Below are 53,849 nucleotides of genomic sequence, written 5' to 3' on the forward strand. Positions count from 1 at the left end.
GGACACGAGGTCTCCTTCAGCAGTGTTCAGCGGGTGATCGCAGCATCGCAGGAAACCCCCCTGTACGGAGGTACGCACCTTTTCGTAAGCTACTTACATGGATGTCGGAATCGTGGAACCGCCCGCACCGCCCGCGCAGGATCCAGCCGCGTTCGCTCGCTTCCCCTCGGCGTGTCCTACGCGAGTCGTTCTCACACACGTCACGAGCCGGTGGGGTGTCCTCGTGCTCCTCGCGCTCGAGCCGGGCGGCATGCGTTGGGGGGAACTTCGACGCACCATCGAGGGGATCAGCGAGAAGATGCTCGCCTCCACCCTGCGGACACTGGAACACGACGGGATCGTGAACCGGGTCGCGCAGCCCACGATCCCGCCCCGGGTCGACTACTCACTCACCGACAGCGGCGCCGAACTGGCCGCACGACTCGTCCCCCTCATGGACTGGATCGTCGAGCACGCCGACACCATCGTGGGTCGTGCCGCTGATGACGACGGACATCCATCGGCCTGACTTCGCGTCTCGGGCCCGCGGACGCGGACTGCTGGGTCCCAGCGGCAACGCAACGGCTCCGCGCTGAGTGCCGGGGCGAGGGGGCGGGACAACGGTCGATGCGTGCTCCTCGTTGTCGAACCGGCGGGACACGACCGCTCCCGACCCGTAGGCTCGCAGTCGGACCCACCGGTGCACGGGGCGCACGGTGGGATCCGAGGGGGAACCACATGTCCATCACATCCAGGATCACCACCGCGGGGACGGCGACCGCGATCGTCGTGCTCGCGATCTCCGGCTGCGCCGGGACCGGCACCACGGCACCGGGGACGGAGCGGGCCGCACCGCGGTCGGCGGCGCCGACACCGACACCGACGGAGGCGCGGACCTCGCCAACCACCGCCGACGCTGCGACGAAGGACCTCACGTTCGAGGACGGCGACGCGCTCTCGGCGAGCACGCTGCCCGCGTTCGGGCTCGAGGTCTCGGCGCTCGACGGCTGGGAGCAGACCGGCGAGGACCCGACCACCGGGTCGCGGGAGTACACGAACGCCGACGGTTCCGTGGCGACGATCACGCAGCAGCGGCTCACCGACCTCGACCCGACGATCGGGGACCGTGCCGCCACCGAGCAGCTGTTCACGGCCGCGGGGCTGCCGGCCGACCGACTCGAGGAGCAGCTGCTGCCGACGATCACCGGCGGCACCGCGCAGTTCCTGTCGATCGCGGGCCACAACACGGACGGGTCGTGGTCGGCGACCGTGGCGCGGGCGTTCGCGAAGCCCGGCGCAGCGCTCATCGTGAAGGTGCGGACGACCTCGCAGGAAGCGCTCCGACCAGACCTGCACGACATCCTCGTCAACGCGCAGGTGGTCGTCGCCTGACGACCCAGGCGACGGAACGGGAGACGGACGGGAGGCCCGGTGCCAGCTGGCACCGGGCCTCCCGTCCGTCTCGTGGGGACCCTGGGACGTTCGCCGCCGCCTCCGCGCCGACCGCCCGTTCCAGCCGCGCGGGGAGGGCAGAGCTGGGAACAGACTCGCAACGTCGTCGAAACACGCGCGCGGTGGGGTGGATGCATGGACGTCACCACCACGGATCGTGCTCCCGCTCGCTGGTACCAGTCGCTGTTCGTGCAGATCGCTATCTGCGTGGCCCTCGGCATCGCCGTCGGGGTCTGCTTCCCCGCGGCCGCGCCGGTGCTGAACGTGGTCGGGCAGGGGTTCATCCGGCTGATCGAGATGGTGATCGCGCCGCTCGTGTTCATCGTCGTGGTGACGGGCATCGTGCACGTCGGCGACCTGCGGTCCGTGGGCCGGATCGCCGGCAAGGCGATGGTCTACTTCCTGCTCGCCTCGTCGTGCGCACTCGTGTTCGGGTTGCTGGTCGGCAACCTCGTGCGCCCCGGGGCCGGTCTGCGGGTCGACCCGTCGTCCCTCGACGCCTCCGCCGTGGCGGCGAAGACCGCGGGCGGCGCGGCTCCGGACGCCGGCACCTTCATCCTCGACCTCATCCCGTCGAGCGTCGTCAACGCATTCGCGACGAACGACATCCTGCAGGTGCTCGTCTTCGCGGTGTTCGTCGGCGCGGCGATCGCCGCGATCGGGAGCGACCGTGCGCGACCGCTCGTGCGGGGCCTCGACCTGTGCCTCGAGGTCGTCTACCGGATCCTCGGGTGGGTCATGCGCCTGTCGCCGCTCGGTGCGTTCGGCGCGATGGCGTACGTGGTCGGCCAGTACGGCATCGACACCCTGGGGTCGTACGGACTCCTCATCGCCGCCTGCTACGGCGCGGCGGCGGTGTTCATCGTGGCGCTGCTCGTCGGCGGGCGGCTGCTGTCCGGGGTGCCGATCTGGCGGTTCGTCTGGCACACCCGGGCCGAGTTCGGGCTGGCCCTGGGCACGGCGTCGACCGAGGCCGGGCTGCCGCGGATGATCACCCGGCTCACCGAGGTCGGCGTCTCCCGCAGCGTCGCCGGGCTCGTCGTGCCGACGGGGTACTCGTTCAACCTCGACGGGGCGGCGATCTACCTGTCGATCTCGCTGCTGTTCCTGACCCAGGCATTCGGGGTGCCGTTGACCCTCGAGCAGCAGGTCGCCGCGCTCGGGGTGCTCCTGCTGACGTCGAAGGGCATGGCCGGGGTGCCGGGCTCGTCGTTCCTGGCGCTGTCCGCCACGGCGACGAGTCTCGGGCTGTTCCCGGTGGCGGGTGTCGCGCTGCTGCTCGGAGCCGACCGGATCATGGACGCGATGCGGGTGAGCGTCAACCTGCTCGGCAACTGCGTCGCGACACTCGTGGTGGCGCGGTGGCAGGGCGAGCTCGACCGTGAGCGGGTGGACGCGGTGCTCCGGCCCGGGCGTGGGGTGCGGCCGTCGTCGGAGCCGGAACCTGCTGCGGGTGCTGCGGGTGCCGCGGGTGCAGCCGCGGTGTCGGCGCCGGTTCGGTGAGGGCCCTCGGCGCGGTCAGCGTTCGAGGACGGCGCGCTGCTGGTCGTACTGCTGGCGGGTCCGGCGGCCGCCCATCTTGCGGACGACTGCGCCGGAGGGGTCACGCGTGATCCGCCACCAGATCGCGGTGCAGAGCGCGTCGACCGGCAGGATCGCTCCGAGTCCGATCAGGAGCTGCCGACCGAGGTCGGTGCGCCAGGGCAGCCCAGACAGCTCGAGCGCGGTGATCACGAGCAGACACACCAGGATGGTGATCGGGCCGAGCCAGAGCTTCCGCACGGTGCGCTGACGCGCCGCGTCGAGTTCCGGCAGCTGCGCCAGCGGCAGCGTCGAACCGACGTGCTCACGCGGTTCGCCGCCGACGATGTCGGCGGACGGCCCCGGGACTGCAGCAGCGGCGTCGCTGTCCGCGGCGGGACGCCACACCACGTCGTCCAGATGCTCCACGTCGTCGTCGATGCGGAACCATCCGCCTTCGAAGGCGTCGGCAGCGGCGTCGGGATCGGCGCGAGGCGTCGTCGTGGTCACGTCGGTCATCTTGGCAGCAACCATGGCTGCTGCGGCACCACCGCTTCGGGGGTGGAACGGAGGCGCGGGACGCCGGACCGGGGTGCGTTCTGCTGGCAGGATGGACGCGACACCACGGGGGCGGGGGCCGACATGGGCACGGAACAGCAGGACTGGCGAGACCAGGGGGCGGGCCCGACGACGGGGCGGGGCAACGCGATCGCCATCGCGCTCGTGCTGCCGGTGCTGCTCGTCGTGAGCTGGGCGGTGCAGATCGGGGCGTACCTGGCGCGCGACTTCGGGTCGATCGACGACCGGCTCGGCGCCGGGGGCGTGTTGGCACGGCTGGTGATCGGCGCCGTGCTCGCCGTGGGGATCCCCGTGGTCGTGCTCGTCGTGCAGGTCCGGGCTCGTCGACGCGAACCGCGGCACTCGCTGGCCGCCGTGGTCGCGGCGATCGTCGTGCTGGTCATCGCCGTACCGTGGAACGGCCTGGTCCTGACGTCGCAGGTGCGGAGCATGGCCGCCGACGCCCGGCAGTGGGCGCAGCCGGCGACCGTCGCCGAGCGGCACTTCGCCGACGGCGACGCCCGGGCCACACTCGAGCGGATCGGGGACCGCACCGTGCGGATCCTCGGCGGCGACCGGAAGGCCGCGTACCGCGATGGTGAGCGAGCCGGTGGTGCGTACAGCGAGGAGTGCCAGCTGTCGAACGCGCACCAGGGAGTCCGGTGGCGGTACTGGTACCACCCGGACAACTACACCGACGAACACGGCAAGGAACTCCTGCCCGAGGACCACACGATGATCGAGGGCGCGAACCGTGACGTGGCCGGCGTCCGCACGTACTGGGCCTCCGAGGGGATCGGTGCCCGCTCCGAAGCGGACCTGGTCCCCAGCCAGATCGCACCCACAGCGGACTGGCTCGAGAGTGGTTCGTCGTACACGCGGCCCGGTCCGGACGTCGACTTCCGCACGATCTGCCTGGTGCGCTGACCTCACTCACGGGCGGCCTCGTTGTAGGACTCGATCTGCTTGCCGGCCTGCTGCTCCGCGTCCTGCATCGTCGACTCGACGTCGGCGCCCTCGACGATCCGGTTGAAGGCTCCGATGACGGTGGCGCGCACCGTCGGGAACGCGCCGGTGATGCAGCCGGCCGCGGCGACGCTCGTGGGGTCGTCGGCCAGCTGCTTGTACATCGTGGCGATGTTCGGGTCGGACAGGGAGCGCTTGCCCACCGTGGTGTCCTGGGCGTCGGTGTCCATCGCGACGTAGCCGGTCGCCTTCGCCCACTCGGCCTGCACGTCCGGCGTCTGGAGCCACTCGGCGAACGTGTACGACGCCTGCTGTTCGGCGGACGAGTGGCCCTTGCCGGAGATCCACAGCGCGTTGCCGCCGATGACCTGCCCGGCGTCGTCGGAGTCCGACGTGGTGGGGAACCGGGCGACGACGGACTTCGAGCCGTCCGGGTCGACCGTCGTGTAGGCGCCGGACGAGGTCAGCAGCATCCCGACTTGTTGCTCGAGAACGCTGAGTTCTGCACGGTCGAGTCGGTGCCGGGGTTCAGGGCGGCGCCGTCCTGGTAGAGCTTCTGCAGCGTGGTCATGAACTGCACCTGGGTGTCCGAGGTGAGCGAGACACCGGTGACCGGCTTGCCCTTCCGCCCGTTGTCCGGCGTGCAGAAGGGTTGGCCGCCCGAGGCGCTGAGCTCCTCGAGCATCCACGAGTCGCCCATGTTCATGCTCATGCCGTAGCCACCAGTCTCGGCGTGGATCTTCTCGGCCCAGGTCGCGACCTGCGCCAGCGTCTTCGGCGGCTCGGCGGCGTCGAGGCCGGCCTTCGCGACGAGTGCCTTGTTCAGGTAGAGCACGGGCATCGAGACCGAGAACGGCATCGCTGCCAGCGACTTGCCGTCGCTGTAGTAGGTGGCCGCGGCCGGGGCGATCGTGTCGGTGCCCGATGTCGAGCCGCTGATCTCCGCGGGGGACACCGTCTGGCCGGAGTCGATCATGAGTCCGAGCGGTCGGCGTGGCTGTCGGGCTAGCGCTTCGTCGCCGGGCGACGGACCGTCAGGCGGTATCCCTTGGTCGTCGTGCCGTCCTGGGCCGTCACGGTGATGCGTGCTGTCCGGCCGGAGACGTGCACGGTGGCCACCGCGTTCGGGTTCGTCGTGTGCACGTGGACGTCGGCGGCCCGGAGCGTCCGGACCGGCGCCGCCACCGTCGCACCCTGCGACGAAGCGGCGGCGGGCAGGTGGACGCGCACGCCCGCGACCGCGATCGAGGAGACGGTGGCGTCGTCCGACACGAGGAAGCGCTCGCGCAGGGCGGCGGCCTCGTGCCTGGTCACGCCGATCGTGTCGGTCAGGTACGAGCCCATGCCGCCGTACTCGGTGGCGATGTCCTGCTCGAAGGTGCCCTGCAGCAGCTGCGGGGTGGCCCAGGTCACCCCGAGCTGCGTGTTCGAGAGCAGGTAGTCGTGCAGGATGTCGGCGCTGTCGACGCCGAGGACCCGGTCGAGCAGGTCCACCACGGTGCCGGTGCGGTCCATGCCGTGGGAGCAGTGGATCAGGACCGTGCCGCTGGTGTGCGTGGCGAGGATCCGGAGCACGCGGCGGTAGGCGGTGATCATCGACCCAGGGGTCGCCGGGTCGACGTGGCCCTTGTCGACCAGGTCGTGGTACATCGCCGTGTCGTCGCTGTAGTCGCCGTCCGCACCGAACATCGAGATGTCGACGTGCCGCGCGCCGGGGATCGCGACGTCGGGCTTCGCGGCGATCTGGGACGGTGTCCGCAGGTCGACGACGAGGTCGACGTGGTACTCGTCGGCCAGGGTCGTGGCCCCGGCCGCGGTGATCTTGTCGAGTGACTCGGAGCGGATCAGCCGCGGGGCGTTCACGGTCTGACCGGACCGGCCGTGCACCGCGGCGAGCTCGCGACCGTTGACCAGTCCGGGGACGTCGGTGATCGGGTGGTCCGTGGCGGTGAACGCGGGCTGGAGCGAGGTGTCGGCGTGGGCGGCCGTGACGGAGAACGCGGCGGAGGCGACGACGGCAAGGCCGGCGAGTGCGGTCGCGGTGACGCGGGCGGTGCGTGGGGAGTGGGTGAGGGTGGAACGGGTGAGGGGGGAGCGGCGGAGCGGGGGCACGGGGCATCCTCGATCTGATCAGGACCCGGGGGTCGCGGGGATCCGGACGCGGTGACGTCCGGATCTCCGCAGGATCGCGAGGTGGGTGGTCGGCCGAGTGGCTGCGAGGTGGCCGGGGCGTGTCCGAGTCATGAGGCAGCGCTCAGTCGTCCGCCCGACAGCCGCGCCTCAGGACGCCGGGGCCAGCCGGTACCGGAACAGCTCGGTGCGGACCTGCCGGGCGGGCGTGTAGAGCAGCACCGTCGAGCCAGTGCTGCCCGTCGCGCCCGCAGCCCCCGTCGTGCTCCCCGAGATGATCCCCAACAGCCGGTTCGTGGTGCTGATCACCGGTCCGCCCGCGTCGCCCGGCTCGATGCCGGCGCCGGCATCGGCGCGCGCGGCGGCGAGGTGCTGCGCGCCGGGACGGCTTGCTGCCGGCACACGTGTGGAGGTCCAGGAACACAGCAGCCCGCTCGACGCCCCGCTGGTGCAGAAGGGATCGGCATCCGGTTGGCCGATGCCGGTCAGGGCGGGACGTGCCAGGATCCCGTCCACCCGGGTGAACACGCGACCCGATGCCCGGGGCGTCCAGGTCGCGACGGACGGGTCGCACGACCCGGTCGCCGCCCGTGTCCGGGTGCACGCCAGGGGCGGGACGACGGCGAGTTCGAGGTCCGACTCAGCGGACTGCCAGACCACGCTGCCGACGGTCGCGCCGTCGAGCTGCACGGGTGCCTGCATCGGCGCGCAGTGCTTCGCGAGCACGACCCACCGTGTCGCCCGCTGGTACCGGGCGACCTGGCTCCGGAACCCCTTGGCGGCCAGCACGGCACCGACCGTGCAGGTGCCGCCGGGGACCCCGACCTCGGTGCCGGCGATGATCGGCGCTGCGACGCGGTCGGGGTCGCTCGTGGTGGCCGAGGCAGACGGAGCCCAGGTGAGGGTGGCCCCGACGACGGCCGCCAGGGACACGGCGACGGCCAGGGCGCGGACGAGCGCCGGGTGCGCGTGGCTGGTCACGGGTCAGCCGAGCGTGCGGGTGCCGTTGACGCGTCCGATCACCGACAGGGTGTCCGGGTCGGCGAGCCGGGCGTGCCAGTGCAGCGACGTCGTCCCGCGCGGCAGGTCCGGGAACGCCGCGGTGAAGCGGTAGTGGCCGCTGGCGCTGACGAAGGCGTCCCCCGACGTGACCTCCGCGATGTGCTTGTCGAACAGGCCGCGGGGCTTGCCCGGAGCGTCGTAGTAGACGATGACCAGGGTGTCGGGCTTGCCGGTCCCGGCGAAGGTGATGCCGGTGAAGCTCTTCCGGTCGGGGCCGCCGTAGGTCTTCGCGGTGAACGCCACGGCCGCGGGCTGGGCCGAGGTGTGCGTGGTGTGCGTCGTGTGGGAGGTCGTGGCGGCTCCGGCCTGCGCGGGGACCAGGACGCCTGCGGCGAGCGCACCGCCGAGGGTGACGCAGGTCGCGAGCACGGTCAGTCGGCGGACCGACGGAGTGCGGTGGGTGGACGGGGTGGAACGCATGGGACTCCTCGGTTCATGGCTGTGCGGGCCGGGGCGGCTCGGTGTGCCCGAACGCTAACAATGCGTCAGACGATCGTCTAGCGAATTCCCGAACCTGAGGAGATCAGAGGCATCGCCCCCGGTGTGACCGCTGCCGATGCCTGGTCAGACGTTCGTATGATGAACCGGGACCCGACCGAGGAGTGCGATGAACCAGCGGCAGCAGGCGAAGACCCGGACCCGCGAGCAGATCATCGAGGCCGCGGCGTCCGAGTTCGCGAGCCACGGCTACGCGGGGACCTCGTTCGCACGGGTGGCCGCCGCGATGGATCGCCCGAAGTCGGCGATCGGATACCACGTGTTCTCGTCCAAGCATGAACTCGCCTTCGCGGTCATCGAGCGGCAGCAGGCTCGCTGGGCGGCGATCGACTTGCGGATCGATCAGCCCGAGGGTCTCGAGCACCTGCTCGTCATGCTCACGTCCGCCTGTTCGGATGCGATGCGATGCTCGGTGGCTGCCGGCGCCATCCGACTGAGTCACGAGCTCCGCGGTGCGGGGGAGGCGCTCCCGCGCACCTTCGTCTGGGACGACTACGTCCGTCGGCACCTCGCGGCCTCGAGCGGCGGCACCGGACCGGCCGCCGACCCCGAGTGGGCACGTGCGGCGGACCTGGTGCTGACGTCCACCTTCGGGGTGATGTGGGCCCGGACGAGCGTGCGGCTGACGCGGGACACCGAGGGGCAGCTCCGTGACCTGTGGGCGGCGCTGTTCACCGGGCTCGGGCTGCCCGGCGTGCATGCGCTCCTCGAGCAGGTGGAGCCCGTGCGCGTGGGTGGTCACCCGGTCGAGGCCGAGGGCTGACCCGGCGGGCGTGGCATCCCTGTCGTCCCGCCGGGGCGCCTGCCCTACTTCTTCTGCTCGGTGCCGTCCGGGTTCACGACGTACCAGACGCCCTTGTCGCCCTGACCCGTCACGTCGCCGGCCTTCTTGTCCCCGATGAAGGTGTAGATCGGCCGACCGTCGATCGTGATCTGCCGTCCACCGTCGACGCCCGTGATGGTGCCGACCTTGCCGGTGATGCCGGTGACCTTCGGTGTCGCCGTCGTCGCCTCGATCGCCGGCCAGGCGGTCGCGCACGCGCCGGTACAGGTGCTCTTGCCGGAGTCCTTGACGTCGGCGTCGAAGTAGTAGGCGGTCATGCCCTTGCCGTCGACGACGACCTTGCCGAGCGACGTCCCTGCGACGGTCACGTCGACCGAGGGTGACGAGTCGGTCGTCGTGGGTGAGTCGCCCTGCGCGGCGGGGGACGGTGAGGGTGAGGGTGCTGCGGACCCGGCCGTGGAGCAGCCGGCGAGGCCGAGGGCCAGGAGCAGTGCAGCCCCGAGTGCGATGGACGCGGGTCGGGATGACGGGGTGCGGTGGGGTGTCGACACGGGTGCTCCTCGAGGTCAGGTCTCGCCGCTGACTACTGGCCAGACGTTCGTCTAGCGAACGTAACCGCAGGAGGCGACGGAGGCCAGCACCCTGCGCGGCCTCTCATCCCGCGGGGCCACGCAGCTGGTGTCAGGGGGCCGTCTGCTCGACGAGGTGGACGCCGTCGACGCGGCCGATGACGTCGAGTGACTCCGGGTCGATCAGACGGGCGCTCCAGGACGCCCGTTCGGCGTCGCGGGGCAGTTCTGGCAGCGTGGCGGTGAAGGCGAACCGACCGGTCGAACCGACGGTGCTGCTGCCCGGCTCAACCTCGGCGACGCGCTCGCTCCCGGAGTCGTCCCCGGGGCTGCCGTAGTGGACGACCACGACGGCACCGGGTGTGCCCATCCCGGCGAACCGCACCCTGACGACTCCGCTGGTGCCGACCGTCCGTGGTGGTCGGATCGCGAACCGGTGCGCACCACTCGTCACGGGAGGTGCCCCGAGTGCGGCGCCGAGTGCGCCGGATGCACCGAGGCCGACCGTCTCGGGACCCGGCGTGGTCGGTGACGGCGCGGGGAGGGCGAAGGCGACGGCGAGCGCCGCGATGCCGACGGCGAGGACGATCGGCGCCGTCCGGACCCGATCGGTGCTCGTCGGCATGGTCGACCCTTCGTGGACGGTGTGCGGCGGGCGCCGCCACCGCCCACGCTACCGGCTCGCCAGACGATCGTCTGCTCAGACCGACGGTGCCGACGCGGACACCCGTTCCCAGGAGCGGTACTGTTCCCCTTCGTGAGTGTTCGTCGCCGTGCTTCCCGTGTCGTCTCGATCGGGGTGGTGGCAGCCCTGGCAGCGTCGTTGACCGGGTGCGGCGAGGGCGCCGGCGTCGACAGCGACTACGCGAAGATCTGCCGCGACAACGCGACCGAGAAGCGGTTGCCGGACGACGACTGCAACAACCACGGCGGACACGCCGGCTGGTACTTCCTGCCGCTCTTCGCCAACCGTGCCACGAGGGTCCCCGGCGTGGGGGACGCGGTCTCCGGTGGTACGAGCGCCCTGCCTGCCGGGAAGACCGCGAAGGCAGGCGTCCCGTCCCGTGGGAGCTCCGTCACCAAGGGCGGCTTCGGCGGAGCCGGCGGACACGGTGGGTTCGGCGGCTGATGGAGCGCATCGAGTTCCCAGAGCGTCCGGACTGGCGGCGCCGGATCCAGCAGACGGGGCTGATCTACTCCCGGTCGGTCCGTGACGACGGCACGCCCGTCGAGTACTGGAACGACACCGCCGCGTACGTCTTCACGCTGCCGGAGGTCGAGGCGCTCGAGCGGCAGACCGAGGAACTGCACCGGATGTGCCTCGAAGCCGCCCGGTACCTCGCCACCGGCGCCCTCGGCACGCTGGGCCTGACGCGAGCCGGGTTCGACCTCGCCGCCTGGTCGCTCGAGCAGGATGAGCCCGACCTGTACGCGCGGTTCGACCTGGCCTACGCCGGAGACGGTTCACCCGCCAAGGTGCTCGAGTACAACGGGGACACCCCGACCGGGTTGATCGAAGCCTCGGTCACGCAGTGGCACTGGATGCAGGACCGGCTCGCCACGGGCGAGCTGTCCGCCGAGACCGACCAGTGGAACGGCATCCACGAGGCGATGGTGGCGCGCTGGCGCACACTGCTGCACGAGTCCCTGCGCGCCGAGGACGGTGGCCGACTGTTCGTGGCGCACTCCGACCTCGACACGGCGGGCGAGGACTGGGACACGGTCGCCTACATGCGCGACCTGGCAGGGGAGGCCGGGTGGGAGCACACCGGCATCGAGATGAAGGACATCGGCTGGCACGCAGCGGCCCGTCAGTTCGTCGGTGTCCAGGAGCCGGTGGGCTCGTCGCGGAGCGTGTTCGCGCTGCCCGGGGACGAGTCGGGGGCCCAGTACCCGGTGATCCGCAACCTCTTCAAGCTGTACCCGTGGGAGGACCTCGTCTCCGGTGACGACCGGGCGCAGGGTGACGAGGAGTTCGGCGCCTTCCTGGTCAGCGACCGCGGTCGGCTCGGTCGCTGGTACGAGCCGGCGTGGAAGATGTTCCTGTCGAACAAGCTGCTGCTCGTCGCGCTCTGGCGCTTGTTCCCCGGCCACCCGAACCTGCTGCCGGCCTTCGCAGATGGTCCGAACGGCATGCGCGACTTCGTCGTGAAGCCCGTGTTCGGGCGTGAGGGCGACGGCATCGCGGTCCACCGGTCCGACGGTTCGGTCACGACGAACGGTCGCGAGTACCGGCGGGCCGGTACCGGAGCCGAACGGGTGTGGCAGCAGTACCACGAACTCCCGGACTTCCCTGGGTCGAACGGGCACAACCACCCGGTGCTCGGATCGTGGGTCGTCGGCGGCGAGTCCTTCGGGGTCGGCATCCGTGAGTCCGACGGGCCGATCACGGACTACTGGTGCCGGTTCGCCCCGAACATCATCGCGCCCTGACGCCCGTCAGTTGACGATCTCGCCGCGTTCCTCGGGCGGGAGCGCGACGAGCCGTTCCCGCCACTGGCGCAACGCTTCCGGGGTGAGCCGCGTCCACTCGGTCTCCTCGCCGACCACGCGGAGCGGGAAGGCACTGCGGTACGACCGGGTCGGGTTGCCGGGGAACTTCTTGTCGGTCACGTTCGGGTCGTCGTCGAAGGGTCCGGTCGGCTCGACGCGGTACACACGCGGCTCGCGGTCGCCGGGCACGAGCTCGGCCGCGAGTTCGGCCGCGAGCCCTGCTCCGTCGCGGGATGCCGTGAAGTACACGTGGTTCATCACGACGTCCGGGCGGTAGTTCGAGCGGAAACCGGAGAACAGGAACTCCCCGGGCCGCAGGGCCGCCACGGTGCCGTGCCAGAACGGACCGATCTCGTCTGCTGCTGCCATGACGTCAGCCTACGAACGGCTCAGCGCCGGCGCCCGAGGAGCGCGCGCCACCGCGGCTGTTCCGAGACGACGACGGCGATGCACAGGACCGTGACAGCGATCGCGACCGCCGTCGGCCACAGGACCCACGCCGCCGTGACCGCTCCCACGAGGTGCGCGAGGACCGACGCGATCGTGACCGCTCCCGGAGCCGCGACCGGCGGGTCGCCGCCGGGGCGGTCACCCGGCGTCCCGGACACCGCCGGCGGCACGACGAGGACCAGGACGGCGGCGATCGCGAGCATCGGCGAACGGGGCCACAGTGCCCAGGGCACGGCCACCCATGCGACGAGCTCCGCCAGGAACCGCACGCCGCCACGGAGCGGGTCGTGACCGACGGGCCTCGACGGGCGCGCCGCCGTGGACACGGTCACCGTGTCATCGCGGCACGGAAGCCACGATCCAGGAAGTCGACCATCCACGCGGCACTCGCGTCGACGTCCGTGTCCATCTGGAACCCACCGGACGCCTCGATCGTCGCGAACCCGTGCAGGACGCTGCGGAGCACCCGGAGCGCGTGGACCTCGTCGGCCGGGTCGAGCGGGTAGTCGCGGAGCGCCGCGGCGAAGGACGCCAGGGTGCGGCCGAGAGCGACCGCCAGGGGGTCCTCGGCGCCGGTCGGCCGGATGCTGACGGCCGCCTGGTACCGCGCCGGGTGCTCCTGGACGCTCCGGCGCACGGTCTGCACCGCCGCCTCGAGCGCACTCCGACCGCTGCGCCCCTGCATGGCGTCGCGGAGCGCGTCACCGAGCTCGTTCGCGCCGAGGATCGCGATCCTGTGGGTGAGGTCGCCGAGTCCGTCGACGTGCTTGTACAGCGACGGTGCCTTCACCCCGAGGCGGTCGGCGACGACGCTCATGCTCAGCTGGGCCAGGCCGATCTCGTCGGCCAGCGTCGCCGCGGCCTCGGTGACGGTCGCCGGGTCGAGCCCTGCCCTAGGCAACGGGACCTGCGACGGGCAGCGTGCGGGCGAGGAACGGCAGCAGCAGGGCGAGGAGCGCAGCCGGGGTCTCGGTGTGGGGGTAGTGACCGGCGCCGTCGATCACGGCGAGTTCGCCGAGGCCGTCCGGCAGGTCGGCGAGGATCCGCTCGCCCTCGGCGCGGGGCACGGCCCAGTCCGGATCGGCACTGCCCTCGACGACCAGCACGGGGCACCGGACGGCGCCCAGCTGCTCGCCGGCGTCGGCGGGCGACGTGCGGGTCATGGCACGGAGGACCGCCATCCGCTCCGGTTGCCGCAGGGTCGTCTCGATGCGGCTGCGCTCCGTCGCCCAGTCGGCGGGCTTGGTGGGGACTGCGATGTCGAGGTACGCGAGCCAGCCGGGCAGGCTGCCGCTCGTCATGACCCGCGCGAGCTGGACCGTGCCGGCGCGGTGTCGGCGGTTGCGCAGGAGTCCGCCCAGGTCGACGGACTGCTTGCGTGTGAACGGCGCCAGCTCCACGATGCCCGCGATCAGGTCCGGGGCGGTCGCCGCGGCGATCGTCGCCGCGCCCCCGCTGATGGACTGCCCGACGACCACGGCCGGGCCGCCGAGGTGGCGGGCGACCGCGACGAGGTCGCGTGCGATGTCGGTGCGCTCGTAGCCGGCCCACCCGGTGCTCGATTCGCCGCAGCCGCGGAGGTCCACGTTCGCCACCCGGTAACCGGCCGCGACGAGCTCCGGCACGACGAAGCGGTAGGCGTGCCGGCTGTCGCCCATGCCGTGGGCGAGGACCACGAGCGGCCCTGTTCCGGAGAGGTCGTAGGCGATCGTGCCGCCCTCGGTGTCCAGGTGTTCGAGCATGTCGTGGCTCCTTCGGCTACGGGTAGTAACTCAAAAGCTAATGCTCGTAGCCAGAGTTGGCAAGGGGCAGGTGTCACGCGTCCAGGTCGAGCGTCGTCGACAGCTCGGGGAACGCCTGCGCCTGCTCGACGAGCTGCTGTCCCTTCTGCACGATCCCCGCCACGCTGTCAGCGCCGGCGGCGAACCACAGCGGCGGCTCGGGCATCACGATCAGCGTCAGCAACGGCCCGGACCGACTCCGGGTCGGTCACGTCGAGCGCGATGGCGAGCAGGCGCTCGTGGTCGCCGAGGACGGCGCGGACCCGCTCGGGGTCGCGTCCGGTCGCCACGACCCGAGGCCGGCTTCGAGTGCAGCCCGCGCGAAGTCGGTACCCAGACGAGACGGCGAAGAAGGGCTGGGTCCCCGTCAGCCGCGCACTCGGATGGTGGCGGCACCGGACGGCAGGTCGCGCACCGCTCCGACGTCGTCGACGGTGCCGATCGGCACGATCCCCGAGAAGCTGCCGACGTCCGTGTAGTAGAGGACGATCGACTGGTCCGGCGCGGAGTAGGCGATCGTGCCCGCCGGCGCGGTGCTCGTGCTCGGGGCACCGGTGGTGTCGAGCGGCGCGGGGATCCGGGCGATCTGCTCCTGGCCGCCGTGGTCGGCGAACGTCAGCGTCGCCGGCAGCCGGGCGGCCAGCGCGCGCGCCGTCGCGTTGTCGGTCAAGCGGCCGGTGAGGGTCTCGCTGTCGAGTTCGATGGTGATGTGCACGGGGTCGGCCTGCGTCGGGGTGGTGATCGTGGGATCTGCTGAAGGAGACGCAGGCGCGGACGCGGTCGACGTCGCAGCTGCCGGCGCAGGCGCAGGTGACGCCGCGCGCTCGACGCCGCTGCACCCGGCGAGCGCCCCCACCACCAGCGCGACGACCGGAGCCAGCGCGAGCGGACCCAGCGGGACGAGCGGTCCCACGGCGGTACGGGGTCTGGTGCGGACGTGCATCGGGGCTCCCTCGGTTCGTGGACACCACCATCGAAGCCCCACCACCACCCGCCCAGTGAGGCTCCGGCGAAACGGGGTCCTGCAGAACCTCCCTGTCCGCCGGACGACGCCCCTACCGTCGGTCCGTGACCACGACGACCTCCGACCTCCCCACGACCGACCGGGCGACCGACGACCGACTGCCCTGGTTCCCGCTCGCCCTGCTCGCCGCGATCGGGTTCCTCCTGGTCGCCATGGAGACGATGCCGGCCGGGCTGTTGCCCGCGATCGCCGACGGGATGGGCGTGAGCGAGGGCACGGCGGGCCTGCTCGTCAGCGCGTACGCGATGGGCACGGTCATCGCCACGGTCCCGGCGATCGCCCTGACCCGCGGGTTCCGTCGCAAGCCGCTCATCGTGGCCGCCATCGCCGTGCTGCTCGTCGCGAACACCCTGACCGCGTTCGCGCCGAACGTCGCGGTCGCGCTGGTCACCCGGTTCGTCGCCGGCGCGATGTCGGGGACGATCTGGGGCATGTTCGCCACCTACGCCCGGCGGATCAGCCCGGCCCGCTCCGCCGGGGTGTCGCTCGCGATCGTCTCGACGGGCGCGCCGGTGGGGTTCGCGCTGGGCACACCGCTCGGGTCCTTCATCGGCAACGCCCTGGGCTGGCGGTGGTCGTTCATCGGGCTGAGCCTGGTCGGCATGGTGGTCCTGGCGCTCATCGCGCTGCTCGTGCCGGATGCCCCGGGGCAGACGAGCGCTGCGAAGCTCTCCGTCGTGAAGGTGTTCCGGATCCGCGGCATCGCGGTCATCCTCGCCGTGATCGCGACGTGGATGGTGGCCCACAACACGATCTACACGTACATCTCGCCCTACCTGCGGGCGACCGGCACCGACCTGAGCGCCGGGCTGGTGCTGCTCGTCTACGGGATCGCCGCGATCCTCGGCGTCGTCGTGACCGGTGCCCTGCTCGACCGGCACCCCCGACCCCTGCTGCACGGCAGCGTCGGCCTGTTCGTCCTGGCCGGTGTGGTCCTGCTCGTCGGCCACACGTCGCCGGTCGCGGTCCTGGTGGCCGCGGGCCTCTGGGGCATCGGCTTCGGCGGGTCGTCGACGCAGCTGCAGGCCGCTCTGACGACCGCCGGCGGCGAGGACGCCGACGTCGCGAGCGCGTTCCTGCCGGTCGCGTTCAACATCGCGATCTTCGCGGCTGGCCTGTTCGGTGCGGCCTTGCTGACGGCCTTCGACGGGCTGGTGCTCGCCGTGGTGATGATCGTGTTCGGGGCGGTCGCGGCGATCCTCACCGTCATCGGTCGCGGATCGGCGTTCCCCGCGAAGCTCTGACGCCACCGACCGCCGGCTGCGATCATGGCCGGGTGCAGCACCACGACGAGGACCACCCCCGCCCGGACGTCACGACCGTCGAGATCATCGGCGGCCCGGAGCCGGTCACCGTGACCCTGCACCCCGCCGACAGCGGGTGGGCTGCGGTCTTCGCGGACCACCGGCGACGCATCCTGGAGGCCCTCCCCGGCTCCGGCACGGACGCTCCGGTCGTCGAGCACATCGGTTCCACGGCCGTCCCTGGCCTGGCCGCGAAACCGATCGTCGACATCGTGGTCGCCGTCGCGGACGTCACCGCCGAGGCCACCTACCTCGACCAGCTCCTGGCCGCCGGGTACGAGCTGCGCGTCCGGGAGCCGGGCCACCGCCTGGTCCGGACGCCGGCCCGTGACGTCCACGTGCACGTCTACGAGCGGGGCGCGACGGCGGTCGACGAGTACCTGCTCCTCCGTGACCACCTGCGCGCCGACGCCCGTGATCGGGCGCTGTACGAACGGACGAAGCGGGAGCTGCTCGACCGGAGCTGGGACGACATGAACGCCTACGCCGACGCGAAGACGGCCGTGATCACCGCGATCAAGGAGCGGGCGCGACGGAGCCGCGCGTCCTGAGGCGCGCGGCTCCGTCGGCCGAGTCTCAGCTCGTCGGGACGACGTCCCAGTGCTCGCGGATCAGGTTGCCGTCGACCCGGAACAGGTCGGCCGCGCCGAACGGTGCGTCGGCCTTCGCGCCGACCGGCTTCGAGAACGTCCACACCAGGTCGCCGTCGGCCAGCGAGATGACGGACTCCTGCTTCGGCAGGCTCTGTGCGGCACCGCCGGCGAAGAACTGCTCGAGCGCGGCCGTGCCGTTCGCGGCGACCGAGTTGTGCTGCAGGTACGCCGGGTCGAACTCCTCGTCGAGGACGGACACGTCGTGGTCGCGGAACAGTCGGTCGTACGCGGTCACGGCGAGCACCCGGTTGTGCTCCTCCTGCCGCTCGGTCAGGTGACGGTCACGCTTCGCGGCCGGGTACAGGTCGCTGAACATGCTGTTCGTGTTGCCGCTGGCCGGGGTCCCCGTCGGTACTGTCTGGCGGAGTGCCCACCACTCGCTGATGCGCCCGTCGCGCATGCGGAACAGGTCGACGGCGGCGTCACCGGTGCGTTCGTCCGTCGGCTTCGCGGTGATCTGCCAGTGCACGGCCACCAGGTCAGCGTCACCGGCGACGTGCTTGATCACAGCGTGGGCGCCGGGCACCCGGGAGCGGTCCGCGGTGAACTCAGCGAGCAACGCGGACGGACCGGAGGCGCTCGTCGCACCGTGGGCGACGGCCCCGGTCGCGACGGCGGTCCGAGCAGCCGCACGAGCCTGCGCGGACCCGGGGGACCGGAACGCGCACCGGAACAGGTGCCGGACTGTGGCCTCGTTGCGCTGCTCGGCTCGACGGTCGCGCCGTGAGACCGCAACGCCGCCCGATGTCGTCCGCGCGGCACGGGTCACCGTGTGGTGCGCGGATGTCGCGGTGGTGTCGGAGGCGGAGTTGGAGGAGGAGGTGTGGAGGGGAGCCGCCACGGCCGGACCGGCCACGAGCGACACGGCGATGGCGACCGGAGCTGCCACCGCACACGCCTTGGCGATGAGATGTGATGTCGTCTGCACGCCAGAACGTTGGAACCGGCTCCTGGGAGCCCACGCGCGCCCTGGAGCCGCCGCGTGTCCGACCGTGACCGGCTTCTCAGCCGCGGCGCGCGCCTCCAGGGTGACCTGTGCACGCGCTGCCAGGGCGACCCGCTCCCGCTGGTGATCGACGAACCGGACCTGTGGGACGGCTCACGCGGGCTATCAGCGGATCCCTACGCTCCGGGCTCGTCGATGGCCAGACGGAGCTCGGCGAGCACGGGCAGCGCGGCGCGCAGCGCGTCGACCCCGCCAGGGCCCAGGCGTTCGAGCGCGCCGACCAGGACGTGCTCGGCCGAGGCGTCGTAGACCCGGAGCCGCTCGGACGCGAGCTCGGTCAGGGCGATCTCGGTGCTGCGGCCGTCGCCGGTGGCGAGCCGCCTGTCCACCAGCCCGGCGCGTTCCATCGCGGTGACGAGGTTGCTGACCGTAGAGCGGGCGAGGCCGAGGGACCGGCCGAGCGCCGTCGGCGTGAGCCAGCCCGACTCGTCGAGTCGTCGCAGGACCTCGATCTGGGCGTCGGGCAGCTCCGGCAGCGCACCGTCACGACGTGATGCGTTCAGCAGGGTGCGGCGGAACGGGCCCACCTGGTCGCTGAGCCGCCGGGCGATGTCCCGGAGTCCTGCGGTGTCGTGCTCGCTGCCCATGTCCTCAGCCTAGGTCCTCGAAGAAGGTTTGCAACAAAACTGTGTTTGGCGCAGGATGGGTGCATGACGATCACCACCTCAGTCGCACATCCCGTCCCGCCGCAGGACCTCTCCGGCATCGTCGGACACCGGTTCATCTACACGTACGCCAACGGGTGGCAGTACGAGATGTACGTCAAGAACGCCACGACCATCGACTACCGCATCCACTCCGGCATGGTCGGTGGACGGTGGGTCAAGGACCAGCAGGTCGACCTCGTGGTGCTCACCGACGGCGTCTACAAGGTGTCGTGGAACGAGCCGACCGGCACGAGCGTCGTCGTGACGGTGGTGCCGAGGGAGCGGGTGCTGCACGGCACGATCTTCTTCCCGCACTGGGTCGAGGAGGACGGCAGCAAGACCGTGCTGTTCCAGAACGACCACCTGGACCGGATGCGCGAGTACCGGGACGCCGGCCCCACCTACCCGATCTACGTCGTCCCCGAGTTCGCCCACATCACCCTGTTCGAGTTCGTCGGCGAGGACGACGAGACGGTCGTCGACACCGCACCCGCCGACCTGCCCGCCGGGTTCGCCGACCGGAGCAACTGAGCGTGACCGCGGAACGCCCGCTGGAGCGTGCCCTGACGAGCATCCGGCTCGAGCACCAGGGTGGTGCGGTCAGAGGGTGGGAGGACCGCCCGGCCTCGACGCCCCCGGCGGCGGCGGTCGACGGATCCGTGCTGTTCGTGCACGGGTTCGGTGACTCGTCGATCGGTCCACGGCGGCTCTTCGTGCAGGCCGCGACCGCCCTGACCGACACGGGCGTCGTGGTCCGCTCCTACGATCGCCTCGGACACGGCACGAGTGACGGACGCTTCGCGGACATCTCGATCCGCGACGAGGTCGAGCAGGTCGTCTCGATGATCCGGGCGTTCGCGGCGGACCGGGCGGCACCGATCGACGTCGTCGCCCACAGCCTGGGTGCCGTCGAGTCCGCGATGGCGGCCGCACGGGTCCCCGACCTCGTCCGGAGCCTGACCCTGTGGTCGCCGGCTGGCGTCGTCGTCGACGACATCGCCGTGCACGACAGCATCCAGGGCCAGCCGCTCGCACCCGTCCGCGACCGCGGCTGGTTCGACTTCGGCGGCATGTCGCTCGGGCGCGCGTTCATCGACGAGGTCCGGGACGGGCTCGACGTCTACACCGAGGCGCGCGGGTACGCCGGGCCGGTGGACGTGCTGCACGGCACGGCCGACGAGATCGTCCCGCTCGAGTACGGCCGCCGCTACGGCGAACTGCTCAGCGGCGCGACGTTCACCGCGGTCGACGGTGCCGACCACGCCTGGTCGTCGGTCCCGTGGCGCGAGCAGCTCGTCGGCCGCCTGCTCGAACGCGTCAGGGCGTGATCCGGCCGACGAGGTCCTGCACCCGCGCGCGCACGTCGTCGCGGATCGACCGGACGGCGTCGAGGTCGAGCCCCGCGGGGTCGGCGAGCTCCCAGTCCTCGTAGCGCTTGCCCGGGAACACCGGGCAGGCGTCCCCGCACCCCATGGTGATGACGACGTCGGCAGCACGGACGGCGCCGGTGCTGAGCAGGGCCGGCTGCTCGCTCCGGATGTCGATGCCCTCCTCGAGCATCGCCGCGACGACCACGGGGTTGAGCTGGTCGGCCGGTTCGGAGCCGGCGCTCCGGACGTCGACGCTGCCACCGGCCAGGTGCTGCAGGAAGCCGGCGGCCATCTGGGAACGACCGGCGTTGTGGACGCAGACGAACAGGACGGTGGGCATGCGGGGCTCCGATCAGAGGACGACGGCGCCGAGCAGGCCGGCTCCGATGACGACGGCCCACGGGGGAGCGGACCAGCGGGTGAGGGCGATGAAGGCGGCCACGGCGAGCGCCAGTGCGGGTGCCGAGCGGATCCCCTCGGTGATCACCGGGTCCCAGAGGGCCGCGGCGAGGAGCCCGACGACCCCCGCGTTCACGCCGGCCAGCACGCGCCGGGCCCACGGCAGGGCGCGGAGTGCGTGCCAGAACGGCAGCGCGCCGATGACCAGGAGCGCCGCCGGCAGGAAGATCGCGACGAGAGCCACCGCCGCGCCGACGAGCCCGCTCGGACTGCCGTCGGCGACGGCGCCGAGGTAGGCGGCGAAGGTGAACAGCGGCCCGGGCACGGCCTGTGCGGCGCCGTAGCCCGCCAGGAAGTCCGTGTGGTCCACCAGGTGCGTGGCCACGGTCTGTGACTCGAGCAGCGGCAGCACGACGTGGCCGCCGCCGAAGACGAGCGAGCCCGCCTGCGCGAAGACCCCGAACAGGCGCACGGCCCCGGTGCCGCTCGCGGCGACGGGTGCCGCGACGAGCAGGGCGGCGAACGCGATGAGCGCCGACACGGCGACCCAGCAGGGGAGGCGCACGGCGACCCCGGCGTCGGCGACGTCCTGGGGTGGGGCGACGACGCCACGGAGCCACAGCACGCCGACCACGCCGCACGCCGCCATGACCGCGACCTGCGGCCCCGGGCCGGGGACGAGCAGCACCACGATCGCGGCAGCGGCCGCGATGGTCGCCCGACGGCGGTCCGGCGTGAGCGAGCGCGCCATGCCGAGCACCGCCTGCGCCACCACCGCGGCGGCGGCGGCCTGCAGCCCGAGCAGCCACCCGGCTCCGGCCAGGTCGGGCGTTCCGGACACGAGCAGGGCGAACGCGACGAGCAGCACCGCGGACGGCAGGGTGAAGCCGCACCACGCGGCGAGGAGTCCGAGCAGTCCGGCGCGCTGGAGCCCGAGTGCCATCCCGACCTGGCTCGACGCCGGGCCGGGCAGGAACTGGCACAGTGCGACGAGATCGGCGTAGGCGTCGTCCCCCAGCCAGCGGCGACGCACCACGAAGGCCTCGCGGAAGTACCCGAGGTGCGCGACCGGCCCGCCGAACGAGGTCAGCCCGAGCCGCAGGAACACCAGGAACACCAGGAACACCGACGCCGCGGACGACCGCGGGGGCTCGGGGCTCGTCGTCACCCGCTCATCTTGACGACGGCAGATGGTTCAGTCAACATTGAACCGATGAAGATCAGGCAGCAGGACCTCGAGCGGCGCGCGGCGCAGCACGCGGCCCTCGGCGACGTCGCCCGACTGGCGATCGTCGACCTGCTCGCCGCGTCCGACGCCAGCCCGACCGAGGTGCGGGCCGCCCTCGGGATCTCCGGGCCGCTCCTGGCGCACCACCTGCGCGTGCTCGAGCAGGCCGGTCTGGTGACGCGACGCCGCTCCGACGGCGACGGGCGCCGGAGCTACCTGCACCTCGAGCCGAGCGGTGTCCCGCACGGTTCAGCAGCGGTGCCGGGCCCGGTGTCCCGTGTGCTGTTCGTCTGCACCGGCAACTCCGCGCGCTCCCCACTGGCCGCGGGCGTCTGGGCGCAGGTCAGCGAGATCGGTTCGCTGTCCGGCGGGACGCGTCCCGCGGTCGCCATCGCTCCCGGGGCGGTCGCGGTCGGGGAGCGCCACGGCCTGGACCTCGGCGACCACGTGCCGCGGGCCTACCGCGACCTCGTCGCCGAGGGCGACCTGGTCGTCACGGTCTGCGACCGCGCGCACGAGTCGATCGACGACGGTGACAGCCTGCACTGGTCGCTGCCGAACCCCTCGCGCGTCGGCACACCGGAAGCGTACGAGGCCACCTACGCGGACCTCCGGTCCCGCGCCACCGCGCTCGCTGCGCGCCTCGCCGCCTGACGCGGCCCCACGAACGGAACGTCCCGATGAGATCCCCCCTCCTCATCGGGACGTTCTCCTTGCTCGACCGTCTGCGAACTGGAGGCGCGGCGCGGGCCCGCACCGTGCCTCCCGTCCGTCCCCTGGTGCGCCCAGAGCGGCGCGCGCGATCCTGGGAACGCCGGATGTGAGGGGCGTTTAGCTTCTCAGCCAACGGGGCAGGCAGGGGCTCCGAGGGCGAAGGCGGCCGCATGACCTGGGTCAGGGACACCATCATCGAGCACCCCGAGATCGCTGTGTTCCTGGCGCTCGGGGTCGGGTTCTTCGTGGGGCGCTTCAGCTACCGCGGCATCGGTCTCGGGGCCGTGACGGGCACCCTGCTCGCCGGTGTCGTCATCGGCGCGGTGCTCGGGGACGACCTGCAGGTCGACCCGATCGTCAAGCAGATCTTCTTCCTGATCTTCCTGTTCTCGCTCGGCTACAAGCTCGGCCCGCAGTTCGTCGCGGGGCTGAAGGGCTCCGGACTGCCGCAGGCGGTCTTCGCCGTCGTGCTGGCCGTGGTGGGGTTCGGCACGACGATCGTCATCAGCAGCATCCTCGGCTACAACCCGGGTCTGGCCGCCGGTCTGGCGGGCGGCGGGCTGACGCAGTCGTCGATCATCGGCGTCGCGCAGGACTCCATCGCCGGACTCCCGGTGAGCGATGCGACGGCGAAGGCGTGGAGCGACCTGGTGCCGGTGGCGTACGCGGTGACCTACATCTTCGGCACCGTCGGCGCGGCGCTCTACATCTCGCTGGTCGCCCCGCGGATCCTCGGCATCCGTGACCTGCCCGCCGCCGCGCACGACCTGGAGCAGCGCCTCGGCGTGCACGATGACAACCCAGACGTGACGTCGGCGTACCAACAAGTCGTCCGTCGGGCGTACCGGCTGACGTCGGCCTTCAGCCCGCAGACCGTCGGCGAGTTCGAGCAGGCCTCCGACGCCCGCATCGGTTCCCGGGTCTTCATCGCCCGGGTGCGACACGGGGACGCCATCGTGGAGCCGCACCTGGACCAGACGCTCACCCCCGGCGACGTCGTGGTCGTCGCCGGTCACCACGCGGCGATCATCGAGGACGACCTGGCCGCGTTCGCGGTCGAGATCGACGACCCGGCGCTGCTCGACGTGCCGATCGAGGAACTGTCCGTCGTCGTGACCAACAAGGCGGTCGTCGGCCGGACCGTCGAGGAGCTCCGGCAGACCCAGCGGGCACGGCAGATCTTCCTGAAGGGCATCAGCCGGGGTGGGCACGCGATCCCGTTCGGCCCCGACACGGCGCTGCACGCCGGTGACGAGCTCCGGGTCCAGGGGCCGTTGCCGTTGCTGGAGCAGGGGATCCGGTACGTCGGCTTCCCGGAACGGACCGACCCGAAGACCGACATGGTCACGGTCGCCCTGGGCATCACGGTCGGTGCCGTCATCGGGGTGCCGTCGATCACGGTGGGGGCCGTGCCGCTCTCGCTCACCACCAGCGTCGGTGCGCTCATCGTCGGGCTGATCCTGGGCTGGCGACGCTCGAAGAGCCCCACGTTCGGACACGTCCCGCCCGGCGCGCAGTGGTTCTTCGAGACCGTCGGACTCACGCTCTTCGTGGCCGTCGTCGGCATCAACGCCGGGCCGGGATTCATCGACGGGCTCGCGCAGTACGGCGTCCAGCTACTCGTCGCCGGGGTGGTCGTCACCCTGGTGCCCCTGGTCGTCATGACCTTCGTCGGCCGGTTCTTCTTCCGGAAGACCGACCCCGTCCTGATCCTCGGCATGCTCACGGGTGCCCAGACCACCACCGCGGCGGTCGGGTCCCTGCAGGAGACGGCGAAGAGCAGCGTGCCACTGCTCGGCTTCACCGTCCCCTACGCCATCGGCAACATCGTCCTCAGCATCGGCGGCGCCGTCGTCGTCGCGATCACCGCACACTGACCCCGCACAAGGAGCACCACATGCCCGTCGCCAGCGTCTCCCGCGAGCAGATCGCGCGCCTGCAGCACCTGTCCCCGTTCGAACTCAAGGCCGAGCTCCAGCGCATCGCCGGCGAGCACGAGTCGCGCACCGCGTTCCAGATGCTCAACGCCGGCCGCGGCAACCCGAACTTCATCGCACCCACCCCACGCGAGGCGTTCTTCGCACTCGGGCAGTTCGCACTCACGGTCTCGCGTGAGAACCGGGAGTGGGACCCCGAGCTCGTCGGCGTGCCGCAGAAGGACGGCATCGCCGATCGCTTCGGTTCGTGGCTGACCGAGCACGACGGCGAACCCGGGGTCGACCTGCTGCGCCGGGTGCTCCGGCACGGGGTGGACGACCTCGGCTTCGCACCCGACTCCTTCGTCTGGGAACTCGCGGACTCCGTGATCGGCGACCACTACCCGGAGCCGGACCGGATGCTGCACCACGCCGAGCAGATCGTGCACGAGTACCTCGTCCAGGAGATGTGCGCCGGGGAACCGCCGGCGCAGCCGTACGACCTGTTCGCCGTCGAGGGCGGCACCGCGGCGATGTGCTACGTGTTCGACTCGCTGCTCGAGAACCGGCTGATGCACCGCGGCGACCGGATCGCCCTGATGACGCCCATCTTCACCCCGTACCTCGAGATCCCCGCGCTGGCGGACTACGACCTCGAGCAGGTGCACCTGCACGCCAGCACCGTGGACCAGGACGGCGTGCACACCTGGCAGTACCCGCCGGAGGAGATCGACCGGCTGCGCGACCCGTCGATCAAGGCCCTGTTCGTCGTCAACCCGACGAACCCGCCCTCGGTCCGCATCGCCCAGGAGACGCTCGACGCGATCGCCGACGTCGTCGCCACCGACAACCCCGAGCTGACGATCATCACCGACGACGTCTACGGCACCTTCATCGACGGCTTCCGCTCCCTGATGGCCGAGGTTCCGCGGAACACGATCGGCGTCTACTCGTTCTCGAAGTACTTCGGAGCGACCGGCTGGCGACTCGGCGTCGTGGCCGTCAACCGGGACAACGTGTTCGACGAGCGGCTCGCCGCGCTGCCCGAAGCAGACCAGGCCGCCCTCGACGCCCGGTACGGCACCCTCTCCCTGCACCCGCGCGACATCCGGTTCGTCGACCGGCTCGTCGCAGACAGCCGCTCGGTGGCACTGAACCACACCGCCGGACTGTCGCTCCCGCAGCAGTGCCAGATGCTGCTCTTCGCGGCGTACGCCGTGCTCGACGACACCGACCACTACAAGCACCAGGCGCAGGGGCTCATCCGGCACCGACTGGAGCTGCTGCTCGAGGGGATGCAGGTCTCCCTGCCCGAGGACGTCAACCGGGTCGGCTACTACGTGGAGCTCGACGTGCTGGCCTACGCCGAACGACTGCGGGGGCCGGGCATCGGTGCCTTCCTCCGCGAGCACTACGAACCGACCGACATCCTGTTCCGGCTCGCCGACCAGACCGGCATCATCCTGCTGAACGGGGGCGGGTTCGACGGCCCCGAGTGGTCCGTCCGGGTGTCGCTGGCGAACCTGCGGGACGAGGACTACACGCAGATCGGCCGGAGCCTGCGGGCGATCGGCAAGCAGTACTTCGACGAGTGGCGCGACGCGCAGGGCGCGGACGCCGACGCCGAGCAGGCGGCCCGGCCGTGACGGCGCGGGTCCGCAGTCGGGCGGCACTGCTCGGCGTCGCCGCACTGCTCGTGCCGGCAGTCCTGGTCACGCCGGCGGCCCTGATCACGACGGAGTCCGCAGCGGCGGCCGACGTCCCGCCCGTCAACCCCGTCACCGTGCCGGTGGACGGGCACCCGGCGAACCAGGGGTTCCTGGTCTTCGTCGAGGGCGACGTCGAGCTCGCAGCCGACGAGGCCGAGGGCACGCTCGCCGCCGGCGGCGACCTGGCCTTCGAGACCAGCTACAACATCGGTGCGGGCAACCCACCCGCGAACGCCCTGACGCTGCCGGGGGAGAGCCGTCCCACGTTCCTGTACGTCGACGGCGGCATCCGGTTCCCGTCGGCGCAGTCGGCCGTGCTCCGCGTGCTGAACGGCGGGTACGCCCACGTCGGCGACACGGCGACCTACGACGCCTTCGACACGGACCAGAACGGCGCGGCGATCGACTACCGGCTCGCTCCGGAGGGCACCACCGCCGAGACGTTCCCGCGTATCGAGGGGACGACCAGGCAGTCGGCGAGCTCCGTCCCGACGATGGCCGACCCGTCGGTGCTGGACTTCGCGTCGTCCTTCGCCCGCTACCGGTCCCTGTCCGCCGACCTCGGGACGTGCCCGGTGACGACCGTGCTCCACGACGCCGCAGGTGCACCCCTGGCGACGCCGATCGCGCCCGGGACGGCCGCGTACGCCGACGTCCAGCCAGGCGTCACGAACGTGCTGACGGTGGCCGCCGAGGACCTCGACGCCCTCGACCTGCTGACCTTCGACGGTCTCCCCGGCCCCGGATCGCCGCTCGTCGTGAACGTCACGGGGACGACGTTCGACGGTTCCGTCCCGAACCTCGCAAACCTGACGAACGCCCACGCGCCGTTCGTGCTCTGGAACTTCCCGGACGCGACCACCGTGCACGTCACCGGCGCCGACGTCCTCGAGGGCACCATCTACGCGCCCCGGGCCGACCTGCGGTGGGACGTGACACAGAACGTCGAGGGCAACGTCGTCGCGGCGTCGTTCACGCACGGGGTCGCGACCGCCGCCGGTCCGGTGCCACGTGAGATCCACGGGTTCCCCTTCTCGACGACGGTGTCGTGCCTGTCGACCGACGCCGTCGAGGGAGACCTCACCCTGGTCAAGCAGGTCGTCGGTGGCGACGCGGATCCGGGCGATTGGACCCTGACCGCGACCGGACCGACCACGGTCTCCGGAACGTCGGGCAGCGACGCGGTGACGGGGCGGCCGGTGCCGCCGGGGGACTACACGCTGACCGAGTCGGGCGGCCCCGACGGCTACGAGGCGGGGGACTGGACCTGCACCGGGGCGCCGGTGACGGACGGGGTGGTCACGGTCGCGGACGGAGACGACGTGGTCTGCACCATCGTGAACACGGTGGTGCCGGACGACGGCGGCGGCAGCGGCGGTGGCGACGGCGGTGGCGCGGGCACGGGCGCCCCCGGTGGCGGCGGACCCGGTGGTGGTGGCGGGTCCGGCGGCACGACCCCTGACCCGGGCGGGACCGGCACGGGCAACCAGGGCGGGGACGGCGCGCCCGGTACCGGCGATGGTGTCGACACGACATCGCACGCCGGCGTGGAGCCCGGAGGCGGCACGGGGAGCCTGGCCGCCACCGGAGCCGATCCGCTGCCCCTCGCGCTGCTCGCGCTCGGGCTGCTCGGTGCCGGGGGCGCGACCGCACTCGGGCGTCACCGCGTCCGGGCCGGCGCTCAGCAGGAACGCGATCCCGCGACGAGCCGGAGGACCTGATCCGTGTGCCGTTCCGCCGTCGCGCGCCGCGCGTGTTCGATGGCGGCGTCGGTGTGCGGTCGCAGCAGGGTCCGGTCCGACGCCAGCTCGATGATCGTGGTGGCGAGCCCGAACGCGGTCTCGTCGTCGGTCAGGACGGCGGCGGAGCCGAACTCGCTCGCCAGGCGGATGTCGGAGACGATGACCGGGCGGTGGTCCCGGATCGCCTCGAGTGCGGTCATCGGCTGGCCGTCGTGCTCGAGCGAGCAGACCACCGCCGCGTGCCCGCACAGCAGCAGGTCGTGGACACCCTCCGGCGACAGGCGGCCGTGGACGCGGACCGACACCGGCGTGCGGGTCGGAGGGACGGTCCCGCCGGCGACGTCGACGCGCACGGCGTGGGCCCCGAGTCGGATCTCCACCAGCCGGATCGCGTTGAGGAGGACGTCGAGGCGCTTGTCCGGGGTGAACCGCGACGCCCAGACGAGCCGGAGCGGTCCGAGTTCCGGCGCCGGCGGCGGTTCGACCCGCCGGCGGCCGACGGCGTTGGACACGACGTCAACCGGGCCGACGCCGGCCGCGCGCAGGACACGGGCCTGCCGCGTCGTCGGGGTGACGACGACGTCGGCCACCCCGCAGACGGCCACGGCCATGTTCCGGCGCGCATCGTCCATGGGGTGCCCCGTGAAGCGGTGCCGTGCGGGTCGGATCCCGGTCACCACACGGTGCGCGTGCCGTGCGAGGGGCGCCATCGCCGCCGCGGTCCGCCCCCTGATCGGCGCCGAACCGTGCACGGTGTGGATCGTCGGCAGCTCGAGGGAACGTGCCGTCATGAGCGCCGCCACGGCGAGACCGAAGTCCGAGTGGGTGACGACCAGGTCGATCCGTTCCTCGAGCATCAGCGTGCCGAGGCTCCGGCGGACACGGACCGAGTTGCGGACCACTGGCAGATCGCTCTCCGACGCGCTGATCGACGGTTCGACCTCGAACAGGCGGATGCCGTGCTTCCGCAGGTCCGCCGTCCCGCTCGACCGCGGAGTCGCCACCCAGACGACGTGACCGCACTCCGCGAAGGCCTTCGCCTGCTCGACCAGCGCAGCACGTTCACCCCGCATCGCCGTCAGGGGGAAGTCGCTCACGAGCAGGACGCTCGCCTTCGCCGCCGCCACGTCAGCAGCCGGTCTCGAGCAGGGTGGTCCGGCGGGGGCTGTGCATGCGTCGGCGGTCTCTCACGGTTCGGGAGCGGCAGGGGGCACTGGGAACCGTAGGCGCTCAGCAGACGATCGTCTAGCGATCCACGACGCGGATGAGTGGGTCTTCACGAATCCCCGGGCGGACACCCGGTCCTCGATGCGGGGGCGGACAGACAGTCCCTGTCCGGTTCCTGCAGATCCTGTACACGTCTGAGCCGTGGTCGTCGTACAGTCTCCGGAAGCTACCCCGCCGGACCCCACCGGCGGGTGCCCGACCCCCTGTTCCCGGGCTGGCCTCGTCAAGACCACCGCGTCGACCCGACGGCGTCGTAGCGCGAGGACGTCTGCTCCTGACCCGAACTCGTGGCAGACGTCCTCGCACCTTCCCGCTATCGTCGAAGAACGGCCGGTCCCGATCTCGGGGCGAGCAGCGGCCAGGGGACCACGGGGGGAAACCATGCAGTACCAGCGCGCCATCACCGCACTCACGACGCTCACCGCGACGATCGCCCTGGCGGTGACGCTCAGCGGGTGCACCGTGTCGGCATCGTCGTCGATGTCACGGACGGTCACACCGGACGCCTTCGAACGCGTCGTCGTCGACGCGTTGGCGGACGTGTCGGACGCGACGCCCGAGGTCGACTGCGGTCCGGACGACATCGCGATCGAGGACGGCGCCGAAGTGCACTGCGACGTGAACACCGCGGGCTACGACGTGGTCTACGACTCGGTGTCGACGATCAGCACCGACGGCGGCGAGGAATACCACGTCGACGTGCGGGTGGCCGACCAGCCCAAGGGCTGATCGGCCACGGCGCGGTGTCCGATGACTAGCGGTCCGACGCCTCGACGACGCAGCTCTCGACCTGCTCGGCGGCCTTCGAGTCGTCGGCGAACGGCGTCGGCGCGTCCGAGGTGGTGGTCGTCTCATCGGCGACGGCCTGCTTGGCGACGTCGTTCACGGCGTACAGCGGGCCGTCGAAGTCATCGGCCGTGGGGTCGGCGGTCGTCGCCCAGATGGTGACCTCGTCGTCGTTCGAGTCGTTGCTGTCCGCGGGGACGATCGCGGCACCGAGGTACCATCCGCCGTCACCCTTCTGGATGTTCGCGAACTCGGTGGTGTCGTGCGACCCGACCGCCTCGTCGATCATGTCGACGGCCGCGCTGGCGGCCACGTCGCACTGGGCCGACTGGGACTTCTCCTCGGACCCGGGAACCTTGCCGACTGGGTTGATGTTCTGCGCTCCGCCAGGGTCGCAGGCGGTGAGCAGGAGGGCTACGGTGGCGGCGCCGAACAGCGCCGTGACGGTCTTCGCTCGCGTGGACATGGCCTTGAACGTAGGCGGGGCGCGGTGGACGGCGATTCAGCCAGGAGCGCCGCGACGACGGACGGGAGGCCCGGCGCACGTCGTGCCCCGGGCCTCCCGTCCGTCACCTGGTCACGTCGTCGGATCGCCGTCCCGTTGCCGGCCGCCGTCCCGTCACAGGATCGGGGTGCCGCCGGTGACGGCGACCCGCGCGCCGGAGACGTAGCTGCCGTCGTCACTGGCGAGCAGCACGTAGACGGGTGCGAGCTCGGCCGGCTGACCGGGACGGCCGAGCGGCGACTGCTTGCCGAACTGCTCGACCTGCTCCGGCGGCATCGTCGACGGGATCAGCGGCGTCCAGATCGGACCGGGGGCGACGCTGTTCACGCGGATCCCGCGTTCGCCGAGCAGCTGCGCGAGCGCGGCCGACAGGTTCGCGACACCGGCCTTGGTGACGTCGTAGGGCGCCAGGTTCGGTTTCGGGGCGTCGGAGTTCACCGAGCTGGAGCCGATGATCGACGAGCCCGGGCCGAGGTGCGGCAGGGCGGCCTTGACGAGGTGGAAGTAGGCGCTGAGATTCGTCGCGAGGGTGTGGTCCCACTCCTCGTCGCTGATCTCCTCGATCGTCTCGTGGGTCATCTGGTACGCGGCGTTGTTGACGAGGACGTCGAGCCCGCCGAGCTCCGAGACCGCCTGGTCGATGACGGATCGGCAGTACGCGGGGTCGCTCACGTCGCCTGGGAACAGCACGGCCTTCCGACCGGCCTGTTCGATCCAGCGCTTCGTGTCCTGCGCGTCGTCCTCTTCTTCCGGCAGGTAGCTGATCAAGACGTCAGCACCCTCGCGCGCGAACGCGATCGCCACGGCCTTGCCGATGCCACTGTCCCCGCCGGTGATGACGGCGCGCTTGCCGGTGAGCTTGCCGGAGCCGCGGTACGACTCCTCGCCGTGGTCTGCCTTCGGGGTGAGCTCTTGTTCGCTCCCCGGGGGCTGCTGCTGCTCGGTCATGTCTCTCCCTGCGGTCGGTTTCCCTGGACGTCCTCGATCGTCTGCGACCCCCACTGAGCACCGGTCCAGGCTCCGGGCGTACCCCGTCCGGGAAGCGAAGATGTGTGCGGCGCGCGACGGCGGCCTACCGTTGCACCGGATCAGGACCCGCCACCGCGACGGATGCTCCTCTTCACCAGGGAGCAAGTGTGAAGTACGTGAACTACGCGGGCACGGTCCGTGTCCTGACGAGCGACTCGATCGCCGACGCTGTGATCCGGTACGCGGCCGCGCTGCACCAGAGCCGGTTGAGCGACGTCGTGTCGATCCCGACGGCCGACACGTTCGGGGTGGCGAGCACCGTCGAGGTCCTGCTCGCACCGGCGCTCCCGGTCGCACTCGAACCGGCGCCGGACGACGACCTCGAACCCGAAGGCGGAGCGTTCCTGCTGGAGCTCGCACGGCGCACCGAGGCGGTCCTCGCAGTGGACACGAGTGCGGAACCGCCGCATCTGGGGTGCTGACGGCGCCACCGCAGCGCTTCAGGCTCCCGGAGGGTCGAGGTCCGGCCGTCGGTCGGCATGGATGACGTCGTCGTGCTCGAACGTCAGGGCGGCGGCGCGCAGCCGTGCCACGAACACCGCGTCCTCGCGCTCGAGCTCGTCCTCGTCGGCGTCCTCGACCACGAGTTGGCTCGACGGGCCGATGAGCACCTTGGTGGTCGTCATCGTGCCGTCGGAGGCGACGGCGGGGATCGCCACGGTGTCCGCGCGGCTCCCGCCGGCCAGCGCTGCGGCGTACTCGATCACGGCGTCGGCCACGTCGTCGCTCGTCAGGATCGTCGAGCGGTCGTACTGGATGTACTTCATGTCCGGGCCTCCATCAGCACAGCCAACAGGTCGTCGGCTGGCCGTCGCACAGGAACACGGCGCGCCGCTCGTTGCGCCGACGACGACTTGTCGTCAGGATCGTCACGTGCCCGAGACGATGCACCGCATGCTGCGGGAGATCCAGACCGCCGAGCCGTCGGTCGCGGCCGAGGCGATGGCTCGGACGCACATCACCCACGGGCTGTCGGTCGAGCCGACGGACGCCGAGTTCGTGTTCGAGGAGCGGGTGCGCGGTACCGACCTGCTGTCGCTCGAGTCGACCCGCTGCACCGGGGTCCTGAGCGGCGCGATCGAGCCGGGCGACGCGATGACCATCTTCTGGATGAAGTCCGGGGTCGCCCAGCTCGACGAGAACACCGTGAAGATCGGTCGCCCGACGCTCTTCCGTCAGGGGCCCCAGCGCTTCCGCTGGATCGCGTGCAACAAGGACGTCCTGCGGATCGACCGCTCGATCGTCGAAGAGGTCGCAGCCGAGCGCGGCGACTGGGCACCTGGTCCCATCGAGTTCCGTCCGCGGCACGTCCCCGAGGGCGCCCCGCTCGCTGCCTGGTGGCTCATGGTGCGGTCCGTCGCGCAAGAGGTGCTGGCCGGACCGGACGCCGTCCCGGTCGAACGCGAGCGGGAGCTCGCCCGCTTCGCCGCCGGCGGTCTGCTCACCGCGATCCCGCACTGGCCCGTCGGGCAGCACGAGCCGGCGATGGCCTCCACCGCCCGCTTCGCCCGTGCCGAGACCTTCCTGCTCGAGCACGCCACCGAGCCGATCACCGTCGACGACGTCGCCGAGGCCGCCGGCCTGAGCGTGCGCGGCGTGCAGGCGGCGTTCCAGCGGCACCACGGCATCACCCCGACCATGTACCTGCGCCGCATCCGGCTGCTGCTCGCCCGCGAACAGCTCGAGTCGGACGATGGCCGGAGCGTCGCCGAGATCGCCCGGGCGAGCGGGTTCGCCCACCTCGGGCGGTTCGCGGGGAGCTACCGCGAGGAGTTCGGCGAGCTGCCCAGGCAGACGTTGTCCGCCGCACGCGACGGCGGGCGGGCGTAGGCACGTCGCGCGCCCCCGCAAGAATCCCGCAACCGCCCTCCCGTCCGGCCGATCGCCGACGTTCGTCGCCCTACGGTTGCGCTGCACGGACACGCAGCCACGACGATCGGAGACCCCATGGCCGGCTCAGCAGCACCACCCGTCCCGACCGCGGCCGTCCCGCCGTCGACCGATCCGTCGACGTTCGGCCGTCGGCTCGTCGAGGACGCCTCCCACGCCCGTGAGCACTTCGTCTTCACCGCACTGCTCGGATCTCCGCTGCTGCCCCGGATCGTCCGGCGGCTGCTGCTCCGTGCCGCCGGTGCACGCGCCGAGTCCGGTGTGGGCACCGGGTTCTCGCTGACGGGCGACCCGAAGCACCTCACCATCGGCCGGGGTGTCTTCTGCAACCGGAACGTCACCGTCGAGGCCGTCGCCCCCGTGACCATCGGAGCGAACACCGCGATCGGGATGCAGGTGCTCATCATGACGAGCCACCACGAGATCGACGCCGAGGGCCGGTGGAGCGACGTCGCGACCGGCCGCCCGGTGGTCGTCGAGCAGCACGTCTGGATCGGCGGCCGCGCCACGATCCTGCCCGGCGCCCACATCGAGCACGACGTCGTGGTCGCCGCCGGCGCCGTGGTCTCCGGCCGCTTGGCGGCGCACGGCGTGTACGCCGGCGTCCCCGCCAAGCGCATCCGCGAGCTCGCCCCGTCCGCGCGACCGCCGGTGGTGGACCCCGCCGCGTGACGGCCTGGAGGCGCGTGGCGGCGCCGCCACGCGCCTCCCGTCCGGCGCGGCCCAGCACCCGTGCGCCTGCCCCGTCCGCGGGGACGCGCACCCTGCCAGCATGATCACGACGCGGGCGACGGCGCCCGCGCAGGACGAGGCAGACCGTCATGTCCGTTCGGCATGCTGACCGATCGCCACGGGGTGTCGTGGGTCGTGAGATCAGCGGCGCGACGAGCTGAGCGGCACCGGACCCACGTGCGCCGGCACCGGCCACCGCGGCACCCAGCACCGGACCTGCTCGGCGTAGCGACGGAAGTCGTCGCCGAACCGTTCTTCCAGGTCGGACTCCTCGAGCGGGCGGACGATGCAGTTCCAGACCACCGAACCGGCGACCGCGTAGACGACGACCAGCCACGACGACAGCAGCAGGCCGACGGCGACGCCCTGGGTGATGCCGGCCAGTGCCATCGGGTTCCGCACCGACCGGTACGGCCCGGCGACCACCAGACGGTTCGCGGTGGCCGAGGGCAGCGGCGTGCCCTCGCCCTTCGTCGACATCGCCGCCGCCGACGCGATGCCGAGCGCGCTCGCCAGCAGGAGCACGACCACACCGACGACGGTGAGGGTGGTGACGAAGGGTGTCGGCAGCTGCGGGTGCAGGCCCCAGCGGTGCTCGGCGAACGCGATGACCAGGGGGAACACCCCGAGGAACAGGCCCCAGAAGACGACGATCTGCAGCACGGTCGCGATGACGTGCCGGGAACGCGGGGCACTGGCGTCAGCCGTTCGGATCCGCAGCGGACCGGTCGTCACCCACTCCGACGGGATCCGTCCGAGCCGCACCAGGGCGAGGGCGAGGGCCGAGCCGATCGTGGCGGCCAGCATGACGAGCACGCCCCAGCCGGCCTCGCCGGTCATGGTGGCCCAGACGCTCAGGGCGACGAGCACCAGGGCGGTCCACACCGTCGTGACCACCGCGGCGGCCCGGACACCCGAGGCGGCGAGCGCCGACGCGACGACGAACAGCGGGACGTCGAACGCGGCGACGAGCACCGGGTCGAGCGAGCCGAGCGTCGTGGTGCGGATCCACGGCAGCGTCGCGACGGCGGTCCACCAGGTCGCTCCGCCGACGGCTTGCAGCGCGAAGTACCGCCGGCCCCAGGACATGGGTGCACGGTAGCAGTGCGCGGCACCGGGGCCGTGCGTGCCGTCGCTGCGGGTGGGTCAGCCGGTGTGGTTGATCTGGCCGAGCCAGCGACCGAAGGACGGGGTGCGCTCGTCGTGCAGGCTGGGCAGGACGGGCTTCGGCAGGCAGGCGCGCTCGTCGGCGCCGGTGCTCTCGTGGAGGTCGAGGCTCATGATGGGTTCCTTCGTGGTCGGTGGTGAGTTCGACACCGGGTGGGGCCGTTCCATTCCCACCCGGTCCCGCGACGGGGTCTCCGCGGTGTGGTGCGGGACGTCCCGCACGCGGTGGCACGATCAGGGGGTGACCATGCCGCCGTTCACGTTGAGGGTCTCGCCCGCGACGTAGCTGGACTCCTGCGAGGCGAGGAACACGTAGGCCGGCGCGAGCTCGGCCGGCTGCGCCGCGCGGCCCATCGGCGACTCGCTGCTGCCGAACTCCGGCAGGGTCGACGGATCGACACCGCCGCTCGGCTGCAGGACGGTCCAGGTGGGCCCCGGTGCGACGACGTTCACGCGGACACCACGCTCGACGAGCAGCTGCGCCAGTCCCTTGGACAGGTTGTTGACCGCGCCCTTCGAAGCCGCGTAGTCGAGCCGGTCCGGTGCCGGCTGGTACGCCTCCATCGATGCGGTCGTGGTGATGGTCGAACCCGGTGCCAGGTGCGGCAGCGCGGCCTTCACGAGCCGGAACAACCCGAAGACGTTGACGTCGAAGGTCGCTTCGAACTGTTCGTCGGTGATGTCGAGCACGTCGGGCTGCCAGCGCTGCTTGCCGGCCACACTGACGAGCGCGTCGATGCCGCCGAGGCCGGCGACCGCCTGGTCGACGAGTTCGCGGGCGTACGCGCGGTCCCGCAGGTCCCCGGGGATCGCGACGGCCGTGCGGCCCGCCGCCCGGATCTGCTCGATCACGTGGTCCGCGTCGGACTGCTCCTCGGGCAGGTAGGCGAGCGCGACGTCCGCGCCCTCGCGAGCGAACGCGATGGCGACGGCGCCGCCGATGCCGGAGTCGGCCCCGGTGATCAGGGCCTTCCGACCGGCGAGCCGCCCCGTCCCGCGGTAGCTCGACTCACCCAGGTCGGGTACCGGGTCCATCCGTGACTGGAGGCCCGGCTCGTCCTGGGTCTGCGGCTGCGGCTCGACGTCGGGGTACCGGGTGCGGGGGTCGCCGTGTTCGTACTGGCCGGTGGGCATGGGGTCCTCCTGTGCGGATGCGGATGCGGATGCGGGTGCGGTCGTGGTCGGGGTGGTCGCGCAGCGTGCTGCGGGACCCGCGGACCGCCCCGCGGACCGCCCGCGGACGGGCCGCTGGACCGCCTGATCAGGAAACGCTCCCGGGCTGGACGACCGGGGGACGACATCCGTCCAGCGCATTGCGCTCCTGTCCAGGGCCGCCGCGTTTGCTCGTCCACATGAGCGAGCACGACGACGAGCAGACCCGGGCCGACTTCGACCACGCGGTGAACATGACCGCCACCGAACTGCGGAAGTGGCTCGACACCGACGAGTCGAAGTCCGTCGGGCAGAAGCCCTCGGGCGGCGGCGAATCCACCGGGCACGAGAGCGGGCGGCACATCATCCGCATCCTCGAGAAGCACAAGGCCGACCGCACCGACGACGACCTGGCACACATGCGCAAGGTCGTCGGCTACGTCGCCCGGCACTCGGAACAGCGGCCCGCCGGCGACGTGCACGACACCCCGTGGCGGTACTCGCTGATGAACTGGGGGCACGACCCGGAGAAGCACTGACGGCATCGGGCAGAATGGACGGCGTGAACGAGACGGGCATGCCGCGCTTCCGACGGATCTGGTCGACCGTGCAGGTCGGTGTCCTCGCGATCGCGGTCGTGTTCTGCGTCGTGATGCTCGTGATCGGGCAGGGCAAGCTCGACCGGGTCTACGCGGTCGCCGCGGTGTTCTTCGGACTCGCCCTGGTCGGGCACAGCACCTACCTGTGGCTCGTCGCCCGGGCGAACCGCCGCCCCTGACCCGGCGGCAACGGTCCGGGAGCGCCCGGCTACGCGTTCTGGTGGACCCGGAGCCAGTCGACGGTCATCTGCTGCGGGAACCCTGTCGAGGCATCCGGCGACCCCGGCCAGTTCCCGCCGACCGCGACGTTGAGGATCACGAAGAACGGCTTGTCGAACACCCACGGGGCCGTGCCGACGTCGGCCCGGGTGACCGTCCGGTACGCGACGCCGTCGACCGTCCAGGTGATCGAGCCGGGGCGCCAGTCGACCCCGTACACGTGGAAGTCGTCGGCGAACGCCGCTCCGGTCGGGTGCTGGTACGCCGCCGAGATGCCCTGGGCACCGGAGTACCCCGGCCCGTGGACCGTGCCGTGCACGATCCCCGGCTCGTAGCCGACGTTCTCCATGACGTCGATCTCCCCGCAAGCGGGCCACCCGACCTGCCCGATGTCCGCGCCGAGCATCCAGAACGCCGGCCAGATGCCCTGGCCGCGGGGGATCCTGATCCGTGCCTCGATCCGGCCGTACTGCGCCGTGTAGGTGCTCTCGGACTTCAGCCGGGCCGACGAGTACGAGCCGTCGGCCTCACGGCGTGCGGTGATCACGAGGTTGCCAGCACCGTCGAGCGCCGCGTTCCGCCGCGAGTCCGTGTACGTCTGCAGCTCGGCGTTGCCCCAGCCGCCCGCACCCAGGTCGTACCGCCAGATCCCCGGGTTCGGCGCGCTGCCGGCCGGGCCGTCGAACTCGTCGGCGGCGAGCAGCACCGGCCCCGTCGCGGCAGTCGCAGCCTCGGCGGCCGTGGCGTCGCCGATCGTCGTCGTGCCGAGGGCGGTGGCGGCGGCCCCCGCGAGACCGAGCGCCATGAAGCGCCGTCGATCGATGTGCTGGTCCAAGTCGTGCTCCCTGCAGCGCGATGGTGGTGTGGTCGTCGGATCATGCCGCATCCGTGTGGGTCCCACCAGGGTCCGACCGCCGTTCGTCCGCATGGCGCACGGGCCATTCGGGGGCTGCCGCGTTCGTCAGCCGAAGCGCATCGCCAGCGGTACGAGGAGTCCCGCGACCCAGACGAGCACCATCACGAGTGCCCCGACCGCGATGAACCGACGGCGCCGTCGCAGCTTCGGGCTCCGCTCCTCGCCCCACATCTGCGCACGCACCAGCACCCGGTTCGCCTGCTCGACGACCTTCCGCACTTCGGGGTCGTCGACGTCGAGGGCGCCGGAGCGGGCGTGCTCGGCGATGACCGCGGCTTCGTCGACGGTCAGGTCGTCCTTGCGCATGCTCCATCTTCGCACCGCGGGCAGGGGTACGGCGCGGCTGTGCGGGATCGGACCGACGGCGCGTACCAAGGACACATGGGACATCGGTACCGCGGGAAGATCGTCGTCATCACCGGAGCATCGAGCGGCATCGGGAGGGCCGCCGCACACGAGTTCGCCCGGCAGGGCGCGACGCTCGTGCTCGCCGCACGCGGGCACGACTCGCTCGAGGCCGCAGCCGCCGAGTGCCGGAAGCTCGGCGCCGAAGCGATCGCGATCCCGACGGACGTCGCCGACGAGCACCAGGTCAAGGACCTCATCGGCACCGTGACGACCCGTTTCGGCCGCATCGACGTCTTCGTCGGCAACGCGGCGCTGTTCGTCTACGGCCTGTTCGAGCAGACCCCGACCGAGGCGTTCAAGCGCGTCGTCGACACGAACCTGTACGGGCACCTCAACGCCATCACGCACCTGCTGCCGCACTGGAAGCAGCGCGGCAAGGGCACCTACGTGCTCGTCGGCTCGATCCAGTCGCTGCTGTCGGCGCCGTACCAGTCGGCGTACGTGACGAGCAAGCACGCTGCGCTCGGCCTGGTCGACGTGCTCGGTGACGAGTTCGCGGGCACCGGCATCCGGTTCACCGCACTGCTGCCGTCCACCATCGACACCCCGATCTACCAGAACGGTGCCAACTACACCGGCAAGACCTCGCACCCGCTGCCGCCCACCGTCTCGGTCGAGCGAGCCGGCCGCGCCGTCGTGCACGCCGCCTCGCACCCCAAGCGCTACCGGTTCGTCGGCCGCATCCAGGCCTCGCTCGTGCCGCTGCAGTACGTGTTCCCGGGCCTGTTCCACAAGATCACGAAGCCGATGGTGGAGACGTTCGCGCTCCGTGGCAAGGGCACCCCGACCGACGGCAACCTCTACGCCCCCGCCGACGCCGCGAACGCGACGAACGGCGGCTGGGTCGCGAAGCGACGGCGCGTCACGCGCCCCCTCGTCTGGCTCGGCGTCGCGGCTGCGGGCGCGGCGGTCGTGCTCGGTCGCTCGCGTCGGTAGACGGGATCCGGGCGTACCTTCCCGAACCGGGCGTACCTGCCGTGTTGTTCACGGCAGGTACGCCCGATCCCGCCAGGTACCGCAGCCGTTCTGGGAAGGAACGGGCGGCTAGAAGAGCTTCGCGCTCGCGCGCCGGGCACCCTCACCGAGGGATTCCAGCTTCGCCGCGGCGATCTGCGGGTGCACGCGGCCGCCGAGGCCGCAGTCGGTACCGGCGATGACGCGCTCACGCCCGACCACCGAGGCGAACCGCTCGATGCGCTGCGCGACGAGGTCGGGGTGCTCGACGACGTTCGTGGCGTGGCCGACGACGCCGGGGACGATGACCTTGCCCTCGGGCAGGATGACGTCCTGCCAGACGGTCCACTCGTGCTCGTGGCGGGCGTTGGCGGCTTCGAACGAGTACGCGCCCGCGTCGATCTCGAGCATCAGGTCGACGATGTGGCGGAGCTCGATGTCGGTGGTGTGCGGGCCGTGCCAGGAACCCCAGCACAGGTGGAAGCGCACGCGGCTGGTGTCGAGGCCCCGCAGCGCGTGGTTGAGCGCCTCGACACGGATGCGGGTGAAGGCGCGGTAGTCCTCGATGCTCGGCTCGGGGTTGATCTGGTCCCAGTTCTCGGCGATCGAGGGGTCGTCGACCTGCAGCACGAGGCCTGCGTCGAGGATCGTCGTGTACTCCTCGCGCAGGGCATCCGCCCACGCCCAGATGTGCTCTTCCTCGGTCGCGTAGTACTCGTTCGCGATGCGAGCGGCGGAACCGGGGGAGAGCGCCGTGATGAAGCCGTTGTCGGCGCCGGCGGCGTCGACCGCGTGCTTGAGGTTCGCGGCGTCGGTGGCCGCGGCCTCGTGGCCGGTGTAGGTGATCGGGCCGGTCGTGGTCGGGAACGCGGTGGCGTTCTTGCCGGTGCCGATGCCCGACTCGGGGTCGGTGTAGGCGTCGTGGAAGATCGTCCAGTCGCGGCGGTCCGGGAAGCTCGTGAGCCGGATGTTCCCCGGGGTGGAGCGGACCGGCTGCTGCGAGAAGATGTTCTCGTCGGTCAGGCTCAGGCCGCTGACGCGCTGGAACGAGTAGCCCCACCAGGCGCCGTAGTCGACGCTGTTCGACATCGCCTTGCCGAACTCGCCGTCGCCGGGCTGCGTGATGCCGAGCGCGGTCTGCCGTGCGACGACGTCGTCGACGGCTGCGCTCGTCAGGGCGCGGACCTCGTCGGTGGTCTCGAGCGTGAAGCCGTCGGCGGCGACGGGCCGAGCGGCGTTCGCAGCGATGAGCTCGGGGGTGCGCGGGAGCGATCCGGCCGTGGTGGCCTGGATGCGGTCGGTGTTCTCGAAGGGCATGCGCTGCCTTCCTCTCGATGGGTGCGGACTGTCGGGAGTCGGGGGCCGCGCGCGAGGCTTCGCGGTGCGCTGCAGTGCCACTCTGCCACGAGGGAACGGGCCCGTTACGTTCCGCGTCGCGGCACCCGGCGACCCGTCGTACGGTCGACCCATGAGCACGACGACCACGACGAGCGCCACCACCCCGGCAGCACCGACCTTCGCCGAAGCGTGGACCAGGTGGCATGACGTCCACGAGCAGGCCCGCGCCAGCGAGCACGGCTTCCTCGCGATCACGAGCATCCGCTGGCTCACCGCCACGCCGGAACGGTTCGACGACGCCCCGGGCAGCTGGTCGACGGACGAGGACGGCCCGGAGGTCGCACTGGCCGACGGCGAGACGATCGAGGTCGACGGACAGGCGGTCACCGGGAGGTACCGGTTCGGCCCGCTGCCGGAGCGCTCGAGCACCGAGGTGGTGTGGCACGACGGCGACGAGACCGTGGTGATCGAGGTCGCCCGGCGCGGCGGCAGCGACCTGCTGCGCCCGCGGCACCCGTCGAACCCGACCCGCGTCGGCTACCACGGCACCCCGGCGTACACCCCCGCTGGACGCTTCGTCGTGGACGCACACTTCGAGCCGTTCGACACCCCGCGCGAGGTCACGGTCGGCAGCGTCGTCGACGGCCTGCTGCACGTGTACGAGGCCCCCGGCGTCCTGACGTTCGACCTCGACGGGCCGCGGTCGCTCCTGGCGTTCAACGGGCACGCCGGCGGCCTGCACGTGCTGTTCACCGACCGCACGAGCGGGGTCACGACGTCCGCGGCGAACCGGAGCCTCGACATCGCCGCACCGGATGCCGAGGGTGCCACCCGCATCGACTTCAACCGGGCGACGAACCTGCCGTGCGCGTACACCCCGCACGCGACCTGCCCGCTGCCGCCCGCCGAGAACCGGCTCGACGTGGCGATCGAGGCGGGCGAGCAACTCCCCGCGGCCTGACCGCCGGCGCGCACCGCCGCCGCCGACTCGTCCACGACAATGGGGGAGCCATGCAACGCACCACCTCCCGCATCCCGCTCAACACCCTCGCCGTCCCGTTCGGCCTCGCCGGCTTCGCCGAGACGTGGTCGTACGCCGCCCCCGTGCTGCACCTGCCCACCGTCGTACCGCAGGTGTTCTGGGCCATCGCCGCCGTCGCGTGGGTGTGGCTGCTCGGTGCGCACGCCGTCCGTGGCGCACGTGTCCGGGAGCGGCTGGTCGACCAGCTCCGGCACCCGTCGCAGGGGCCGATCGCCGCGCTCGTGCCCGCGACCGCGATGCTGCTCGGGGTCGACCTGGCGCGGTTCGTCCCCGTCGCGGGTCAGGTCGTCGTGCTCGCCGCCGTGGCCACCGCGGCCGGGTTCGCCGCCTGGCTGCTGAGCACCTGGTTCGAGGGCCGGCTCGCCCTGGAGTCCGTGCACGGCGGCTACCTGCTGCCGACGGTCGCCGCGGCCCTGGTCGCCTCGGTCGCCACGCACGAGGTCGGCGTCGGCTGGCTCTCCTGGCCGGCCCTCGGCGTCGGCGTGTTCTTCTGGGGCGTCATGACCGGCCTGCTGCTCATCCGGCTGGCGTTCCGGCCGGCGCTGCCGGGGCCGCTCGTGCCGACGATGGCGATCCTGGTCGCGCCGCCGGCGGTCGCCACCCTGTCGGTGTTCGCGCTCACGGACGGAGCGGTCACCCTGCCGGTGCAGGCCATCGCTGGGCTCGGGGTCCTGATGGTCCTCGTGCAGCTGGCCCTGCTGCCGCGGTACGTCCGCCTGGCGTTCTCACTCGGGTTCTGGTCGTTCGTGTTCCCGGCGGCCGCGGTCGCCACCGCCGCAGTGGAGTGGTTCCGGGCACTCGCGCTGCCGTCCGCCTGGATCCCCACCGCCGCGTTGCTCGCGCTGCTGAGCGTGCTCGTCGCGGTCGTCGGTGCCCGCTCGATCGGCCTCGCCGTGCACCACCTGCTCGGGCAGGCCGAGCGGACCCTGCACGACGCCGACGACGAGGACGCCGCCCCCGGCCCCGTGACGGGCGCGACGCGCGTGGGCTGACGAGCGGGGTGGTCGGGCCGCGCAGTCGGCGGACGGGAGGCCCGTGGCGGCTCCGCCCCGCGCCTCCCGTCAGGTCGCGGGGACGCGTCGCCAGCCGCTGGTCGCCCGCCAGGCGGGCGCATCCAAGCGGAAGACGCTGCCCATGCCGGGCTGGTCGAGGGCGCGCGTGATCGGGACGCCGCGCAGGTGGGCCAGGAGCAGCGCGCCGACCGCACCGTGCGACACGATCGTGACGTCGCCGGTGGCGCAGTGCCGACGGACGGCCGCGACGATGCGCTCCTGGGCGTCGACGGCCCGCTCCCAGCCGCGGACCGACTGCTCGGGTGCGGTGAAGAACGCGTCGACGACGGCCTCGAACTCGGACGGCGGCAGGTAGCCGGTCGCGCTCCGGTCGATCTCGCCCAGCAGGGGGTCGCGCTCGACCGACAGCCCGACGGCGCTGGCGAGCAGGTCGGCGGTCTCGACGGCCTTGCGCTCGGTGCTCGAGACGATCCGCCGGGAGCCCGCTGTCCACGCGAGCCGGTGGGCAGCGGCGGCCCGGACGCGGCCCTCGGGTGACAGCCCCCACGACTCGATCGGGACCGCGGGGTCGACCACCACTTCAGCGTGGGTCAGGAACGACGAGACCATCCGGCGATCCTCGCACGGTGCGAGGCGCGCCCCGCCCCGGCCCCGGCTGGTGCGAGGTTGCGCACTCCGTGCCGCCCTGTTGCGCCGCACCGAGTAGACAACCTCGCACCGAGCGACGCGACGCGCGTCACACGGCGACACCGTCGGTCACGTTCCGCAACACCGCTTCGCCGCCCGGCCCGACCGTCCTAGCGTCGCCCCATGACCGTGCCCGACCGCATCACCCTCGTCACCGCGCTCCAGGGCGCCGGCTGGCACCCCGCCGCCTGGCGCGCCGCCGGCCCGGCAGCGCAGCGCCTCACGAGCCTCCGGCACTGGCGGGACGTCGTCGTCGAGCAGGACCGGCTCGGCATCGACGCCGTCACCCTCGAGGACTCCTTCACCGCCGGCCCCACCGACCCCGACGACGACCTCGACACGACCACCGTCGTCGGCCGTCTCGACGCCCTCCTCGTCGCGAACGCGGTCGCGCCCGCGACGCGAGCGATCGGTCTGGTGCCGACCGTCTCGGTGACGCACACCGAACCGTTCCACGTCGCCACGGGCCTCCAGACGCTCGACCACGTCTCGTCGGGGCGGGCCGGGTGGCGGATCCAGGTGAGTCCGACGACCCGCGAGGCCGCGCTGTTCGGCCGCCGTCCCGGCGGCGACGACGCAGCCACGCTGTTCGAAGAGGCCCGCGAGGCCGCCGAGGTCGTCTCCCGCCTGTGGGACAGCTGGGACGACGACGCGATCATCCGCGATGTCACGACCGGCCGCTTCATCGACCGCGACCGCATCCACGAAGCGGCGTTCTCCGGTTCGTTCGTCTCGGTGCACGGCGCGTCGATCGTGCCGCGGTCGCCGCAGGGGCGGCCGCCGGTCTTCGCGCTGGCGCACCGCGCCGACGCGGCCGCGTTCGCCGTGGACGCCGCGGACGTCGTGCTGGTCACGCCCGGCTTCGACGGCCTGGAGGATCGGGGCGCGCTGGCACTCGTCCGTGACGCCGAGCAGGCGGCCGGCGCCGACCTCCGTCGTCCGGTCCTCGCGGACCTCGCGGTGCTCATCGGGTCGTCGCCAGCAGCCGCCGCCGACGAGCTCGCGGCGCTCGACGCGGCCGCGGGCGCTCCGTACGCCGTCGGCTCCGGGTCGGACACGTCCGTCCTCGCCACGACGGTGCCGGACCTGGTGACACGGATCGTGGACCTGCGGGCCCTCGGGTACGCCGGCGTCCGGCTCCGTCCGCTGCGCATCCCGGTCGACAGCACCGCCATCGCGCGCCAGCTCGTCCCGGCGCTCGTCACCGCGGGGCTCCGCGCCGACGTGGCGTCCCGTCCCACCGCCGACCTGCGCACGCGGCTCGGCATCGCGCCGGCGGTCAGCCGGTACGCGCGTCCTGCCGTCACCGGTGCCGGTGTCGGTTCCGTCTCCTCGGAGGTCTCAGCATGAGCGCCAAGCGTCAGGTCCACCTCGCCGCCCACTTCCCGGGCGTCAACAACACCACCGTCTGGAGCGACGACCGCGCCGAGAGCCAGATCGCGTTCTCGTCGTTCGAGCACTTCGCCCGGAACGCCGAGCGCGGGTTCTTCGACTTCCTGTTCCTCGCCGAGGGGCTGCGGTTGCGCGAGCAGAAGGGACGCATCCACGAGCTCGACGTCGTCGGGCGTCCGAACACGCTCGCGATCCTGGCGGCGCTGGCCGGCGTCACCGACCACATCGGGCTGGTCGGCACGCTGCAGACGACCTTCAACGAGCCCGTCGAGCTCGCGAAGCAGCTCGCCACGCTCGACCACCTGACCGACGGCCGCGCCGGCTGGAACGTCGTGACGAGCTCGGACGCGTTCCACGGCGCGAACTTCCGCCGTGGCGGGTTCCTCGACCACGCCGACCGGTACACGCGGGCCGCCGAGTTCGTGGAGCTGTCCCGCGAGCTCTGGGACTCGTGGGAGTCGGACGCGATCGTGGCGAACCGGTCGGGCGCCGCCGGGTCGGATGCCGCCGGGTCGGGTGCCGCTTGGTCGGGTGCCGCCGGGCCGCTGGCCGCCGGCGTCTTCGCCGACCGCTCCCGCATCCACGACGTCGACCACCACGGCCCGCAGTTCGACGTGTCCGGAACGTTCCCGGTTCCGCGCAGTCCCCAGCGGCACCCGGTGGTCGTGCAGGCCGGTGACTCCGACGAGGGCCGGGACCTCGCCGCCGGGCACGCCGAGGTGATCTTCTCCCTGCACACCGAGTTCGACGACGCACGGAGCTTCTACGGCGACGTCACCGAGCGCCTGGAGCGGGTCGGACGGTCGAAGGACGAGCTGCTGATCCTGCCCGGCGCGACCTTCGTGCTCGGCGACACGGCGGACGAGGCCGAGGAGCGTTCCCGGGCGATCCGCCGCGCCCAGGTCAGCCCGGCGACCGCGATCGCGTTCCTCGAACAGGTGTGGAACCGTGACCTGTCGTCGTACGACGTCGACGGGCCGTTGCCCTCGGTCGAGCCGGACCTCGAGGGCGCCGACATCACCCGTGGCCGCGTCCGCCACACCCGCGACGTGCCCGCACTGGTGCAGTCGTGGCGCGACCTCGCCGCGGCCGAACACCTGTCGATCCGTGACCTGGTCATCCGGGTCTCGACCCGCGGCGGCTTCGTCGGCACGCCTGCACACATCGCCGCCGAGATCGACCGGTACGTGCAGGAGCGCGCCACCGACGGGTTCGTCGTCGTGCCGCACACCAACCCGTACGGGCTCGACGAGTTCGTCGACCGGGTCGTCCCGCTGCTGCAGGAGCGCGGGGTCCACCGGCAGTCGTACGACGAGGGCGCGACGCTCCGGCAGACGCTGGGCCTGCCGGGCCGGGTCCTGGACCGGCAGCGAGTCCTCGCATGAGCCGCGTCCCGCTCTCCGTCCTCGACCTCGTGCCGGTGAGCAGCGGGTCGACCCCCGCTGCAGCCCTGGCGAACACGGTCGACCTGGCTGTCGCCGCGGAACGTGCCGGGTACGCCCGCTACTGGCTCGCCGAGCACCACCTCAACCCCGGTGTCGCCGGCAGCGCACCGACGATCGTCATCGGGGCCGTCGCCGCCGCCACCTCGACCATCCGGGTCGGCAGCGCCGCGACCCTGGTCGGCAACACCCGCGGGCTGCAGGTCGCCGAGACCTTCGGCACGCTCGCCGCGCTGTACGGGCCGCGCATCGACCTCGGGCTCGGCCGCTCAGGAGCACCAGCACCCGGCACCCCGAAACCGCCGTCGCTCGAGCCGAGGACCGACCAGGTCGTCGACGGTCTGCTCGTCCCCGCGCCGTTCGAGTTCCGCATCGCGCCGGGGAGCAGGTTCGCCCTGCAGGGGGAGCTGCTCGGCCGGGTGCCGGGCGACGTCGAGCGGTTCGTGGACGATCTCGACCTGATCCGGGGCCTGTTCGCCGGCACCTGGTCGCGGGACGGTGCGGTGATCGAGGCCCCACCGGCCGCGGGCGCCGCCGTCGAGCTGTGGGTCCACGGGTCCACCGGCGGTGAGAGTGCCCGGATCGCCGGCGCGCTCGGACTGCCGTACGGGGCGAACTACCACACGTCCCCGGGCACGGTCCTGGCGTCGGTGCGGGCCTACCGCGACGCGTTCCGCCCCGGGGTGCTCCGGGCACCGCACGTCATCGTCTCGGCGGACGTCGTCGTCGGGCGCACGGAGGCCGAAGCCGCGGAGTTGTCGCTCGGGTACGCCCAGTGGGTGCACTCGATCCGGTCCGGCGTCGGGGCGATCGAGTACCCGACCCCGTCCTCGGCACGTGCCGCACCGCTCGCTGCACCAGAGGCGTCGTCGGTCGCCGATCGGCTCGCGACGCGGTTCGTCGGCGACGCTGCGGCCGTCGCGGACCGCCTCGGGGTCCTGCAGCGGGCGACCCGCGCGGACGAGCTGCTGGTGACGACGATCACGCACGATCACGACGCCCGGGTGCGTTCGTACGAGCTGCTCGCCGCGGAGTGGGCGGCGCGCACCGACCTGCGGGAGCCGGCGGCGGTCTGACGCGGCCCGCTCCGGACGGGAGGCGCGGTGCCAGCCGGCACCGCGCCTCCCGTCACGTGGTCTGCGCGCTGCGAGCGCCGGTTCAGGCCGACGCGTCGGTGTCCGAGCGCATCCAGAACGGCGAGTAGTGGTAGCCGTCCGGGTCGTCGAACTGGCGCTGGTACATGAACGGGTACTCGTCGGTGTCGCCGATCCGCCCGCCCGCTGCGCGGGCGCGTTCGACGAGTTCGTCCACGGCCGCACGGCTCGGGAGATCGAACGACACCGTCACCTTCGACGGGGTGTCCGGTCCACCGATGAGGTCCTCGGTGCCGCCGACGCTCGCGTACGCGGTGCGGGAGCTGAGCATGAGGTACTGCTCCGGCGCGATCGCGACGCAGGAGTTGTCCGGGCCGGACATCGCCGCGTTCCGGGTCCACCCCGGTGCGGCGTAGAAGGCGGTCGCGCGCTCGACGTCCTCGACGGGGCAGCTGATGAAGAGGCTCATGCCGCCGATGGTGCTCCGTGTGGCTCGTCAGGTCAACACCCTCGTGGCCGACCTGCGCATGCCTACGCCCCCGGCTGCCGTCGGACAGCGGGGGCGCAGGCAGCGGGGCGCGCCGGATCAGCTGTTGTCGAGCGGCAGACCCTCGGGGTTCACCTCGGACGTCTCCACGGCCTCGTTCGACAGGTTGTAGGCCGCGAGCCACTTCGCGTAGGTGCCGTCCTCGATGAGCTCGTTGATCGCCGCCGCGACGGGCTTCGCGATCCCGCTGCCCTGCTTCGTCGTCGCGGCGATGAGCCCCTGCAGTGACGAGCCGGCGCCGGAGTACGTGCCCGCGGTCTTCGTCGGCTTCGCGGTGCCCTTGCTCTGCGTGTTCTGGTAGGCGATCGTCGGGTTCGGGCCGAAGTAGGCGTCGATCTTGCCCGAGTCGAGCGCGAGCTTGATCGCGTTGCCGTCCGGGTAGTACTTGATCGTGAAGTCCTCGCCCTTCGCCCGGAGTTCCTTCTGCCACTCGAGCAGGATGTTCTCCTGGTTCGTGCCGGAGCTCACGGACAGGGTCTTCCCTGCGAGCACGGACGGGTCGCCGTCGAAGCGCAGCGAGCTCGACGCCGGCACCTGGAACGCCAGGTTGTCCTGCCGGTACGAGGCGAAGTCGTACTTCTCCTTGCGCTCCTCGGTCACCGTGACGTTCGAGAAGCCGGCGTCGTACTTGCCGCTGTCGATGCCGACGAACAGGTTGTCCCACGTGGCGTTCTGCACGTCCGCGCGGAGTCCGAGCTTCGCGGCGACGAGCCGTCCGAGGTCGGGCTCCGAGCCGGTGATCGTCTTCTGGTCGTCACCGGTGAAGGCGAGCGGCGGGAACCCGGCGGGCAGGGCGCCCACGCCGATCGTCAATCTGCCGGACTTCCGGACCGCGGCGGGGAGCGCGTCGTGCAGCTTCGTGTCCTCGGTGACCTCGAGGGTCGTCTCCTCGGCCGCCCCGTTCGAGGCGGCGCCGATGGTGACGGATCCGTCGGGTGCGCCGCTCGTGTCGGCGGAAGCGCCCGCGGAGCACCCGGCGAGGGCGACGACGACGCCGGCTGCGAGGACGAGGAAACCGGCGCGGTTGCGCCAGCGGGACGGGGTGGTCCTGGACATGGTTCTCCTTGGGGTGCGTGCGGGGATCAGGGGTCAGGGATCAGGGGTCAGCGGACGCGGGACAGGAAGTCGCGCGTGCGGGTGTGCAGCGGGTGGTCCAGCACCTGGGCCGGGGGCCCCTGCTCGACGACCCGCCCGTGGTCGAGGAACACGACGTGGTCGGCGACCTCGCGGGCGAAGGCGATCTCGTGCGTGACGATCACGAGCGTCGTGCCGGACTCGGCGAGGGAGCGGATGACCCCGAGCACCTCGCCGACGAGTTCCGGGTCGAGCGCCGAGGTCGGCTCGTCCAGCAGGACCACCGACGGCTCGAGCGCCAGGGCCCGGGCGATCGCGACACGCTGCTGCTGCCCGCCGGACAGTTGCCGGGGGCGGGCGGAGCCGCGGTCGCCGAGTCCGACCCGATCGAGCAGGGTCCGTGCCCGCGCTCGGGCCGTGGCGACGGGGACCCCGGCGGCGATCGGCCCCTCGGCGACGTTCTCGAGCGCGGTGAGGTGCGGGAACAGGTTGAAGTGCTGGAACACGAACCCGATCCGGGCACGCTGCCGCAGGATGTGCCGCTCGGGCAGCTCCTTCCAGCGGGGGACCCCGTCGCGGCCGGTGCGCAGGCGGACGCCGATGGGCTCGTCGCCGACGGTGACGACCCCGCGGTCGAGCGGTTCGAGGTGGTTGATCGCCCTGAGCAGCGTGGACTTGCCGGAACCGGAAGGGCCGAGGACGACGGTCACGCTGCCGGACGGCAGGGACAGGTCGATGCCGTCGATGACGACGCTGTCCCCGAACGCCTTGACGGCCCCGTGGATCGCGATGGCGGCGCCCATCAGATGCTCCTGTCGTCGATGGTGGAGGCAGGCCCGGACGCGACCGCGCGCTCGGCGGCGGCTGCCTGCGTGCGGCGACCCGCGCCTCCAGGCCGTCCCGGACCACGTCCGGTGCCGCCGCCCCGCAGCACCTTCCGCACCCGCTGCCACGGTGTCGGCGGCAGCGCACGGACCGACCCGCGGGCCGTCCATCGCTCCACGTGGTACTGCACGATCGAGACCGCGCTGGTGAGCACGAGGTACCAGATGGTGGCGACGACGAGCAGCGGGATGATGTCGCCCGGGTACGTGCTCGACAGGTTCTGCACCACGCCGAACAGGTCGAGCAACGACACGTAGAACAGCAGCGACGAGGCCTTCAGCAGTCCGACGACCTGGTTCACGAACGCCGGCACGATCGACCGCAGGGCCTGCGGCATGATCACCCGCACGAACTGCCGACGACGGGGGAGCCCGAGTGCCTGCGCGGCCTCGTGCTGGCCGTGGTCGACGGCGAGCACCCCGGCGCGGACGATCTCCGATGCGTAGGCGATCTCACTGAGGCTCAATCCGATGACCCCGATCGCCAGGTCCCCGAGCAGGTTCGCGGTCGGCACCTCGAACTGCGGCCCGAAGGGGATCCCGATGCCGATGGTCGGGTACAGCGACCCGAGGTTGTACAGGAAGACGAGCACCAGGATGAGCGGCACCGACCGGAACAACCACACGTAACCCCACGCGAGCCCGGACAGCACCGGGTTCCGCGACAGCCGTGCGATCGCGACGACCACGCCGCCGGCGAAGCTGATCACAGCGCTCAGCGCGGTGGCGGTGAGCGTCAGCTGCAGGCCGGTCAGGACCGCCGGGCTGAACAGCCACTTGCCGACGGCCGGCCAGCCCCACTGCTCGTTCGTGAACAGCGTCTCGCCGAAGTTCAGCAGCACGACGAGCACGAGGGCAGCGGCGATCCACCGCAGCGGGTGCCGCAACGGTACGACGGAACGGTCGAGTGCGGCGTGTCCGGCCGCGTCGATGGTCGCGGTGCCCGGCCTGGAGGCGCGGCTCGCCCCGGCCGTCCGGCCCGCGTCGTCGACGCTGGTCGCCTCCCACTGCGGGGCTCTGGTGGTGTCGGTCATGTCGCGACCGTAGGAGGGCCGGGCGCCGCCGACAACGCCTCGCGCAACACCCCGCCACGCGACGAAACACCCGGCCATGCGGCGCAACGCGGCGTCACAGAACGGTGTCCTCGGTGACGTTCCGTGACGGCCGACGGAGCGCTACCGTTGCGCCATGGCAGCGCATCGTGTGACCGCCCCGGCACCCCCGGCGGACGGGACCAAGGTGAAGGGTCCGGCGTCGTACTTCCCGAGCATCGAGACGACGTACGGGCGCCCGGTGCAGGAGTGGCTCGACCTGGTCGCCGACCGGCTCGAGGACCACCAGCACATGGAGGTCGTCGGGTGGCTCAAGGCCGAGCACGGCCTCGGGCACGGGCACGCGAACGCCCTGGTCGCCTTCGTGAAGCAGGCGCTCGCCTCCTGAGCGGACGCGGCGCTCGCCTGTGGTTCGGCGGGCGTCGGTCGCGGCGCTCGCCTGTGGTTCGGCGGGCGTCGGTCGCGCTGCTGGCCGCGTGGTGCGGCGGGTGTCGGTGGTCGTTCCTAGCGTGGGGGCGTGGCCGAACCCGTCGATGCGTGGTGGCGCCGCCGACAGTGGTCGCGCGGCGAAGCGGTGCCGTACGCCGTCGGACAGTTCCGCGCCGACTGGGCGCCGTACCCGGTACTCATCCGGCAGTACCACCCCGACTGGAACCACGGCGTCGTCCTGACCCAGGTCCCCCCGGCGGCCGACGTCCTGCTCACCTGGGAGTGCGACGTCGGGCACGTCTTCGTGGCGACCCCGTCCGAACAGCGGTCCCGCCCGGGCCGTGAGCGCCGCCGCTCCGTCTGGTGCCCCGAGTGCGCGGTGCAGGCCCAGCCGCAGCGGTGGCCGGTGCTGCCGTCGGACTGGCCGCAGGCCGTGCCGGTGCCGCAGCGGGTCGTCCGGAGTGCGGGACGACAGACCCTGCCGGCGGCTCCGGTGCGCGGGGTCCCGGCGGGAGCCGTCGCGTCGAGCCGTTCCCGGTCCCGTCGGCCCGTCGCCGGGTCGGCCGGTGGGGCGCCACGGCGGAGCGCTCAGTCCGTTCCCCGCACGATCTGTCCGAAGACCCCTCGGCTGCCGTCGGGTGAGTCGTTCACGAGCGTCTGCGCCCCGGCGACGGCCTCGGCGGTCGAAGCCGAACTCCGGGGCATGCTGTCCGAGCGGTTCGCGTTCACGTACGACCACTCCGCGATCCGACTCGACCGCCCGTTCTTCGACCACGTCGAGGCCTGGCCGGACATCATCCTGCCCGAACTCCGCGTCGCCATCGAGTACGACTCCACGGGTCGGCACGGGCTCGAGCACGTCGGTCCACGGCAGGAGACCGACCGGAGGAAGGACCGAGCCGTCCGTGCCGTGGGGTGGGAGGTCGTCCGCATCCGCACCGGTCGGCTGCCGGCACTCGGCCCGCACGACCTGCAGGTCTCGGGTGTCTCCGGCCGGACCGTCGACCGGCTGGCGGACACCCTGCGCGAGCTCCGGGGCGCGTTGTTCGTCGACGCGTACGCCCGGTGACGCCGTCGATCGGGGGACACGCACGACCCGCCGGGGTACAGCCCGGCTGGGAGCGATCGCGCGCGACGGGTAGGTATACATGGTGACCACGGTCTTCTGTCTCCACGCCCTCGGCGCGAGTTCCGAGGAGTTCGCGCTGCTCCGCGCCGAACTCCTCGGCGACCTCGACCTCATCGGCATCGACCTGCCCGGCTTCGGCCGGAGCCCGGCGTCGTCCGGCACCACCGTCGAGGAGATGGCCGTCCTGGTGGAGCGCGCGATCGGCGCGAGCGGCTCGACGGAGTGGATGCTCCTCGGGCACTCGATGGGCGGCAAGGTCGCCACGGCGGTGGCCGACCGCACGATCACCGGCGCGAACGGCCTGTTCGGGCTGCGAGCCGTGGTGCTCCTCGCCGCGTCCCCGCTCGCTCCCGAGCCGATGGACGACGACCGCCGCCGGACGATGCTGTCGTGGGCTGCCGGTGGCCCGATCGGCGTCCAGGACGCCGAGGAGTTCGTCGGCGCCAACACCGCGGGACCCCTGGCGCCCGCGCGCCACATCGCGGCGGTGCAGGACGTCGAGCGGACCGACCCCGCCGCCTGGACGGACTGGCTGTCCCGCGGCAGCCGCGAGGACTGGTCGGACGCCGCGCCGAACCCGGTGCCGGCCCTGGTGCTCGCCGGTGCCGAGGACGGCGACCTCGATGCCGACGCCCAGCGCCGCCTGACGCTGCCGCACTGGCCGAACAGCGAGCTCCACGTCGTCGACGGGGCCGCCCACCTGCTGCCCTGGGAACAGCCGGAGGCCGTGGCCGAGCGCATCCGCGACTTCTGGCAGCGCCGGGTCACGGGGTCGCCGACCGTCCCCGTGGAGCACGCCCGCGTGATCGCCTCGCCGCGGGTCAGTGCCCGCACCCGAGGCCTGCTCGCCCAGCGGTCCCTGCCCGACGACCCGGCCGCCGCACCCCACGCCTTCACGCCGACGCAGCTGGACACCCTCCGTGCGGTCGCGCGGATCGTCGTCCCGCAGCCCGGCCCCGACCAGGTCGACCTGGCGCTGCGGGTGGACGCGCAGCTGGCCGCCGGGCTCGGCGACGGCTGGCGGCCGGACGGCCTGCCGGTGGACGCCGAGGCCTACCGCGCCGCGCTCGACGTCCTCGCCGCACCCGCCCGCGACGGCGTGCTCGACCAGGCCCTCGAGTCCGTGGCGGCCGGGCGGTACCGCGCCGACGGTGCCCTCGACGCCGAGCAGCTGCGCGCCTGGTTCG

General features: G+C 72.2%; 62 protein-coding genes and 1 pseudogene (2 of these 63 cut by a window edge). 30 read left to right on the forward strand and 33 right to left on the reverse strand.

The annotated features are described in order from the left end of the window. A protein-coding gene (locus tag OE229_RS10380) for an NmrA family NAD(P)-binding protein (protein WP_263344427.1) crosses the window boundary here: on the reverse strand, window positions 1-6 show its 5' end (the start). The gene continues 855 nt to the left of window position 1, outside the view; only the first 6 of its 861 coding nucleotides appear in the window; it begins with the start codon at window positions 4-6; its stop codon lies off the left edge, out of view. Window positions 7-97: 91 nt separating this feature from the next. Here OE229_RS10380 and OE229_RS10385 point away from each other — a divergent pair, with 91 nt between their 5' ends. From OE229_RS10385 to OE229_RS10395, 3 genes are all read left to right on the forward strand, one after another. Next, window positions 98-508, forward strand: coding sequence for a winged helix-turn-helix transcriptional regulator (locus OE229_RS10385; RefSeq protein WP_262137889.1), 411 nt, complete (start codon window positions 98-100; stop codon window positions 506-508). Between the two features lie 209 nt (window positions 509-717). Further along, window positions 718-1,371, forward strand: a complete 654-nt coding sequence (locus OE229_RS10390; protein WP_262137894.1) for a hypothetical protein — start codon at window positions 718-720, stop codon at window positions 1,369-1,371. A gap of 195 nt (window positions 1,372-1,566) precedes the next feature. Beyond that, window positions 1,567-2,934: a cation:dicarboxylate symporter family transporter gene (locus tag OE229_RS10395; RefSeq protein WP_262137896.1), complete on the forward strand. Its 1,368-nt coding sequence runs from the start codon at window positions 1,567-1,569 to the stop codon at window positions 2,932-2,934. 15 nt (window positions 2,935-2,949) lie between these two features. On the opposite strand, the gene OE229_RS10400 is transcribed toward OE229_RS10395, so the two are convergent. Continuing rightward, window positions 2,950-3,471: a hypothetical protein gene (locus OE229_RS10400; RefSeq protein WP_209134639.1), complete on the reverse strand. Its 522-nt coding sequence runs from the start codon at window positions 3,469-3,471 to the stop codon at window positions 2,950-2,952. Between the two features lie 123 nt (window positions 3,472-3,594). Here OE229_RS10400 and OE229_RS10405 point away from each other — a divergent pair, with 123 nt between their 5' ends. After that, window positions 3,595-4,437 carry a hypothetical protein gene (locus tag OE229_RS10405; protein ID WP_262137900.1) on the forward strand — a complete coding sequence of 281 codons (843 nt, stop codon included), beginning with the start codon at window positions 3,595-3,597 and terminating at the stop codon, window positions 4,435-4,437. 2 nt (window positions 4,438-4,439) lie between these two features. Here OE229_RS10405 and OE229_RS18160 read toward each other — a convergent pair. From OE229_RS18160 to OE229_RS10430, 4 genes and pseudogenes are all read right to left on the reverse strand, one after another. After that, window positions 4,440-5,452 (reverse strand): annotated as a pseudogene (locus tag OE229_RS18160) (extracellular solute-binding protein). A 29-nt stretch (window positions 5,453-5,481) separates the two neighbouring features. After that, entirely contained in the window at window positions 5,482-6,588 is a 1,107-nt protein-coding gene (locus tag OE229_RS10420) for a tyrosine-protein phosphatase (protein ID WP_262137905.1), read from the reverse strand. 168 nt (window positions 6,589-6,756) lie between these two features. Next, window positions 6,757-7,587, reverse strand: coding sequence for a hypothetical protein (locus tag OE229_RS10425; protein ID WP_262137907.1), 831 nt, complete (start codon window positions 7,585-7,587; stop codon window positions 6,757-6,759). Window positions 7,588-7,590: 3 nt separating this feature from the next. Beyond that, window positions 7,591-8,088, reverse strand: coding sequence for a hypothetical protein (locus OE229_RS10430; protein ID WP_259577628.1), 498 nt, complete (start codon window positions 8,086-8,088; stop codon window positions 7,591-7,593). A gap of 187 nt (window positions 8,089-8,275) precedes the next feature. Between OE229_RS10430 and OE229_RS10435 the strand changes: the two genes are divergently transcribed. Further along, entirely contained in the window at window positions 8,276-8,929 is a 654-nt protein-coding gene (locus OE229_RS10435) for a TetR family transcriptional regulator (RefSeq protein WP_262137910.1), read from the forward strand. A gap of 44 nt (window positions 8,930-8,973) precedes the next feature. Here OE229_RS10435 and OE229_RS10440 read toward each other — a convergent pair whose 3' ends face one another. Further along, window positions 8,974-9,501, reverse strand: a complete 528-nt coding sequence (locus tag OE229_RS10440; protein WP_262137913.1) for a COG4315 family predicted lipoprotein — start codon at window positions 9,499-9,501, stop codon at window positions 8,974-8,976. Between the two features lie 130 nt (window positions 9,502-9,631). Then, window positions 9,632-10,144 carry a hypothetical protein gene (locus tag OE229_RS10445; protein WP_262137915.1) on the reverse strand — a complete coding sequence of 171 codons (513 nt, stop codon included), beginning with the start codon at window positions 10,142-10,144 and terminating at the stop codon, window positions 9,632-9,634. 132 nt (window positions 10,145-10,276) lie between these two features. Between OE229_RS10445 and OE229_RS10450 the strand changes: the two genes are divergently transcribed. Further along, the gene (locus OE229_RS10450) at window positions 10,277-10,648 is read left to right on the forward strand and encodes a tRNA-dihydrouridine synthase (protein ID WP_259577635.1); all 372 of its coding nucleotides are present in this window, start codon (window positions 10,277-10,279) and stop codon (window positions 10,646-10,648) included. Beyond that, a complete protein-coding gene (locus tag OE229_RS10455; RefSeq protein ID WP_262137917.1) occupies window positions 10,648-11,952 on the forward strand; it encodes a glutathionylspermidine synthase family protein in 1,305 nt (434 codons plus the stop codon). Before OE229_RS10450 ends, OE229_RS10455 begins: the two co-directional genes overlap by 1 nt. A 6-nt stretch (window positions 11,953-11,958) precedes the next feature. On the opposite strand, the gene OE229_RS10460 is transcribed toward OE229_RS10455, so the two are convergent. The 6 genes from OE229_RS10460 to OE229_RS10485 all read right to left on the reverse strand — a co-directional run bounded on the left by OE229_RS10460 (window position 11,959) and on the right by OE229_RS10485 (window position 14,958). Continuing rightward, entirely contained in the window at window positions 11,959-12,381 is a 423-nt protein-coding gene (locus tag OE229_RS10460; protein WP_262137918.1) for an NAD(+)--rifampin ADP-ribosyltransferase, read from the reverse strand. Window positions 12,382-12,401: 20 nt separating this feature from the next. After that, window positions 12,402-12,794, reverse strand: a complete 393-nt coding sequence (locus OE229_RS10465) for a hypothetical protein (protein WP_262137921.1) — start codon at window positions 12,792-12,794, stop codon at window positions 12,402-12,404. Then, entirely contained in the window at window positions 12,791-13,363 is a 573-nt protein-coding gene (locus tag OE229_RS10470) for a TetR/AcrR family transcriptional regulator (protein ID WP_182066035.1), read from the reverse strand. The genes OE229_RS10465 and OE229_RS10470 overlap by 4 nt, the downstream gene beginning before the upstream one ends. After that, window positions 13,356-14,204 carry an alpha/beta fold hydrolase gene (locus tag OE229_RS10475; protein WP_262137922.1) on the reverse strand — a complete coding sequence of 283 codons (849 nt, stop codon included), beginning with the start codon at window positions 14,202-14,204 and terminating at the stop codon, window positions 13,356-13,358. Before OE229_RS10475 ends, OE229_RS10470 begins: the two co-directional genes overlap by 8 nt. 73 nt (window positions 14,205-14,277) lie before the next feature. Continuing rightward, window positions 14,278-14,409 (reverse strand): hypothetical protein, encoded by a 132-nt coding sequence (locus OE229_RS10480; protein WP_262137923.1) that lies wholly within the window; start codon window positions 14,407-14,409, stop codon window positions 14,278-14,280. Window positions 14,410-14,610: 201 nt separating this feature from the next. Beyond that, window positions 14,611-14,958 carry a cyclophilin-like fold protein gene (locus OE229_RS10485; protein ID WP_262137925.1) on the reverse strand — a complete coding sequence of 116 codons (348 nt, stop codon included), beginning with the start codon at window positions 14,956-14,958 and terminating at the stop codon, window positions 14,611-14,613. 353 nt (window positions 14,959-15,311) lie between these two features. Here OE229_RS10485 and OE229_RS10490 point away from each other — a divergent pair, with 353 nt between their 5' ends. Both OE229_RS10490 and OE229_RS10495 read left to right on the forward strand, forming a co-directional pair. Then, window positions 15,312-16,511, forward strand: coding sequence for an MFS transporter (locus OE229_RS10490; RefSeq protein ID WP_262137926.1), 1,200 nt, complete (start codon window positions 15,312-15,314; stop codon window positions 16,509-16,511). Window positions 16,512-16,543: 32 nt separating this feature from the next. Further along, window positions 16,544-17,122, forward strand: a complete 579-nt coding sequence (locus tag OE229_RS10495) for a GrpB family protein (protein WP_262137930.1) — start codon at window positions 16,544-16,546, stop codon at window positions 17,120-17,122. Between the two features lie 25 nt (window positions 17,123-17,147). Here the strand turns inward: OE229_RS10495 and OE229_RS10500 are convergent, their stop codons facing one another. Together OE229_RS10500 and OE229_RS10505 are read right to left on the reverse strand one after the other, a co-directional pair. Then, window positions 17,148-18,113 carry a nuclear transport factor 2 family protein gene (locus OE229_RS10500; protein WP_262137933.1) on the reverse strand — a complete coding sequence of 322 codons (966 nt, stop codon included), beginning with the start codon at window positions 18,111-18,113 and terminating at the stop codon, window positions 17,148-17,150. A gap of 233 nt (window positions 18,114-18,346) precedes the next feature. After that, window positions 18,347-18,817 carry a MarR family winged helix-turn-helix transcriptional regulator gene (locus tag OE229_RS10505; RefSeq protein ID WP_182066031.1) on the reverse strand — a complete coding sequence of 157 codons (471 nt, stop codon included), beginning with the start codon at window positions 18,815-18,817 and terminating at the stop codon, window positions 18,347-18,349. A gap of 63 nt (window positions 18,818-18,880) precedes the next feature. Here OE229_RS10505 and OE229_RS10510 point away from each other — a divergent pair, with 63 nt between their 5' ends. Further along, complete coding sequence (locus OE229_RS10510; RefSeq protein ID WP_262137938.1) at window positions 18,881-19,408, forward strand: phenolic acid decarboxylase; 528 nt, start codon at window positions 18,881-18,883, stop codon at window positions 19,406-19,408. Window positions 19,409-19,410: 2 nt separating this feature from the next. Then, on the forward strand, window positions 19,411-20,205 hold the full coding sequence (locus OE229_RS10515; RefSeq protein WP_262137942.1) for an alpha/beta hydrolase: 795 nt from the start codon (window positions 19,411-19,413) through the stop codon (window positions 20,203-20,205). Here OE229_RS10515 and OE229_RS10520 read toward each other — a convergent pair. Together OE229_RS10520 and chrA are read right to left on the reverse strand one after the other, a co-directional pair. Next, window positions 20,195-20,587, reverse strand: a complete 393-nt coding sequence (locus tag OE229_RS10520) for an arsenate reductase ArsC (protein ID WP_209134606.1) — start codon at window positions 20,585-20,587, stop codon at window positions 20,195-20,197. The genes OE229_RS10515 and OE229_RS10520 overlap by 11 nt on opposite strands. 12 nt (window positions 20,588-20,599) lie before the next feature. Continuing rightward, on the reverse strand, window positions 20,600-21,814 hold the full coding sequence (gene chrA / locus OE229_RS10525) for a chromate efflux transporter (RefSeq protein WP_262137945.1): 1,215 nt from the start codon (window positions 21,812-21,814) through the stop codon (window positions 20,600-20,602). Between the two features lie 45 nt (window positions 21,815-21,859). On the opposite strand from chrA, the gene OE229_RS10530 reads away from it, so the two are divergent. The 4 genes from OE229_RS10530 (at window position 21,860) to OE229_RS10545 (ending at window position 27,934) form a co-directional block, all read left to right on the forward strand. Further along, window positions 21,860-22,528, forward strand: a complete 669-nt coding sequence (locus OE229_RS10530; RefSeq protein ID WP_262137948.1) for an arsenate reductase/protein-tyrosine-phosphatase family protein — start codon at window positions 21,860-21,862, stop codon at window positions 22,526-22,528. Window positions 22,529-22,758: 230 nt separating this feature from the next. Then, complete coding sequence (locus tag OE229_RS10535; protein WP_259577644.1) at window positions 22,759-24,465, forward strand: aspartate:alanine exchanger family transporter; 1,707 nt, start codon at window positions 22,759-22,761, stop codon at window positions 24,463-24,465. A gap of 20 nt (window positions 24,466-24,485) precedes the next feature. Further along, window positions 24,486-26,150: an aspartate 4-decarboxylase gene (gene aspD / locus OE229_RS10540; protein ID WP_262137950.1), complete on the forward strand. Its 1,665-nt coding sequence runs from the start codon at window positions 24,486-24,488 to the stop codon at window positions 26,148-26,150. Continuing rightward, entirely contained in the window at window positions 26,147-27,934 is a 1,788-nt protein-coding gene (locus OE229_RS10545) for a choice-of-anchor A family protein (RefSeq protein WP_262137953.1), read from the forward strand. The genes aspD and OE229_RS10545 overlap by 4 nt, the downstream gene beginning before the upstream one ends. Here OE229_RS10545 and OE229_RS10550 read toward each other — a convergent pair. Continuing rightward, window positions 27,895-29,052: a glycosyltransferase family 4 protein gene (locus OE229_RS10550; RefSeq protein ID WP_262137956.1), complete on the reverse strand. Its 1,158-nt coding sequence runs from the start codon at window positions 29,050-29,052 to the stop codon at window positions 27,895-27,897. The genes OE229_RS10545 and OE229_RS10550 overlap by 40 nt on opposite strands. A gap of 511 nt (window positions 29,053-29,563) precedes the next feature. Between OE229_RS10550 and OE229_RS10555 the strand changes: the two genes are divergently transcribed. Then, window positions 29,564-29,911 (forward strand): hypothetical protein, encoded by a 348-nt coding sequence (locus OE229_RS10555; RefSeq protein ID WP_262137959.1) that lies wholly within the window; start codon window positions 29,564-29,566, stop codon window positions 29,909-29,911. Window positions 29,912-29,936: 25 nt separating this feature from the next. Here the strand turns inward: OE229_RS10555 and OE229_RS10560 are convergent, their stop codons facing one another. Both OE229_RS10560 and OE229_RS10565 read right to left on the reverse strand, forming a co-directional pair. Next, on the reverse strand, window positions 29,937-30,434 hold the full coding sequence (locus OE229_RS10560) for a hypothetical protein (protein ID WP_182066021.1): 498 nt from the start codon (window positions 30,432-30,434) through the stop codon (window positions 29,937-29,939). Window positions 30,435-30,587: 153 nt separating this feature from the next. Continuing rightward, entirely contained in the window at window positions 30,588-31,421 is an 834-nt protein-coding gene (locus OE229_RS10565; protein ID WP_262137963.1) for an SDR family oxidoreductase, read from the reverse strand. A gap of 188 nt (window positions 31,422-31,609) precedes the next feature. Between OE229_RS10565 and OE229_RS10570 the strand changes: the two genes are divergently transcribed. Next, on the forward strand, window positions 31,610-31,924 hold the full coding sequence (locus OE229_RS10570) for a hypothetical protein (RefSeq protein WP_182066019.1): 315 nt from the start codon (window positions 31,610-31,612) through the stop codon (window positions 31,922-31,924). Between the two features lie 18 nt (window positions 31,925-31,942). Here the strand turns inward: OE229_RS10570 and OE229_RS10575 are convergent, their stop codons facing one another. After that, window positions 31,943-32,269, reverse strand: a complete 327-nt coding sequence (locus OE229_RS10575; protein WP_182066018.1) for a hypothetical protein — start codon at window positions 32,267-32,269, stop codon at window positions 31,943-31,945. Window positions 32,270-32,375: 106 nt separating this feature from the next. Here OE229_RS10575 and OE229_RS10580 point away from each other — a divergent pair, with 106 nt between their 5' ends. Then, window positions 32,376-33,332, forward strand: a complete 957-nt coding sequence (locus OE229_RS10580; RefSeq protein WP_182066017.1) for an AraC family transcriptional regulator — start codon at window positions 32,376-32,378, stop codon at window positions 33,330-33,332. A 117-nt stretch (window positions 33,333-33,449) separates the two neighbouring features. Then, on the forward strand, window positions 33,450-34,064 hold the full coding sequence (locus tag OE229_RS10585) for a DapH/DapD/GlmU-related protein (RefSeq protein ID WP_262137966.1): 615 nt from the start codon (window positions 33,450-33,452) through the stop codon (window positions 34,062-34,064). Between the two features lie 201 nt (window positions 34,065-34,265). Here OE229_RS10585 and OE229_RS10590 read toward each other — a convergent pair whose 3' ends face one another. From OE229_RS10590 to OE229_RS10600, 3 genes are all read right to left on the reverse strand, one after another. Further along, window positions 34,266-35,213 (reverse strand): methyltransferase family protein, encoded by a 948-nt coding sequence (locus OE229_RS10590; RefSeq protein WP_262137968.1) that lies wholly within the window; start codon window positions 35,211-35,213, stop codon window positions 34,266-34,268. A 57-nt stretch (window positions 35,214-35,270) separates the two neighbouring features. Next, entirely contained in the window at window positions 35,271-35,405 is a 135-nt protein-coding gene (locus OE229_RS10595) for a hypothetical protein (RefSeq protein WP_259362844.1), read from the reverse strand. 120 nt (window positions 35,406-35,525) lie between these two features. Further along, complete coding sequence (locus OE229_RS10600; RefSeq protein WP_262137969.1) at window positions 35,526-36,425, reverse strand: SDR family oxidoreductase; 900 nt, start codon at window positions 36,423-36,425, stop codon at window positions 35,526-35,528. A 218-nt stretch (window positions 36,426-36,643) separates the two neighbouring features. On the opposite strand from OE229_RS10600, the gene OE229_RS10605 reads away from it, so the two are divergent. Continuing rightward, window positions 36,644-36,982, forward strand: a complete 339-nt coding sequence (locus OE229_RS10605; protein ID WP_262137970.1) for a DUF3140 domain-containing protein — start codon at window positions 36,644-36,646, stop codon at window positions 36,980-36,982. 23 nt (window positions 36,983-37,005) lie between these two features. Beyond that, entirely contained in the window at window positions 37,006-37,221 is a 216-nt protein-coding gene (locus OE229_RS10610) for a hypothetical protein (protein WP_139179681.1), read from the forward strand. Window positions 37,222-37,250: 29 nt separating this feature from the next. Here the strand turns inward: OE229_RS10610 and OE229_RS10615 are convergent, their stop codons facing one another. Both OE229_RS10615 and OE229_RS10620 read right to left on the reverse strand, forming a co-directional pair. Further along, window positions 37,251-38,096 (reverse strand): glycoside hydrolase family 16 protein, encoded by an 846-nt coding sequence (locus OE229_RS10615; RefSeq protein ID WP_209134588.1) that lies wholly within the window; start codon window positions 38,094-38,096, stop codon window positions 37,251-37,253. 126 nt (window positions 38,097-38,222) lie between these two features. After that, a complete protein-coding gene (locus tag OE229_RS10620) occupies window positions 38,223-38,483 on the reverse strand; it encodes a hypothetical protein (RefSeq protein ID WP_262137971.1) in 261 nt (86 codons plus the stop codon). Window positions 38,484-38,558: 75 nt separating this feature from the next. On the opposite strand from OE229_RS10620, the gene OE229_RS10625 reads away from it, so the two are divergent. After that, window positions 38,559-39,521 (forward strand): SDR family NAD(P)-dependent oxidoreductase, encoded by a 963-nt coding sequence (locus tag OE229_RS10625; protein WP_182066011.1) that lies wholly within the window; start codon window positions 38,559-38,561, stop codon window positions 39,519-39,521. A 108-nt stretch (window positions 39,522-39,629) separates the two neighbouring features. On the opposite strand, the gene OE229_RS10630 is transcribed toward OE229_RS10625, so the two are convergent. Next, a complete protein-coding gene (locus tag OE229_RS10630) occupies window positions 39,630-40,856 on the reverse strand; it encodes a cobalamin-independent methionine synthase II family protein (protein ID WP_262137973.1) in 1,227 nt (408 codons plus the stop codon). 151 nt (window positions 40,857-41,007) lie between these two features. Here OE229_RS10630 and OE229_RS10635 point away from each other — a divergent pair, with 151 nt between their 5' ends. Both OE229_RS10635 and OE229_RS10640 read left to right on the forward strand, forming a co-directional pair. Further along, window positions 41,008-41,838 (forward strand): DUF1684 domain-containing protein, encoded by an 831-nt coding sequence (locus OE229_RS10635; RefSeq protein ID WP_262137974.1) that lies wholly within the window; start codon window positions 41,008-41,010, stop codon window positions 41,836-41,838. 50 nt (window positions 41,839-41,888) lie between these two features. Further along, the gene (locus OE229_RS10640; protein WP_262137975.1) at window positions 41,889-42,911 is read left to right on the forward strand and encodes an SLAC1 family transporter; all 1,023 of its coding nucleotides are present in this window, start codon (window positions 41,889-41,891) and stop codon (window positions 42,909-42,911) included. 69 nt (window positions 42,912-42,980) lie between these two features. On the opposite strand, the gene OE229_RS10645 is transcribed toward OE229_RS10640, so the two are convergent. Further along, window positions 42,981-43,541: a histidine phosphatase family protein gene (locus OE229_RS10645; RefSeq protein ID WP_262137976.1), complete on the reverse strand. Its 561-nt coding sequence runs from the start codon at window positions 43,539-43,541 to the stop codon at window positions 42,981-42,983. Between the two features lie 201 nt (window positions 43,542-43,742). On the opposite strand from OE229_RS10645, the gene OE229_RS10650 reads away from it, so the two are divergent. The 3 genes from OE229_RS10650 to OE229_RS10660 are packed head-to-tail and all read left to right on the forward strand — an operon-like array spanning window position 43,743 to window position 47,529. After that, window positions 43,743-44,969 (forward strand): LLM class flavin-dependent oxidoreductase, encoded by a 1,227-nt coding sequence (locus OE229_RS10650; protein ID WP_262137978.1) that lies wholly within the window; start codon window positions 43,743-43,745, stop codon window positions 44,967-44,969. Continuing rightward, the gene (locus OE229_RS10655; protein ID WP_262137979.1) at window positions 44,966-46,396 is read left to right on the forward strand and encodes an LLM class flavin-dependent oxidoreductase; all 1,431 of its coding nucleotides are present in this window, start codon (window positions 44,966-44,968) and stop codon (window positions 46,394-46,396) included. The genes OE229_RS10650 and OE229_RS10655 overlap by 4 nt, the downstream gene beginning before the upstream one ends. Further along, the gene (locus tag OE229_RS10660) at window positions 46,393-47,529 is read left to right on the forward strand and encodes an LLM class flavin-dependent oxidoreductase (protein WP_262137980.1); all 1,137 of its coding nucleotides are present in this window, start codon (window positions 46,393-46,395) and stop codon (window positions 47,527-47,529) included. Before OE229_RS10655 ends, OE229_RS10660 begins: the two co-directional genes overlap by 4 nt. An 82-nt stretch (window positions 47,530-47,611) precedes the next feature. Here OE229_RS10660 and OE229_RS10665 read toward each other — a convergent pair whose 3' ends face one another. From OE229_RS10665 to OE229_RS10680, 4 genes are all read right to left on the reverse strand, one after another. Beyond that, complete coding sequence (locus tag OE229_RS10665) at window positions 47,612-48,016, reverse strand: VOC family protein (RefSeq protein ID WP_262137981.1); 405 nt, start codon at window positions 48,014-48,016, stop codon at window positions 47,612-47,614. Between the two features lie 117 nt (window positions 48,017-48,133). Beyond that, the gene (locus tag OE229_RS10670; protein ID WP_262137982.1) at window positions 48,134-49,150 is read right to left on the reverse strand and encodes a transporter substrate-binding domain-containing protein; all 1,017 of its coding nucleotides are present in this window, start codon (window positions 49,148-49,150) and stop codon (window positions 48,134-48,136) included. A 47-nt stretch (window positions 49,151-49,197) separates the two neighbouring features. Then, entirely contained in the window at window positions 49,198-49,971 is a 774-nt protein-coding gene (locus OE229_RS10675) for an amino acid ABC transporter ATP-binding protein (protein ID WP_209134568.1), read from the reverse strand. Continuing rightward, window positions 49,971-51,086, reverse strand: coding sequence for an amino acid ABC transporter permease (locus OE229_RS10680; protein ID WP_182066979.1), 1,116 nt, complete (start codon window positions 51,084-51,086; stop codon window positions 49,971-49,973). Before OE229_RS10680 ends, OE229_RS10675 begins: the two co-directional genes overlap by 1 nt. Window positions 51,087-51,240: 154 nt before the next feature. Here OE229_RS10680 and OE229_RS10685 point away from each other — a divergent pair, with 154 nt between their 5' ends. From OE229_RS10685 to OE229_RS10695, 3 genes are all read left to right on the forward strand, one after another. After that, a complete protein-coding gene (locus OE229_RS10685) occupies window positions 51,241-51,492 on the forward strand; it encodes a DUF4287 domain-containing protein (protein WP_262137983.1) in 252 nt (83 codons plus the stop codon). A 129-nt stretch (window positions 51,493-51,621) separates the two neighbouring features. Next, complete coding sequence (locus OE229_RS10690) at window positions 51,622-52,602, forward strand: hypothetical protein (RefSeq protein ID WP_262137985.1); 981 nt, start codon at window positions 51,622-51,624, stop codon at window positions 52,600-52,602. 79 nt (window positions 52,603-52,681) lie between these two features. Then, window positions 52,682-53,849: the 5' portion of an alpha/beta fold hydrolase gene (locus OE229_RS10695; protein WP_262137988.1), read on the forward strand. Its footprint extends 221 nt past the window's final position; only the first 1,168 of its 1,389 coding nucleotides appear in the window; its start codon is at window positions 52,682-52,684; its stop codon lies off the right edge, out of view.

Origin of the sequence: Curtobacterium poinsettiae, from assembly GCF_025677645.1 — a bacterium.
GTDB lineage: Bacteria > Actinomycetota > Actinomycetes > Actinomycetales > Microbacteriaceae > Curtobacterium > Curtobacterium poinsettiae_A.

Coding starts and splice junctions, on each gene's coding strand:
- OE229_RS10385 (WP_262137889.1), top strand. CDS start 98: ATGGATGTCGGAATCGTGGAACCGCCCGCACCGCCCGCGCAGGATCCA.
- OE229_RS10390 (WP_262137894.1), top strand. CDS start 718: ATGTCCATCACATCCAGGATCACCACCGCGGGGACGGCGACCGCGATC.
- OE229_RS10395 (WP_262137896.1), top strand. CDS start 1,567: ATGGACGTCACCACCACGGATCGTGCTCCCGCTCGCTGGTACCAGTCG.
- OE229_RS10400 (WP_209134639.1), bottom strand. CDS start 3,471: ATGACCGACGTGACCACGACGACGCCTCGCGCCGATCCCGACGCCGCT.
- OE229_RS10405 (WP_262137900.1), top strand. CDS start 3,595: ATGGGCACGGAACAGCAGGACTGGCGAGACCAGGGGGCGGGCCCGACG.
- OE229_RS10430 (WP_259577628.1), bottom strand. CDS start 8,088: ATGCGTTCCACCCCGTCCACCCACCGCACTCCGTCGGTCCGCCGACTG.
- OE229_RS10435 (WP_262137910.1), top strand. CDS start 8,276: ATGAACCAGCGGCAGCAGGCGAAGACCCGGACCCGCGAGCAGATCATC.
- OE229_RS10445 (WP_262137915.1), bottom strand. CDS start 10,144: ATGCCGACGAGCACCGATCGGGTCCGGACGGCGCCGATCGTCCTCGCC.
- OE229_RS10455 (WP_262137917.1), top strand. CDS start 10,648: ATGGAGCGCATCGAGTTCCCAGAGCGTCCGGACTGGCGGCGCCGGATC.
- OE229_RS10460 (WP_262137918.1), bottom strand. CDS start 12,381: ATGGCAGCAGCAGACGAGATCGGTCCGTTCTGGCACGGCACCGTGGCG.
- OE229_RS10475 (WP_262137922.1), bottom strand. CDS start 14,204: ATGCTCGAACACCTGGACACCGAGGGCGGCACGATCGCCTACGACCTC.
- OE229_RS10480 (WP_262137923.1), bottom strand. CDS start 14,409: ATGCCCGAGCCGCCGCTGTGGTTCGCCGCCGGCGCTGACAGCGTGGCG.
- OE229_RS10505 (WP_182066031.1), bottom strand. CDS start 18,817: ATGGGCAGCGAGCACGACACCGCAGGACTCCGGGACATCGCCCGGCGG.
- OE229_RS10510 (WP_262137938.1), top strand. CDS start 18,881: ATGACGATCACCACCTCAGTCGCACATCCCGTCCCGCCGCAGGACCTC.
- OE229_RS10520 (WP_209134606.1), bottom strand. CDS start 20,587: ATGCCCACCGTCCTGTTCGTCTGCGTCCACAACGCCGGTCGTTCCCAG.
- OE229_RS10530 (WP_262137948.1), top strand. CDS start 21,860: ATGAAGATCAGGCAGCAGGACCTCGAGCGGCGCGCGGCGCAGCACGCG.
- OE229_RS10535 (WP_259577644.1), top strand. CDS start 22,759: ATGACCTGGGTCAGGGACACCATCATCGAGCACCCCGAGATCGCTGTG.
- aspD (WP_262137950.1), top strand. CDS start 24,486: ATGCCCGTCGCCAGCGTCTCCCGCGAGCAGATCGCGCGCCTGCAGCAC.
- OE229_RS10555 (WP_262137959.1), top strand. CDS start 29,564: ATGCAGTACCAGCGCGCCATCACCGCACTCACGACGCTCACCGCGACG.
- OE229_RS10560 (WP_182066021.1), bottom strand. CDS start 30,434: ATGTCCACGCGAGCGAAGACCGTCACGGCGCTGTTCGGCGCCGCCACC.
- OE229_RS10565 (WP_262137963.1), bottom strand. CDS start 31,421: ATGACCGAGCAGCAGCAGCCCCCGGGGAGCGAACAAGAGCTCACCCCG.
- OE229_RS10575 (WP_182066018.1), bottom strand. CDS start 32,269: ATGAAGTACATCCAGTACGACCGCTCGACGATCCTGACGAGCGACGAC.
- OE229_RS10585 (WP_262137966.1), top strand. CDS start 33,450: ATGGCCGGCTCAGCAGCACCACCCGTCCCGACCGCGGCCGTCCCGCCG.
- OE229_RS10590 (WP_262137968.1), bottom strand. CDS start 35,213: ATGTCCTGGGGCCGGCGGTACTTCGCGCTGCAAGCCGTCGGCGGAGCG.
- OE229_RS10595 (WP_259362844.1), bottom strand. CDS start 35,405: ATGAGCCTCGACCTCCACGAGAGCACCGGCGCCGACGAGCGCGCCTGC.
- OE229_RS10600 (WP_262137969.1), bottom strand. CDS start 36,425: ATGCCCACCGGCCAGTACGAACACGGCGACCCCCGCACCCGGTACCCC.
- OE229_RS10605 (WP_262137970.1), top strand. CDS start 36,644: ATGAGCGAGCACGACGACGAGCAGACCCGGGCCGACTTCGACCACGCG.
- OE229_RS10620 (WP_262137971.1), bottom strand. CDS start 38,483: ATGCGCAAGGACGACCTGACCGTCGACGAAGCCGCGGTCATCGCCGAG.
- OE229_RS10625 (WP_182066011.1), top strand. CDS start 38,559: ATGGGACATCGGTACCGCGGGAAGATCGTCGTCATCACCGGAGCATCG.
- OE229_RS10630 (WP_262137973.1), bottom strand. CDS start 40,856: ATGCCCTTCGAGAACACCGACCGCATCCAGGCCACCACGGCCGGATCG.
- OE229_RS10635 (WP_262137974.1), top strand. CDS start 41,008: ATGAGCACGACGACCACGACGAGCGCCACCACCCCGGCAGCACCGACC.
- OE229_RS10640 (WP_262137975.1), top strand. CDS start 41,889: ATGCAACGCACCACCTCCCGCATCCCGCTCAACACCCTCGCCGTCCCG.
- OE229_RS10645 (WP_262137976.1), bottom strand. CDS start 43,541: ATGGTCTCGTCGTTCCTGACCCACGCTGAAGTGGTGGTCGACCCCGCG.
- OE229_RS10650 (WP_262137978.1), top strand. CDS start 43,743: ATGACCGTGCCCGACCGCATCACCCTCGTCACCGCGCTCCAGGGCGCC.
- OE229_RS10655 (WP_262137979.1), top strand. CDS start 44,966: ATGAGCGCCAAGCGTCAGGTCCACCTCGCCGCCCACTTCCCGGGCGTC.
- OE229_RS10660 (WP_262137980.1), top strand. CDS start 46,393: ATGAGCCGCGTCCCGCTCTCCGTCCTCGACCTCGTGCCGGTGAGCAGC.
- OE229_RS10665 (WP_262137981.1), bottom strand. CDS start 48,016: ATGAGCCTCTTCATCAGCTGCCCCGTCGAGGACGTCGAGCGCGCGACC.
- OE229_RS10670 (WP_262137982.1), bottom strand. CDS start 49,150: ATGTCCAGGACCACCCCGTCCCGCTGGCGCAACCGCGCCGGTTTCCTC.
- OE229_RS10675 (WP_209134568.1), bottom strand. CDS start 49,971: ATGGGCGCCGCCATCGCGATCCACGGGGCCGTCAAGGCGTTCGGGGAC.
- OE229_RS10680 (WP_182066979.1), bottom strand. CDS start 51,086: ATGACCGACACCACCAGAGCCCCGCAGTGGGAGGCGACCAGCGTCGAC.
- OE229_RS10685 (WP_262137983.1), top strand. CDS start 51,241: ATGGCAGCGCATCGTGTGACCGCCCCGGCACCCCCGGCGGACGGGACC.